55 protein-coding genes are annotated in these 57671 nt (G+C 27.9%); 37 read left to right on the top strand and 18 right to left on the bottom strand.

Annotation, left to right across the window (positions count from 1 at the left end; all coding sequences use genetic code 11):
* Positions 1 to 168: 168 nt before the first annotated feature.
* The 10 genes from ACRCYC_RS09440 to abc-f all read left to right on the top strand — a co-directional run bounded on the left by ACRCYC_RS09440 (position 169) and on the right by abc-f (position 11015).
* Entirely contained in the window at positions 169 to 660 is a 492-nt protein-coding gene (locus tag ACRCYC_RS09440) for a GNAT family N-acetyltransferase (RefSeq protein ID WP_438618878.1), read from the top strand.
* Between the two features lie 189 nt (positions 661 to 849).
* On the top strand, positions 850 to 1179 hold the full coding sequence (locus tag ACRCYC_RS09435; protein ID WP_438618877.1) for a PadR family transcriptional regulator: 330 nt from the start codon (positions 850 to 852) through the stop codon (positions 1177 to 1179).
* 3 nt (positions 1180 to 1182) lie between these two features.
* Positions 1183 to 1938: a permease prefix domain 1-containing protein gene (locus ACRCYC_RS09430; RefSeq protein WP_438618876.1), complete on the top strand. Its 756-nt coding sequence runs from the start codon at positions 1183 to 1185 to the stop codon at positions 1936 to 1938.
* Positions 1939 to 1997: 59 nt separating this feature from the next.
* Complete coding sequence (locus ACRCYC_RS09425) at positions 1998 to 3425, top strand: metallophosphoesterase (RefSeq protein WP_438618874.1); 1428 nt, start codon at positions 1998 to 2000, stop codon at positions 3423 to 3425.
* Between the two features lie 259 nt (positions 3426 to 3684).
* Positions 3685 to 5457 carry a glycoside hydrolase family 35 protein gene (locus ACRCYC_RS09420; protein WP_438618873.1) on the top strand — a complete coding sequence of 591 codons (1773 nt, stop codon included), beginning with the start codon at positions 3685 to 3687 and terminating at the stop codon, positions 5455 to 5457.
* Between the two features lie 36 nt (positions 5458 to 5493).
* Positions 5494 to 6801 (top strand): ABC transporter substrate-binding protein, encoded by a 1308-nt coding sequence (locus tag ACRCYC_RS09415; protein ID WP_438618872.1) that lies wholly within the window; start codon positions 5494 to 5496, stop codon positions 6799 to 6801.
* A gap of 252 nt (positions 6802 to 7053) precedes the next feature.
* Complete coding sequence (locus ACRCYC_RS09410) at positions 7054 to 7494, top strand: GNAT family N-acetyltransferase (RefSeq protein WP_438618871.1); 441 nt, start codon at positions 7054 to 7056, stop codon at positions 7492 to 7494.
* A 51-nt stretch (positions 7495 to 7545) separates the two neighbouring features.
* Positions 7546 to 8121 (top strand): class I SAM-dependent methyltransferase, encoded by a 576-nt coding sequence (locus ACRCYC_RS09405; protein ID WP_438618869.1) that lies wholly within the window; start codon positions 7546 to 7548, stop codon positions 8119 to 8121.
* Positions 8122 to 8736 carry a YdcF family protein gene (locus tag ACRCYC_RS09400; RefSeq protein WP_438618908.1) on the top strand — a complete coding sequence of 205 codons (615 nt, stop codon included), beginning with the start codon at positions 8122 to 8124 and terminating at the stop codon, positions 8734 to 8736.
* Positions 8737 to 9146: 410 nt separating this feature from the next.
* A complete protein-coding gene (gene abc-f / locus ACRCYC_RS09395) occupies positions 9147 to 11015 on the top strand; it encodes a ribosomal protection-like ABC-F family protein (RefSeq protein ID WP_438618868.1) in 1869 nt (622 codons plus the stop codon).
* A 54-nt stretch (positions 11016 to 11069) separates the two neighbouring features.
* Here the strand turns inward: abc-f and ACRCYC_RS09390 are convergent, their stop codons facing one another.
* Positions 11070 to 11597: a hypothetical protein gene (locus ACRCYC_RS09390; RefSeq protein ID WP_438618867.1), complete on the bottom strand. Its 528-nt coding sequence runs from the start codon at positions 11595 to 11597 to the stop codon at positions 11070 to 11072.
* Positions 11598 to 11746: 149 nt separating this feature from the next.
* Here ACRCYC_RS09390 and ACRCYC_RS09385 point away from each other — a divergent pair, with 149 nt between their 5' ends.
* From ACRCYC_RS09385 to ACRCYC_RS09375, 3 genes are all read left to right on the top strand, one after another.
* The gene (locus ACRCYC_RS09385) at positions 11747 to 11950 is read left to right on the top strand and encodes a hypothetical protein (RefSeq protein ID WP_438618866.1); all 204 of its coding nucleotides are present in this window, start codon (positions 11747 to 11749) and stop codon (positions 11948 to 11950) included.
* 285 nt (positions 11951 to 12235) lie between these two features.
* Positions 12236 to 12556, top strand: a complete 321-nt coding sequence (locus tag ACRCYC_RS09380) for a CD3324 family protein (RefSeq protein ID WP_438618865.1) — start codon at positions 12236 to 12238, stop codon at positions 12554 to 12556.
* Positions 12549 to 14450, top strand: coding sequence for an endonuclease MutS2 (locus tag ACRCYC_RS09375; RefSeq protein WP_438618864.1), 1902 nt, complete (start codon positions 12549 to 12551; stop codon positions 14448 to 14450). The genes ACRCYC_RS09380 and ACRCYC_RS09375 overlap by 8 nt, the downstream gene beginning before the upstream one ends.
* A 47-nt stretch (positions 14451 to 14497) precedes the next feature.
* On the opposite strand, the gene ACRCYC_RS09370 is transcribed toward ACRCYC_RS09375, so the two are convergent.
* Together ACRCYC_RS09370 and ACRCYC_RS09365 are read right to left on the bottom strand one after the other, a co-directional pair.
* A complete protein-coding gene (locus ACRCYC_RS09370) occupies positions 14498 to 14707 on the bottom strand; it encodes a helix-turn-helix transcriptional regulator (RefSeq protein WP_438618862.1) in 210 nt (69 codons plus the stop codon).
* Positions 14708 to 15124, bottom strand: coding sequence for a hypothetical protein (locus tag ACRCYC_RS09365; RefSeq protein WP_438618861.1), 417 nt, complete (start codon positions 15122 to 15124; stop codon positions 14708 to 14710). It abuts the gene before it with no gap.
* A gap of 210 nt (positions 15125 to 15334) precedes the next feature.
* On the opposite strand from ACRCYC_RS09365, the gene ACRCYC_RS09360 reads away from it, so the two are divergent.
* The 5 genes from ACRCYC_RS09360 (at position 15335) to ACRCYC_RS09340 (ending at position 21136) form a co-directional block, all read left to right on the top strand.
* Positions 15335 to 16816 carry a WD40/YVTN/BNR-like repeat-containing protein gene (locus ACRCYC_RS09360; protein WP_438618860.1) on the top strand — a complete coding sequence of 494 codons (1482 nt, stop codon included), beginning with the start codon at positions 15335 to 15337 and terminating at the stop codon, positions 16814 to 16816.
* A gap of 426 nt (positions 16817 to 17242) precedes the next feature.
* Positions 17243 to 18043 carry a zinc transporter ZupT gene (gene zupT / locus ACRCYC_RS09355; protein ID WP_438618858.1) on the top strand — a complete coding sequence of 267 codons (801 nt, stop codon included), beginning with the start codon at positions 17243 to 17245 and terminating at the stop codon, positions 18041 to 18043.
* Positions 18044 to 18221: 178 nt separating this feature from the next.
* Positions 18222 to 18998, top strand: coding sequence for an ABC transporter ATP-binding protein (locus ACRCYC_RS09350; RefSeq protein WP_438618857.1), 777 nt, complete (start codon positions 18222 to 18224; stop codon positions 18996 to 18998).
* 3 nt (positions 18999 to 19001) lie between these two features.
* Positions 19002 to 20606 (top strand): hypothetical protein, encoded by a 1605-nt coding sequence (locus ACRCYC_RS09345; protein ID WP_438618856.1) that lies wholly within the window; start codon positions 19002 to 19004, stop codon positions 20604 to 20606.
* A gap of 164 nt (positions 20607 to 20770) precedes the next feature.
* Positions 20771 to 21136 carry a hypothetical protein gene (locus tag ACRCYC_RS09340; RefSeq protein ID WP_438618855.1) on the top strand — a complete coding sequence of 122 codons (366 nt, stop codon included), beginning with the start codon at positions 20771 to 20773 and terminating at the stop codon, positions 21134 to 21136.
* Between the two features lie 110 nt (positions 21137 to 21246).
* On the opposite strand, the gene ACRCYC_RS09335 is transcribed toward ACRCYC_RS09340, so the two are convergent.
* From ACRCYC_RS09335 to ACRCYC_RS09325, 3 genes are all read right to left on the bottom strand, one after another.
* Positions 21247 to 21651 carry a GNAT family N-acetyltransferase gene (locus ACRCYC_RS09335; RefSeq protein WP_438618854.1) on the bottom strand — a complete coding sequence of 135 codons (405 nt, stop codon included), beginning with the start codon at positions 21649 to 21651 and terminating at the stop codon, positions 21247 to 21249.
* 115 nt (positions 21652 to 21766) lie between these two features.
* Positions 21767 to 21970 (bottom strand): helix-turn-helix transcriptional regulator, encoded by a 204-nt coding sequence (locus tag ACRCYC_RS09330; RefSeq protein ID WP_438618853.1) that lies wholly within the window; start codon positions 21968 to 21970, stop codon positions 21767 to 21769.
* A gap of 5 nt (positions 21971 to 21975) precedes the next feature.
* Positions 21976 to 22338 (bottom strand): DUF3796 domain-containing protein, encoded by a 363-nt coding sequence (locus ACRCYC_RS09325; protein WP_438618852.1) that lies wholly within the window; start codon positions 22336 to 22338, stop codon positions 21976 to 21978.
* 258 nt (positions 22339 to 22596) lie between these two features.
* Between ACRCYC_RS09325 and ACRCYC_RS09320 the strand changes: the two genes are divergently transcribed.
* A complete protein-coding gene (locus ACRCYC_RS09320) occupies positions 22597 to 23286 on the top strand; it encodes a metallophosphoesterase (RefSeq protein WP_438618906.1) in 690 nt (229 codons plus the stop codon).
* A 153-nt stretch (positions 23287 to 23439) separates the two neighbouring features.
* Here the strand turns inward: ACRCYC_RS09320 and ACRCYC_RS09315 are convergent, their stop codons facing one another.
* The 4 genes from ACRCYC_RS09315 to ACRCYC_RS09300 form a co-directional block, all read right to left on the bottom strand.
* Positions 23440 to 24156: an ABC transporter permease gene (locus ACRCYC_RS09315; protein ID WP_438618851.1), complete on the bottom strand. Its 717-nt coding sequence runs from the start codon at positions 24154 to 24156 to the stop codon at positions 23440 to 23442.
* A complete protein-coding gene (locus ACRCYC_RS09310) occupies positions 24156 to 25019 on the bottom strand; it encodes an ABC transporter ATP-binding protein (protein ID WP_438618849.1) in 864 nt (287 codons plus the stop codon). Before ACRCYC_RS09310 ends, ACRCYC_RS09315 begins: the two co-directional genes overlap by 1 nt.
* 3 nt (positions 25020 to 25022) lie before the next feature.
* On the bottom strand, positions 25023 to 25817 hold the full coding sequence (locus tag ACRCYC_RS09305) for a MerR family transcriptional regulator (RefSeq protein ID WP_438618848.1): 795 nt from the start codon (positions 25815 to 25817) through the stop codon (positions 25023 to 25025).
* A 77-nt stretch (positions 25818 to 25894) separates the two neighbouring features.
* Positions 25895 to 27271, bottom strand: a complete 1377-nt coding sequence (locus ACRCYC_RS09300; RefSeq protein WP_438618846.1) for a glycosyltransferase family 2 protein — start codon at positions 27269 to 27271, stop codon at positions 25895 to 25897.
* Between the two features lie 294 nt (positions 27272 to 27565).
* On the opposite strand from ACRCYC_RS09300, the gene ACRCYC_RS09295 reads away from it, so the two are divergent.
* The 3 genes from ACRCYC_RS09295 (at position 27566) to ACRCYC_RS09285 (ending at position 32336) form a co-directional block, all read left to right on the top strand.
* Positions 27566 to 28426, top strand: coding sequence for a tetratricopeptide repeat protein (locus ACRCYC_RS09295; protein ID WP_438618845.1), 861 nt, complete (start codon positions 27566 to 27568; stop codon positions 28424 to 28426).
* A gap of 230 nt (positions 28427 to 28656) precedes the next feature.
* A complete protein-coding gene (locus tag ACRCYC_RS09290; RefSeq protein ID WP_438618844.1) occupies positions 28657 to 30507 on the top strand; it encodes an ABC transporter ATP-binding protein in 1851 nt (616 codons plus the stop codon).
* The gene (locus ACRCYC_RS09285; RefSeq protein WP_438618843.1) at positions 30507 to 32336 is read left to right on the top strand and encodes an ABC transporter ATP-binding protein; all 1830 of its coding nucleotides are present in this window, start codon (positions 30507 to 30509) and stop codon (positions 32334 to 32336) included. The genes ACRCYC_RS09290 and ACRCYC_RS09285 overlap by 1 nt, the downstream gene beginning before the upstream one ends.
* 145 nt (positions 32337 to 32481) lie before the next feature.
* On the opposite strand, the gene ACRCYC_RS09280 is transcribed toward ACRCYC_RS09285, so the two are convergent.
* Positions 32482 to 32778 (bottom strand): hypothetical protein, encoded by a 297-nt coding sequence (locus ACRCYC_RS09280; RefSeq protein ID WP_438618842.1) that lies wholly within the window; start codon positions 32776 to 32778, stop codon positions 32482 to 32484.
* 330 nt (positions 32779 to 33108) lie between these two features.
* On the opposite strand from ACRCYC_RS09280, the gene rbr reads away from it, so the two are divergent.
* Positions 33109 to 35169 carry a rubrerythrin gene (rbr, locus tag ACRCYC_RS09275; protein ID WP_438618841.1) on the top strand — a complete coding sequence of 687 codons (2061 nt, stop codon included), beginning with the start codon at positions 33109 to 33111 and terminating at the stop codon, positions 35167 to 35169.
* Between the two features lie 142 nt (positions 35170 to 35311).
* Here the strand turns inward: rbr and ACRCYC_RS09270 are convergent, their stop codons facing one another.
* Positions 35312 to 36010 (bottom strand): 5'-methylthioadenosine/adenosylhomocysteine nucleosidase, encoded by a 699-nt coding sequence (locus ACRCYC_RS09270; protein ID WP_438618840.1) that lies wholly within the window; start codon positions 36008 to 36010, stop codon positions 35312 to 35314.
* A 236-nt stretch (positions 36011 to 36246) separates the two neighbouring features.
* On the opposite strand from ACRCYC_RS09270, the gene ACRCYC_RS09265 reads away from it, so the two are divergent.
* The 3 genes from ACRCYC_RS09265 (at position 36247) to ACRCYC_RS09255 (ending at position 39149) form a co-directional block, all read left to right on the top strand.
* On the top strand, positions 36247 to 36912 hold the full coding sequence (locus ACRCYC_RS09265; protein ID WP_438618839.1) for an aquaporin: 666 nt from the start codon (positions 36247 to 36249) through the stop codon (positions 36910 to 36912).
* A 420-nt stretch (positions 36913 to 37332) separates the two neighbouring features.
* Positions 37333 to 37761: an HIT family protein gene (locus ACRCYC_RS09260; protein WP_438618838.1), complete on the top strand. Its 429-nt coding sequence runs from the start codon at positions 37333 to 37335 to the stop codon at positions 37759 to 37761.
* A 149-nt stretch (positions 37762 to 37910) separates the two neighbouring features.
* Positions 37911 to 39149, top strand: coding sequence for a S41 family peptidase (locus ACRCYC_RS09255; RefSeq protein WP_438618837.1), 1239 nt, complete (start codon positions 37911 to 37913; stop codon positions 39147 to 39149).
* 124 nt (positions 39150 to 39273) lie between these two features.
* Here the strand turns inward: ACRCYC_RS09255 and ACRCYC_RS09250 are convergent, their stop codons facing one another.
* The 4 genes from ACRCYC_RS09250 to yedE form a co-directional block, all read right to left on the bottom strand.
* On the bottom strand, positions 39274 to 39615 hold the full coding sequence (locus ACRCYC_RS09250; protein ID WP_438618836.1) for an SdpI family protein: 342 nt from the start codon (positions 39613 to 39615) through the stop codon (positions 39274 to 39276).
* Between the two features lie 187 nt (positions 39616 to 39802).
* The gene (locus tag ACRCYC_RS09245) at positions 39803 to 40075 is read right to left on the bottom strand and encodes a DUF3343 domain-containing protein (protein ID WP_438618835.1); all 273 of its coding nucleotides are present in this window, start codon (positions 40073 to 40075) and stop codon (positions 39803 to 39805) included.
* Positions 40044 to 40262 (bottom strand): sulfurtransferase TusA family protein, encoded by a 219-nt coding sequence (locus ACRCYC_RS09240; protein WP_438618834.1) that lies wholly within the window; start codon positions 40260 to 40262, stop codon positions 40044 to 40046. Before ACRCYC_RS09240 ends, ACRCYC_RS09245 begins: the two co-directional genes overlap by 32 nt.
* Positions 40246 to 41334, bottom strand: a complete 1089-nt coding sequence (gene yedE, locus ACRCYC_RS09235) for a YedE family putative selenium transporter (RefSeq protein ID WP_438618833.1) — start codon at positions 41332 to 41334, stop codon at positions 40246 to 40248. The genes ACRCYC_RS09240 and yedE overlap by 17 nt, the downstream gene beginning before the upstream one ends.
* A gap of 217 nt (positions 41335 to 41551) precedes the next feature.
* On the opposite strand from yedE, the gene ACRCYC_RS09230 reads away from it, so the two are divergent.
* Positions 41552 to 42706 carry an aminotransferase class V-fold PLP-dependent enzyme gene (locus ACRCYC_RS09230; protein WP_438618831.1) on the top strand — a complete coding sequence of 385 codons (1155 nt, stop codon included), beginning with the start codon at positions 41552 to 41554 and terminating at the stop codon, positions 42704 to 42706.
* Positions 42707 to 42834: 128 nt separating this feature from the next.
* Positions 42835 to 44937: a hypothetical protein gene (locus tag ACRCYC_RS09225; protein ID WP_438618830.1), complete on the top strand. Its 2103-nt coding sequence runs from the start codon at positions 42835 to 42837 to the stop codon at positions 44935 to 44937.
* 709 nt (positions 44938 to 45646) lie between these two features.
* On the opposite strand, the gene ACRCYC_RS09220 is transcribed toward ACRCYC_RS09225, so the two are convergent.
* Complete coding sequence (locus ACRCYC_RS09220) at positions 45647 to 45739, bottom strand: YvrJ family protein (protein ID WP_438618905.1); 93 nt, start codon at positions 45737 to 45739, stop codon at positions 45647 to 45649.
* Positions 45740 to 46077: 338 nt separating this feature from the next.
* Here ACRCYC_RS09220 and ACRCYC_RS09215 point away from each other — a divergent pair, with 338 nt between their 5' ends.
* The 9 genes from ACRCYC_RS09215 (at position 46078) to ACRCYC_RS09175 (ending at position 56863) form a co-directional block, all read left to right on the top strand.
* The gene (locus tag ACRCYC_RS09215) at positions 46078 to 50433 is read left to right on the top strand and encodes an NPCBM/NEW2 domain-containing protein (protein ID WP_438618829.1); all 4356 of its coding nucleotides are present in this window, start codon (positions 46078 to 46080) and stop codon (positions 50431 to 50433) included.
* A gap of 63 nt (positions 50434 to 50496) precedes the next feature.
* Positions 50497 to 51072 carry a hypothetical protein gene (locus tag ACRCYC_RS09210; RefSeq protein WP_438618828.1) on the top strand — a complete coding sequence of 192 codons (576 nt, stop codon included), beginning with the start codon at positions 50497 to 50499 and terminating at the stop codon, positions 51070 to 51072.
* Positions 51073 to 51300: 228 nt separating this feature from the next.
* Entirely contained in the window at positions 51301 to 52311 is a 1011-nt protein-coding gene (locus ACRCYC_RS09205) for a LacI family DNA-binding transcriptional regulator (RefSeq protein WP_438618827.1), read from the top strand.
* Positions 52312 to 52490: 179 nt separating this feature from the next.
* Positions 52491 to 53336, top strand: coding sequence for an MIP/aquaporin family protein (locus ACRCYC_RS09200; protein ID WP_438618826.1), 846 nt, complete (start codon positions 52491 to 52493; stop codon positions 53334 to 53336).
* An 85-nt stretch (positions 53337 to 53421) separates the two neighbouring features.
* Positions 53422 to 54336, top strand: coding sequence for a ribokinase (gene rbsK, locus ACRCYC_RS09195; protein ID WP_438618825.1), 915 nt, complete (start codon positions 53422 to 53424; stop codon positions 54334 to 54336).
* A gap of 18 nt (positions 54337 to 54354) precedes the next feature.
* Entirely contained in the window at positions 54355 to 54750 is a 396-nt protein-coding gene (gene rbsD / locus ACRCYC_RS09190) for a D-ribose pyranase (RefSeq protein ID WP_438618824.1), read from the top strand.
* A gap of 214 nt (positions 54751 to 54964) precedes the next feature.
* Complete coding sequence (locus tag ACRCYC_RS09185) at positions 54965 to 55339, top strand: GntR family transcriptional regulator (RefSeq protein WP_094369153.1); 375 nt, start codon at positions 54965 to 54967, stop codon at positions 55337 to 55339.
* Between the two features lie 3 nt (positions 55340 to 55342).
* Positions 55343 to 56203 carry an ABC transporter ATP-binding protein gene (locus ACRCYC_RS09180; protein WP_438618822.1) on the top strand — a complete coding sequence of 287 codons (861 nt, stop codon included), beginning with the start codon at positions 55343 to 55345 and terminating at the stop codon, positions 56201 to 56203.
* A gap of 3 nt (positions 56204 to 56206) precedes the next feature.
* Positions 56207 to 56863, top strand: a complete 657-nt coding sequence (locus tag ACRCYC_RS09175; RefSeq protein WP_438618821.1) for an ABC-2 transporter permease — start codon at positions 56207 to 56209, stop codon at positions 56861 to 56863.
* A gap of 194 nt (positions 56864 to 57057) precedes the next feature.
* On the opposite strand, the gene ACRCYC_RS09170 is transcribed toward ACRCYC_RS09175, so the two are convergent.
* On the bottom strand, positions 57058 to 57671 hold a 614-nt coding region (locus tag ACRCYC_RS09170), incomplete at its 5' end, for an HAD family hydrolase (RefSeq protein WP_438618820.1).

Here is a 57671-nt window from a genome sequence, read left to right as displayed (position 1 = left end):
TTGAAAAACAGAACAGCTCAAAATATATATAAAGCTCAAGGGCTTAAGGAGGAAGGAATTTTGAGGGAATGCATTTTTTATAATGGTGAATATGAGTCATTAATCGTTATGTCAATTATAGCAAATGAATATATCTTTAATAAATAATCTTACAAGGAGAATATGTAAATGACTGTGATTTTAGAAACAGATAGATTAATACTTAGAAAGTTTAAATCTGAAGATTTAGATAGCTTATATGAATATAGAAATGATGAAGAATGTGGAAGGTACCAAAGATGGGAAAATACAGAATTAGAATATTTGAAAGAATTTATAGAAAATGAAAAAAATAAGGAGTTAAAGGAAGACAATATTCAAGTTGCTATTGAATTAAAAGCAAATAAGCAACTAATTGGTGATATCTTTATAGCATTTAAAGAAAAAACAGTGACAATAGGATATACAATTTCTCCAAAATACCAAAGAAAAGGGTATGCATATGAAACTTTAAAGGAACTTATAAATTATATATTTGAGAGATTTACAAGTTATGATGAGATAGTTGCTATGGTACATCCGGATAATTTACCTAGCAAGAATTTGATAGAGAAATTGAATTTTAAAAAAGAGGGATATTTTGAAAAAGTAAGCAGTATAATTTATTCAATGCAACTATAGATGCTTAGGAAACGGAGAAGTATTATTAGATATGAGTATAAAAAACCACTTATAAATAAAATATATGTGGTTTTTTTATATTCTATTAATTAATTTTAAAACTACACTTGCATTACGAGGTATTATGAATTATTATATAAATATAAATACATCGCATAATGAGGTATATCAAAAAAAGGAGGTGATACTATGGAATTAAATAAAGAAGTTTTAAAAGGACATATAGATACTTTGATTTTAGCTATTTTGGATGAAAAAGATTCATATGGATATGAAATTGCAAAAATAGTTAGAGAGAAAACAACATTTGAGTTAAAAGATGGAACAATGTATGTATCGCTTAAAAGACTTGAGTCTAAGGGGCTAATAAAATCTTACTGGGGTACTGAGCAAGGCGCAGGAAGTAGAAGAAAGTATTACAATATAACAGATGAAGGAAAAGTAGCTTTAGGCATAAAAATTCAAGAATGGGACTTTGTACAAAATATAATGAACCAATTTTTAAAGGGGAGAAGATAGGCTATGAAAATAATTGATGAATATTTAAATTCGTTATATACAAATGATAAAAGTAAAGAAGTTAAAGACTTAAAAGAAGAGCTAAGAGGACATTTACAAACATCAGCTAATGATTTTATGGTTAAGGGATATTCAGAAGAAGAAGCGCAACTTGAAGCTATAAATCAGTTTGATGATGGGACTGATATGTTAAAGGATTTACATAAGGCTCTTAATGAAAGTAAAAAGGATAATGAAAAATTAAATAAGAGATTTATAAACATTTTTAGAAATATATTTATACTATCTGTAATAGTAGGACTTGCAACTCTGGTTTATGGTGATAGGTTAATGGATAAAATAGAGTACATACCAGTTATATTAGGTGGAGAAGTTTCTAGAATTGAATATGAAAAAAATATAAATAAGCCAGAAACATATAAAGATCAAATTGAAAAATTATTGAAAGATAAAGAATTTAAGTATGTAAGATATTTTGAGATAACTCCAGACCCTGATAAAAAACCTGTTTATAGCTATAGTGATAACTCAAACCAAACTAAATCTTTAGCTATGAGGGGAGATAAAATAGGCGTTCCAAATAAAAATGGTAAATGGGGAAGTTATGAGGTTAAATTAGATTATAGTCCAGTGTTAAGAGTTAGTAGTATTTTTAATGGGATTTTGTACGTAGGAGTAATTTCTCTTGTAGTTTATATAGTTTTATTAATAAGATTTAGAATGAAATTTAAAAAACAATTAATATATAAACAAGCTTAGTTTATACACATTTACAATTTATATTAATCATATAATATCTGGAAGGAATAATTGAGTTTATGAAAAAGAAAATATTAGGTGGAGTATTAGGTATGTCTATGTTGTTAATAGGAGGGTGTACTTCTACAAAAACAGCAGATATAAATGTACTTGCAACAACAGATGTACATGGGGTAATACCATATGAATTAAACTCATATGTAGAAAATGAAAAAAATAACGATAAAAATATAACTTTAGTGGATGCGGGAGACTTTTTAGGTAGTGAATTTGGAACATCTGAAGATATGTTGAAATTCTTTGACCAAGGATACCAAGATATTAAAAACGGTGAAGTTATTCATAGATATATACCTATTGCAAAGGAAATGAAAAAAGCTGGATATGATACTGTAACACTTGGAAATCATGAGTTTTTAGTTCATGATAAATATCTTTTAGATAATATGATAGCTGATTTTGAAAAACAAGGAATAAGTGTTTTATCAGCAAATACATATAAGAAAAATGGAGATAGTTACACAAAGCCTTATGTTATAAAAGAAATTGAAACTCCTGAGGGAACTGTAAAGTTAGGTATTTTAGGGCTTACTATTAAAGAAGTTGGAGAAAGTAAAGAACGGGTAGGTGATAAATTAGTACCTACGAAATCCTTAGAACTAAAGGATCAGAAGCAATTTCATGGAGAACTTTACATGAATGATTTAGTAGAAGATGCTAAAAAATGGGTCAAGGTAATGCAAGATAAAGATAAGGCTGATGTTATAGTAGCTGTTGCACATACAGGTGAAAAGCCTGAAAAACCAAAACATCCAGGAAATAGAATACAAGATTTAGCTCAACAAGTTGATGGAATTGATGCTATAGTTGCAGGGCATAATCATGTTCAGATTAAGCAACATGATTATAAAAACAAATCTGGTGAAACTGTTATAGTTACAGAGCCGGGAAAACATGGAGAGTGCATATCAAAAATTAATTTCAAGTTGGAAAAAAATAGAAATGGCTGGGTTGTTGCTGATAAGTCTAGTGATATAGTTCAATTTGAGGAAAGTAAGAAGAACTTGAAGCAATTATTTGATAATGGGGTAGAACTTAATATGGGTATATACGAGTTAAATAATAAATTAGGAGAGAAAATAAGTCTATCAAAGATAAGCTCTCTAAAATGGGATAAGGGATATGTATTTAAACCAGGTACTCCTAGAAAAAAAATATATGATACTGTAGGATATGAGTTTTTCAGAATTAGTGAAAGTGATCATACATCACAGGTTATACTTATGAAAGGAGATAAAGTTGTTTTTTATTCAGGAGTAGATGATGATTTAAAACCATATACTATGAATTTTAAAAATGGAGATTTTAAGTATGGGGTTTTAACTATACTTCCTGGTAAAAATGATTATTTTAGGGTTGAACAAGGTGAAAGAAATCCAATTACTAATAGGGCTAGTATTAAGCTAAATTATATAGATAAAGAATAAGTTATAAAAATTAAAAGTTTAAATGCACATAAAAATGGTAGTGATATTTTATATTACTACCATTTTTATATGTATTTAAATAACAATATAGAGTATATGTAAAAAGAAATCAATTATTACATATACTCTATATTAATTTTCTATAAAAAACAGAAAATTACAAAAACTATGTGGATTTTTACAAATACATGAAAATAACAATATGTTACGATTAAATAAGGTGTATCAAAAATTAGTGGGAAAATAGGGGGGAAAACAAATGTATAAACTTGATATACGTGAAGATTTTTACATTAATAATCAAAAGGTTAAAATAATATCCGGTGCATTACATTACTTTAGAGTAGTACCTGAATATTGGACTGATAGACTTGAGAAGTTAAAGGCGTTAGGATGTAATACGGTAGAAACATATATACCTTGGAATTTTCATGAGCCAAAAGAAGGTGTATTTGAGTTTGAGGGATGCAAAGATTTAGTTAAGTTCACTAAAATAGCACAAGAGTTAGGGCTTTATGTAATACTAAGACCTAGTCCCTATATTTGTGCAGAATGGGAATTTGGAGGACTTCCAGCGTGGCTTTTAAAGTATTCTAATATTCGAGTTAGAAGTAACTGCGAGATATTTTTAAATGCCGTTGATAGATATTTTGCGGAATTATTTAAACATATATCTCCACTACAATCAACACAAGGTGGACCCGTTATAATGATGCAAATTGAAAATGAATATGGTTCTTTTGGAAATAACAAAACTTATTTAAAGAACTTAAAAAACATGATGATTAAATATGGATGTGAAGTTCCTTTATTTACATCAGATGGTGCTTGGAGAGAGGTTTTAGAATCTGGAACTATACTAGATGAAGATATATTACCAACAGCAAACTTTGGATCTAGATCAAAAGACCAGTTGGGATATCTTCAGGAATTTATGAAAAAAAATAATATAGAAAAACCTTTGATGTGTATGGAATTTTGGATGGGATGGTTTAGCAATTGGGGAGAGGAATTCAAAAGACGAGATGCACAAGATGCTGCAAATGAATTAAATGATTTGTTAGAAATGGGACATGTAAATATGTATATGTATCATGGAGGAACAAATTTTGGATTTTATAATGGAACTTGTTGTCGTGATGAAATATCTCCACAAATTACAAGCTATGATTATGATGCTTTAGTAAATGAGTATGGGGAGTTTACTGAGAAGTATAACAAGTTTAAAGAAGTAATTTCTAAATATATAGAAATTCCTGAAGTTAAGCTTAGCACAGTTATAAATAAAGTTTCTTACAAAGATATCAAATTAAAAAATAAGGTTAGTTTGTTTTCGACTTTAGACAAACTTACAAAACCTATATATAGTGAAGAAACCTTAAATATGGAAGCTCTTGATCAAAATTATGGTTATATATTATATCGTTCTAATATTGGGAAAAGAAATGATTTAGAAAGATTTAAATTAGTTGGGATGGATGATAGAGCACAAGTATTTATAAATGAAAATTATCATTCAACTGTGTACAAGGAAAAGTTTGTAAGTGAAAATCAAACATTATCATTAGATAAAGAAGATGATAATATACTAGATGTTTTAGTTGAAAATATAGGAAGGGTAAATTATGGACCTAACTTACTTTCACCATCTCAAAGAAAAGGTATAAAAGGTGGAGTTATGATTGATATTCATTTACATATGGGATGGGATCATTACTGCTTAGAGTTTGATAATATAGATAAAGTTGATTTTAGCGGATACTACAAAGAAAACAATCCGGCATTTTATGAGTATGAAGTTGAAGTTAATGAATTAGGGGATACTTTCTTAAATACAGAAGGTTTTGGAAAAGGGGTAGCTTTTATAAATGGATTTAATCTAGGTCGTTTCTGGGATATTGGACCTACTAATTATTTATATATACCTGCTCCACTGCTTAAATCTGGATTAAATAAAATTGTTATATTTGAAACTGAAGGTAAATATAAAGACTCTATAAGTTTAGATGATAAACCTAATTACATTAAATAAATTAGTATTAATTATTATTTTAAGGGGGATTTTATAATGGGATTAAAAAAACTTATGAAAAAAGTGCTTTTGCCAAGTTCTATGGTTATATCTATGATGATGCTTACGGCATGTAGTTCAACAGGGGATGATGGAAAAGTATCATTAAGATATTCAACATGGGATAACACTCATACAAAGGCAATTGAAACTTTAATAGAAGGATTTGAAAAAGAAAATCCAAATATTGATATTCAGCTAGAGGTTATTTCAAATGGCGATTACTGGACAAAGATGGAAACAGCCGCCGCTGGGGGATCAGCTCCAGATGTATTTTGGGTAGATGCCAGAAGATTTGGGACTTATGCAAAAGAAGGTATGCTTGTTGGAATGGATGATTATATAAAAGAAAATAAGATAGATATGAGTCAATACTTAGAAAGTATAACTAGCATTTACAATTTTGATGGAAAGCAATATGCAATGCCAAGTTTTTGGGATGATACAGTTCTTTTATTAAATACAAAGATGATGGAAGAGTACGGTATAGAAAAACCTAAGAAAGATTGGAATTGGGAAGAAATGATAGCTTGGTTAGAAGATGCAAAAGCAAAATTGCCAAAGGATATTTATCCATTTGCATCTAATACGTTAGAATATACTCAACTTGGAATATTTAACGGTATTGCTTTAGCGGGGGGACAAGTTTTAAATGAAGATAAAACTAAAGCATTAATAGATACACCTGAAAGTGTTAATGGATATAAAACTTACCTTGATTTAGTAAAAAGCGATTTACATAGTCCATTTGATGTAACACTTGAAACAGGAGCAGGAACATTATTTAAATCAGAAAAAGCTTTAGCTTATCAAGCAGGTTCTTATTCACTTTTAACATATTCAGATAAAGAACAAGCACAAGTTGCAGGAAACTTTGAAATATATCCAATACCGGAGATAAAAGAAGATGTTAAAACAAAATCTGTAATACATGGTGTAGGAAATGTTATATCAGCTAATTCTAAGCATCCAGATGAAGCTTTTAAATTTATAAATTATATGTCAAGTGAAGAATCTATGAAAACTTATACAGAGTTGGCTTTAGTTTCTCAGTCACATAAAAATGTTCAAAATTTATATGGAGATGTAATGAAGGATAAAACAGGATTGGATGTAAGTGTTGTTTATGATGTTGCAAAGGATGCAATGCCACTTCCAAATAGTGTAGATACTGCTAAATGGGATAAAGTTATAGTTGATAATATAAGTTCATATGTTCAAGAAAAACAATCATTTGATGATATGATTAAAAATACTCAAAAAGGTGTTCAAGAAGTTTTAGATAAAGAAAATCAGAATAAATAAGTGAGTGTAATTTAATGAAATTTATATGATGGAATATGAAAGGATATCTAAAAATAACTATAATTTTAGATATCCTTTTTGAAATTTAAAAAAGAAATATTTACTTATTTAATAAGTTTTAATTGGATATATATATGAAGATTGTATGAAATTAGGATATATTTGGAGGTATTGGATTTAGATTAATAGAATATATTAAATACAAATAAACAGGATTTAAATACTATTAAGATTGAAGAGGTGAACTGTTATATGATAATAATAAAAAAATTAGAAAATAAGTTCATAAAAGATTTAAAAAGTTTACAAATGACAGAGTTTCAAAAAAACTATGTTCATATAGATTTTGACGATATGTTAAATAAAATTAAAAATAATTCAGATATGAATCTATATTTGGTGTGCAATGATGATGTTGTTATTGGATTTGCATGTATTCTTTTAGATGAAGAAGGAGATTTAAATTTACTAAAATTTATGATTGATTATAACTACCAAGGTAAGGGGTATGCGAAACAAGCTTTACTATTATTATTAGATTTAATTAAATCCCAAGCACCTAAAGATGAGGTATGGCTAAGTGTACATCCGAATAACACTAAAGCTGTTGATTTGTACAAAAAAATAGGATTTACTCAACAAAAAACAAAATATGATGCAGATGATGAGATATTCTTTAAATATGTTTATTAAATACATAAATTCATTTGTAATTTACAATTAACTTTTATTTGGAGGATTAAAATGAAGATAATTTTAGGGGCAGGAGCAACTAATTATTCAGGATGGGTTAGTACTCAAGAAAATGAATTGAATTTATTAAATAGAAATGATTTTGAAAAAAATTTTGAAGAAAATACTATCGATGCAATGCTAGCAGAACATGTTTGGGAACATATGACAAAAGAAGAAGGAGTTATAGCAGCGAAAAATTGTTATGACTTTTTAAAAGAAGGTGGATACATAAGAGCTGCTGTTCCTGATGTGAATTTTAAAAATCAATGGTACCAGAATATGGTTAAAGCAGGAGGTCCTGGCTCAAAAGATCATCCAGCATATACTCATAAGATAGTATATGATTATTTGACTTTTGCAGAAGTATTTAGAGCAGCTGGATTTGAAGTTGAGTTATTGGAGTATTGTGATGAAGATGGTATATTTAACTATAAATATTGGAATGAAGCAGATGGAAAGATTGGTCGTTCTTTTAGATTTGACACTAGAAACAGCAAGGATATGTTAGGTATGGTATCTATAATTATTGATGCAAAGAAGCCTAGAAAAATTAATAGCAGTATATACAATTGGGAGGAGATTTAAATTAAAACTATAGATGATATTACAAACTTTATTTTTCTTGAGAATGATTTAGAAAATTCAGATATTATTTTCATACCTGGGGGATCTTATTCAGAGTTACCAGAAAGAGCAGCAAAACTTTGGATTAATAATTATGCACCAATAATTTTGCCATCAGGAAAATATAGCAAAACACGAGGTATGTTTTTGAAGCCATCTTCAAAATCAGATAAATACAATGATATTTATGCAAGCGAGTGGGATTTTTTAAGAAAGGTTTTATTGATAAATGGAGTTGATGAAAAAGTAATTTTAAGAGAAGATAAGGCTGAAAATACATATGAAAATGCTTTTAAGTCTCGGGAAATTACCGATAAACTAGGGTTAAAAATAAATAAAGCTATAGTATGTTGTAAAAGTTTTCATGCAAGACGGTGCTTTGTTTATTATCAATGGGCATATCCTCAGGCAGAAATAATAATATCTCCTTGTGATGTAGGTGGAATTAATAAAGACAGTTGGTTTAATAGTGAAAAGGGTAGAGACAGAGTTTTAAATGAACTAACAAAAAGTGGAGAACAGTTTAAAAGTTATATCAAAGATATTTCACAACAATATAGTAAGTATGAATATTAATTTAATTTTAGGGAAAGATAATGATTGAACAACATATATTATTAAATAAACTTTTCTGAAATGAAATAGTTGAATTTTCAGAAAAGTAATACTATACTATAATTAAAATATGATGTAGAGGAGGGTTAAAATGAAAAATTACTTTGTTGATAAAATGTTTAAAATTAGACAATATTCGTTCAATATTTCAGCATATAAAGCTACAAATTGGATAAGTCCGTCTAAAATTAAATATTTGAATCAATAGAGTAAGTTATAAATTTTAATCCAGATATAAATTAAGTTAGAAAAATATATCCGGGCAAGTTTATTCTTGCTCGGATTTTTTAGAATGCAAATTTAAATTAATTTGTTATGCCTTTGAACCCGAGTGAGAATTTACTTGGGTATTTTTAATGGAGGTTTTAATAATGATAGAATTAGAAGTGAAAAATTTAGAAAAGAGTTATGGGGCAAATTTAATTTTTAAAGATATAAATTTCGATGTTAAAAGTAAAGAAAGAGTAGCTGTAGTAGGGAAAAATGGTAGTGGAAAAAGTAGTATATTCAAAATAATCGTTAATAAAGAAGTTAAAGATAGAGGAATCATATTAATAAGAAAAGGTTTGAAAATAGGTTATTTAGAGCAAATACCAGAATTTGAAAATTATAAAGTAAAAGAAATATTAAATTTAGGATTTCCTCAATTAATTGACATAGAAAAAAACCTAAGAAAATTAGAATTAAAGATGCAAAGTGTAGATTGTGATATAAATAAGGTTCTTGAAAAATATAGCAAGTTGCAAGTAGAATATGAAAACTTAGGTGGTTATGAAAAAGAAACTACTATTTCAAAGGTGTGTTCCGGGTTGAGTATAAGTGATGAACTTTTAGAAGCTGAGTTTGATGCTTTAAGTGGAGGCGAAAAAACTAGGATAATGCTTGGAAAACTTTTAGTAGAAAAACCAGATATACTTTTATTAGATGAACCTACAAATCATCTTGATATGAAATCTGTGGAATGGCTTGAAGCTTATTTGAATGATTATTTAGGAAGTGTAATTATAATTTCTCATGATAGATATTTCATAGATAGAGTTGTCACTAAAGTTGTGGAGATAGAAAACTTAGAATCCAAAATTTATATAGGAAATTACTCAAGTTATATTAAACAGAAAGAAGAAAATTTATTGTTAGATGCACATCACTATAAAGAACAGCAAAAGAAAATAAACTCTATGGAAGAATCTATAAAAAGGTTGAAGGTATTTTCACGTAATGGAGAAAATGAGAAATTTGTGAAAAGAGCTCAAAGTATGCAAAAGAGATTAGACAAGATTGAAAAATTAGAAAATCCAAATAAGAAAAAAGATAATATGAAAATAAATATAACAAATAATACAAAGCAATCACAAGATGTAATATCAATAAAAGATGGGAGAAAATCTTTTGGAGATAAACTGTTATTTGAAAATATAGATATATTAATAAGAAAAGGTGAGAATGTAGCGTTAATAGGTAAAAATGGATGTGGAAAATCAACTCTTATAAAAATAATTTTAGAACTTGAAAAGTTAGATAGTGGAAGTTTGCAAGTTGCAAATAGTTCTAAAATAGGATATCTTCCACAAAATGTGGAGTTTGAGGATGAAGATAAAAGTATATTAGATTGGTTTAGAGATGATATAACTATAGTAGAGGGGAAGGCAAGAGAGTATTTGGCTAAATATATGTTTTATAAAGAAGATGTGTTTAAAAAAGTTAAGTCTCTTTCAGGTGGAGAGAAATCTAGGCTTAAGCTTAGTAAGATACTTTATTTTGATATAAACTTACTTGTACTTGATGAGCCAACAAATCACTTGGATATTGAAAGTATAAATAACTTAGAGCATGTGTTAAAAAATTTCAAGGGAAGTATATTATTTGTATCCCATGATAGATACTTTATAAATAAAGTTAGCCATAGAATATTGTCTATAGAAGGTAATTCAATTTTAAATTGGAATGGAGATTATGAATATTATAAAGAAAAAAGTGAAGAGTTGAGTTTGAAAAATAAAATTAGTGAAGAGAAAAAATTTGATAAAAAGGTAGAAAAAGCTACGTTGAGAACAGAATCTAAAATTAGTAAAAGTAAATTAGAAAAAGATATAGAAGAGTTAGAAATTAAAATACAAGAGTTAGATGGAAGTATTGAAAATATTAATTTTAATTATGAAGAACTACAAGGCGTATACGAGAAGAGGAATAATCTAGAAAAAAGTTTAAATGATTTATTAACTGAATGGGTAGAGTTTTAAAATAGTTTATTAAGGCTATGATTATGAAATCATAGCCTTTTAGGTTAAATTACATTATTTAATAAAACCAGGTTTATCTTGAATATTATTATAATAGTTAATTCTATCATTATCATCAAAAAATTTATTGTCATGTGCAATTTCATATATAATTTCATAATTTAAACCATTTGCAATACAATCTTTATTTCCAGAGTTTTCTGCAGCTAGGTTATGCAATGTAATAGTGTCATCATCTATTAATCCATATTGGATTTTATCTATTCTATAGCCTATTTCTGTAAAAGCATCCATATCTCCTTTACTATAAATTTCAGATTCACATAATTCGCTACCTAATTTCCTGGCTTCTTTAGTGGGAGCTATAATATTTACATTTTCTTTGTTTACATTAATAAAAGCATGTGTAAGTTCATGTATGTATTCATATACACCTAAGGAGTTGTTTTCTTTTGTAATGTATTTTGAGTTTTTTGATGTGAACACAGAATCTTCTGGTTTAAGAAATAAGCTGAAAGTTAAAGTAAAAACTAATATAGTACAAAATACTGTCATTAAACAAATTCCAAGTTGCTTCTTCATAAATCCTCCATAAATTTTAATCATAGTATATAATTATATTACAATAAAACTATGGAAATTTATACCATTTTAATTAAGTGTTATCAAAAAATAATTATAAAGGTTTCAATGAACTTATCGAATATAACATAAAAGGGGGGAGTGATAAAATGGATGCAGAGCCACTAATAGGAATTTCATATGAACTTATATTCCAAATATTTAATACATTACTTATTTTCATAATTCTAGGGGTGATAGGATATGGAATATATTGTTTAATAGCTGGAGCTAAATATAAGAAAAAATATGAAAATAAAATTATAGAGTTAGAAAAGGAAATCAAGGAATTACAAGAAAAACCCAAAAGATAATTTTAGAAAATTTGTCATATAAGGGGATGGAAATATATGCAATATAGTATTTTAACTAAAGTAAAATGGAAAAAATAATTATAATGGTTTTTTACATTGAACAAACTGTTGGGATATGAAATAATATTAATTAAAGAAAATATAAAGGAGAGTAGTTTATGAAAAAAACTAATTATAAAGAGCTGGGAGTTGTACTTCTTAACAAATAAGGAGTTACAATATAATAACTCCTTATTTGTTAAGTTTGTGATTATACAACTTAAAAATAAAGGAGAACAAAATAAATTGAAATATAAAAACGCAAAAAATATATTACCACAAGAATTACTACAACAAATACAACAATACATCCAAGGTGATGCTATATATATACCTAGGTTAGAAAATGAAAAAATACCTTGGGGACAAAAAAATGGAGCTAAAAAAGCTATCTACACAAGAAATAAAGGAATATTTGATTTATACCAGAGTGGATATTCGATAGGAGAAATAGTAAACATATATAACTTATCTGAATCTAGTATAAGAAAAATAATATCTAAAATAAAAAAAGAAGATATGCAAATAAACGAGGGATTATACCTAGGGGGACTTACAAATGAATAATATAACTTTTGAAAAATTACAGTTAAATGAATTAAAAGAACTGATAAAAACACATTGTGTAAGCTCACTTGGAAAAGATCTTATAGATAAACTTAGCCCTAGCAAAAACCTGAGTGTAGTAAAAAGAAGATTAAAAGAAAATAATGAAGCTAGAAATGTACTATCAAATAGTAACCATATACCTTTAGAAGGGTTATTCAATATTAACTCAATAATAGATAAAGTTGAAAAAGGAATGATTCTAGATCCTTTAGAACTTATAAAGGTAGAAGACTTTTTAAGGGGATGTAAGAAAATAAAAAACTTTATGATAGATAAAGAGTTTTACGCTCCTAATCTAAGTTCTTATGCACTAAATATAACAGAATGCGAGTATATAGAAAGTGAAATTAATTACACCATAAAGGGAAATAAAGTAGACTCGAATGCTTCTAAAGAATTGAAAAAAATTAGAAGAAACATTGAAACTTGCGAAAGTAAAATAAAAGAAAGACTAAATAAATTCTTAACCTCAAGTGGTAATAAAAAATACATTCAAGAATTTATAATAAGTAAAAGAGCTGATAGATATGTAATACCTATAAAAGCTTCTTATAAAAATGAGGTAGATGGCACGGTACTAGATTCTTCATCAAAAGGAACTACAGTTTTTATAGAACCTAATAATGTATCGAAGTTTAGCTTAGAACTTATTAGTTTAAAATCAGAAGAAAGCATAGAAGAATACAAGATATTATCAAATTTAACTGAGATGATATTTGAAAAAATATCTCAAATAAAGTTAAACTTAGAAATAATATCTGAGTATGATATGGTCTTTGCTAAAGCTAAATATAGTGCAAATAATAAATGTATTACACCTAAGGTTAATGATATAGGTTATATAAAAATAGTAAATGGAAAACATCCACTGCTAAAAGGCAAAGTAGTACCTTTAAGTGTTGAAATTGGAAAAGAGTATAGAAGCTTAATAATTACAGGACCTAATGCAGGAGGAAAAACTTTAGCATTAAAAACAGTAGGATTATTAACTTTAATGGTACAATGTGGCTTTGATATAAGTGCAGATGATAAAACAGAGATTAGTGTTTTTGAAAATGTATTTGTTGATATAGGGGACAATCAAAGTATTGAAAATGCACTTAGTACTTTTTCTTCGCATATAAAAAACATTGCAGAAATTATGAACTCTAGCAATAAATCTACCTTAGTACTATTTGATGAAATAGGTAGTGGAACTGAGCCTAATGAAGGGGCTGGACTTGCAATAGCAATACTAGAGGAGTTTTATAAAATGGGATGTATAACAATTGCATCTACACATTATGGAGAAATAAAAAACTTTGCAAATATGCATCAAGAATTTGAAAATGCAGGTATGTTATTTGATAAAGAAACACTAGAGCCTTTGTATAAATTAATTATAGGAAAATCAGAAGATAGTAATGCTTTGTTTATATCTAAGAAAATGGGAATAAAAGAAAAAATACTAAAGCGAGCTACAAGTTATATAACTGATAAAGATTATAATTTAGATATAATAAAAAGAAGTAAGATAGAAAATAAAGAAGAGCCAGTAGAAGCTATAGAAAAAGAAGTAGTTAATTACCAAGTTGGAGATAAGGTAAAACTATTAGATGAAGATGACTTTGCAATAATTTATAAAGAAGTTGATAAATTTAATAATATTGAAGTATTGTATAATAAGAAATTTATAAAAGTTAACATAAAGAAAGTACAACTTCAATTAAAAGCAGATAAGCTGTATCCATTAGGATATGATATTAATAGTTTATTTACCTCTTATGAAGATCGAAAGCTAGAAAAAGATATTGAAAGAGGTTCTAAAAAGGCACTTAAAAAAATACAAAAGCAGATAAGAAACAATAAATAAATTATGAAAATAACAAAGAATCCAACAAAATAATTTGTTGGATTTTTTTATTTTTCATCAATAAATTCAAAAAGGTTTTCAACTGTAGTATCAAAAATCTTTGCAATATCCATAGCTAATTTGAGAGAAGGATTATACTTTCCATTTTCTAGATGAACAATAGTCTCACGTCTTACACCAACTAATTTTGCTAGTTCACTTTGCTTCATAGAAATCTTTTCTCTGTGTTCCTTGATATTTGTTTTTAAAATATGCACTTATTCATAAATCCCCTCTCTATCAAAGCGTATAAAAAGGCTTAATCTTAATGAAACTAATAAAAATAATATAGTAGAAATTATTATACCCACATCTAAGTTAGATATATTTATATGTTGGGTAAATGGAGTTGCAAAATATATAGAAACTAATCCAAAAAAGCATAAAATGAATTGAATTGCTATACTGTTAACTTTTGCTAATATAGTTTTTGAAGCTTCATCAATTACATCATTAAATTTCTTATTATAAATTGAAAACACACCTAAAACTATCATCCAAACTAAGGAAGACAATACACCCGAGCTATTAATTCCAGGAAGAAATTTATTACATAACGTTACAAGAAAAAAGAAACCAAATAATAGAACTTCAAAAATAAGTTTTGATTTAACACCGTATTGAGAATTAGACATATAAAACCACTCCTTTAAAAGTTATATATTTATAACACGATATATTATAAGTATAAATCTTTTTATAGTTAAATGTAAATGTAAAGTTATATATTTTTAACTTTACTTATCAATTAAATACCAAAATATGTAAAATGATGTGTATTCTGATATAATTTAAAAGTAAAGTATTAAGGCATCACTAATAAATTTGACTAGGGGGAAGTATTTTTGAAGGAGAAACTAAAAAGAATAATTATGGGATTTATAACAAATCCCATAATCTTAATTGTATATGGAATTTTCTGTTATGAACTAACTACACTGTGTATGTATGGAAGGTTTAATAATAATATGAATATATTAATAGCTTGTATAGTATTTTTTACAACTATGATAGCTATTTACATAATAAGAGGGAGGAAAAATAAAAAATCCAGATTTAAATTAGTCAATTCAAAAATATGGAAATGTATATCGCTTATAATCATTATTATATTAACTGTATTTTACGGAGTAAAAATTTATCAAAGTGGAATTAAGTATAATGGTAAACTTTCGTGGGTTATTCAAAGATGGCAAACTGAAAGAAATATTAAATTTGAGAAAAACAATATTTATGAAGATGGTGTAAGAGGTGTTTTTGAAGATATAAATAAAAGATATGAACTGCCTGAGAAATTATATATGGCAGACGATTTAAGTGTTAGGTTTAATAAATATGGTACAATTACACAATTTGATACTTTTGTTTATGGTAAAGATAGACAGGGAAAAGAAAAAAGTTATTTAATATCATATGATAAAAATAAATCAAAAGATATAAAGTTAATATTAGGTGGTTTTGCAAATCCAACTTATAGTAATGATAAGTTGCTTGACCCTTTATTTGAAACAGTTAATTGTATTTCTATAAAAAATACTGTTAGCAAATGGAATGCAAGTGAGTTTGGACTGCTTTATAAAGGAAAACGAAACTGGGAATCTAATAGAGAGGGTATAGTTTTAATTAATAAAAATGGAAATAAAGTGCCTGTAGAGTTGGCAGAGGATAAATTAGTGGGATATACTGTGTCTATATACGTACCAGGTAGAGAGGAAGAAATTACTCCTGTTAGATATAATTTGTTAACTGATTCGTATTGGTTTAAGTTCCAAAATACTGAAACGGAAGATGCATTAAAAAAGAGCAAAAGTGAGCTTGATATTGTAACTGGAAATTCAAATAGTAAGGATGAATTTTATTTAAAGGATGGATTGAGATATAAATTAAATGTAGATGATAAGGCAACTGGTAGCTTCTTTTACTCATTGCAGCAAACTACTGATGGAGGGAATAAGTGGACGGTTTTAAATGATAATCCATTTAATGGACCTACAGGAGAAGCTTCAGGAATGTATTTTATTGATGAGACTATAGGGTTTATAGGAATATCTAGAGATGGTGGATCTAGTGGAGAGTTGTATCGTACAGAGGATGGAGGAAAGTCCTTTAATAAGCTAGAGTTTGAGAGTAAAGAAGTTATTTTAGATAATGGAGCATCTATAAGTCCTTTTGATACTCCTGGTGTTCCTTATGAAAAAGATGGAGGGCTATATTTAAATATAGGTCAAGGAGCAGATGGTGACTATAATGGCAATAGTAGTTTGCTATACACTTCTAAAGATAAGGGACAAACTTGGGAGTATGTAAAGGAAGTTAAAAGTAATTAGTAGTTTAGGCTGATTAAAAATAGAAAATGATTATTTATTTTATTTCTAGGGTTATTGGAATAAGTTAATAAATATTAGAATTAAGGAAATAGCACTAATCTTTGACAGATGTAGTGCTTTTTTTCTTGAAATGGTAAGCTGAGGTGAAAAAGTGGAGGTAATAATAGCGGGATCTATAGCAAATATATAAGGATACTGAAAAGGATTACTGGTAGGAGTTTAAGTTTTTATTGTCAATAAAATTTATACTTGAGAATGATTATCTTTATTAAAGTGAGGGTAATATGGTATTATATGTATATGTAGTAAATAAGTTACTCTGGTTTTATGACAACATGATAGTATATTTTAACACTTTTAAATAATTTGAATTATATAGTATATACAGATTATTTATTAAAACATATATACAAGGGAGGGATATCTATGGAAAATGTATTATTTGCTTTTGCTTTAACTTTAATAGCAGGATTGTCTACAGGAATAGGAAGTTGTATTGCATTTTTTTCAAAGAAAACAGATACTAAATTTTTATCGATTAGCTTAGGATTTTCAGCAGGTGTAATGATTTATGTTTCTATGATAGAGATTTTTGCACAATCTAAAGATATGCTTGTGAAAATTTATGGCAACGAAATAGGAACAGGTATAACATCTTTAAGTTTCTTTTGTGGGATATTTTTAATTTTGTTGATAGACAAATGTATTCCAAAAGATAGTAATCCTCATGAACTTCATAATATATCAGAAATAGATAAATCTATAATAAAAGATAAAAATTTGATGAGAACAGGTATTTTTACAGCGCTTGCAATAGGAATACACAACTTTCCAGAAGGTTTAGCAACATTTGTATCTGCACTACAAGATACAACTATAGCAATTCCTATAGTTATAGCGATTGCTATTCACAATATTCCAGAAGGCATTTCAGTATCTGTACCAATTTATTATGCTACAGGGGATAAGAAAAAAGCATTTATGTATTCTTTTGCTTCTGGTCTTGCTGAGCCAATAGGTGCATTATTTGGATATTTAATATTAATGCCATTTATCAATGATACAGTTTTAGGTATACTTTTTGCAGGGGTAGCGGGTATTATGGTATTTATATCTATTGATGAACTTTTGCCATTATCAAGGGAGTATGGAGAAGGTCACCTTTCTGTATATGGATTAGTGGCAGGTATGGCGGTTATGTCATTGAGTTTATTCCTATTTATATAAAAATTAAGATAGATTAGAAAAAATAATGAATTAGATCACAAGTAAGTGATATGGTCCATTATTTTTTTAAGTTTTTCTTAGAAAATAAACAATATTCAAAATTTAAAAGTAATAAAAATAATATGGTATAATTTGGATAAAATCAGACACAGTTTTATAACTAGTAAGGGGAGATATTATGGATAAAGCAATATTTATAAAGGATCTAGAAATGAACTTTGAAGGTAAACAAGTTTTAAAAGGTATAAATCTGGAAGTAGATAAAGGAAGTATCATAGGGTATATAGGTCCAAATGGAGCAGGAAAAAGTACAACTGTAAAAATAATATTAGGTTTAGTTGAGGGATATACAGGAGTAGTTGAAATATTTGGAGAAGATATATCACAGGGAAGCGATGAATATAAAAAAAGAATAGGATATGTTCCAGAAGTAGCAGAAACTTATGAAAGCTTAACGGCTAGAGAATATTTAACTTTTATAGGACAGCTATATGGATTAGAATATGATGTAGTTGATAAAAAAGCTTATGAATTAATGGATATATTAGGAATAAAAGAAGCTTATGATTCAAGAATATCATCTTTTTCAAAAGGAATGAAGCAAAAGGTAGTTATAATATCTAGTTTAATTCACAATCCAGATATATTATTTTTAGATGAACCCCTAAGTGGATTAGATGCAAATAGTGTAATGGTAATAAAAGAAATTATGATAAGTTTAAAAGAAGAGGGTAAGACTATTTTCTACTCATCACATATAATGGAAGTTGTAGAAAAAATAAGTGACAGAATACTATTACTAAATGATGGGAATATAGTTGCAGATGGTAATTTTGAGGATTTGAAAGAGCGTGTGCATCAAAAGTCTTTAGAACAAATCTTTAATCAACTTACAGGGTTTAGTGAACATAAACAACTTGCAGAAAAATTTATATCTGTAATAAAAGAGGTGTAGATTATGAATAATTTTATTTCACTAAAGATACTTGATAAGTTTAGGTTTTTATATGAAAAGCTAGGTGTAGACTATGACGACATGAGGTTAATAGTAAGTAGAAAACTAACTATAGATTCAAGAAAAACTTCTAATTTATTAAATAATCAAAATGTTGATGAATTTTCAAATCAATACAAAACAATGCAAATAATATATGGGATTATTGGTTTCTTTATGATGATGATCATAATATATAGCAAAAATATTTTTATATCAATGTCTGTTTATTTTTCAATGATTATGTTTCTTATGATAACAATAGTTATGTCAGATTTTTCAACTGCAATATTAGATGTTAAAGACAAATCTATATTAGCTATTAGGGGTATTAGTTCAAAAACATTAAATGCAGCTAAAGTAACACATATTATGATATATATGATAAATATAAGTATAGCATTAAGTGGATTTTCATTAATAGCATCAATTAAGTACGGATTAATATTCTTTTTAGTATTTTTAATAGAGATATGCTTTATTGATATTTTTATGATAATTATATCTGGGCTAGTTTATTTGATTATATTAAAATTATTTGATGGAGAAAAACTTAAAGATGCAATAACTATTATACAAGTATCAGTTACGCTGTTATTTAGTGTTGCTTATATAGGGGTAATGAATATATCTGAAAGTATGCATTTGTTTGAAAATATAGATTTAGGTACAATAAGTTACTTTTTGCCACCTTTATGGTTTGCAGCTCCACTTGAAATTATAGTAACAAAAAAGATAGATGAAACACTATTCATACTTTCTTTTTTAGCTTTAGTTGTACCTGTAATATCGGCTTTAATATATACAAAATTTACACCAGTATTTGAAAAAAATCTTCAAAAACTTAATAAGGAAGGTTCTACTAAAAAGGTAAATAAGTATAATTTAACAATGAAATTGAGTAAACTAGTATGTAGAAATAAAGAAGAAAGAGTATTTTTTAATTTTATTTCTAGAATAATAAAAAATGATAGAGATTTTAAATCTGCAATATATACAACTATGGGATCTAATATTATATTTTCTATTTATATAATTTTTCGTAGAGATGCAACATATACAAATCCGTATATGTACCTATTTTTATATTTTTATGTGATTTCAATTCCTACAATAATAATCGCTTTAAAGTTTTCTAGAAATTACAAAGCATCATATATATATACAACAATACCTATAAAAGATAAAATGAATATACATAAGGCAGCTATTAAAGCTTGTTTATTTAATGTAATAATACCTATTTACTTAATTTTATGTATAATTTTTATATATTTTTATAAGGTAAGTATAATAAAACATATAGTAGTTATATTTTTAGTAAGTATATTTATAACTATAAGTAGTTTTAAAATAATTGATAAAAGTATGCCGTTTTCTCGCCAAATTAATGTACTTAAAAAAAATTATGCAATAGTAGAAAATTGCTTAATGATTGTTTTAGTGATTATTATGGCAGGAATTCACTTTGTTAGTTCGATTTTTGGCACTTTAGGTATTAATATTTACTTAGGAGTTCTTTTAATAATAAATATATTTTTGTTTAAAATAACATTTAAAACGAAGTAAATATATTTTGTGAAATATTATTTAAGATACTGTAATAGCTATGATTTTACTAAAGCAAATTCTGTAAACTATAAATTTTTTGATACAATTAAATTAACAATTGTTATATAATGAAAAAGAAAAATAGTTATAATACAATAAATAGGAATTTGAGGTAAAATGTTATGGATAAATATAAAAAAGAAGAATTGGTAGAGGCGCTACAAGTTGTATCTTCAACTATTCGTAACTGTGAAAAGATACATCCGAAATTTGCGGAGGGTACATCTCAGCATACACTTCTTAAAAATAGAATAAAAGCCATGTATATTTCAAAATCATTGATAGCAGATGAAAATATTATGGATAAATATACAAAAGAAGAATTAGAGGCATCAATACCACCAGTAGCTTCAGTTATAAGTAAATGTGAAAAAGCAAAGTTAAAAGCTGTGGAGGGTACTTCTAATCATACTCGCCTTAAGAAAATTATAAATGCTATGTATGTTTCAAAATCGCTGATAACAAATGAAATTAGTAAAAGAAGCTAATTTATAAATTTATTAGATTATGAACCAACAAAGTAATAATTTCAGATTACTATTTTGTTGGTTCACAATATTTTTAAAATATTTATATAGCCTAATAGATAAATTGGAATTTATCTGATGTATGATACCATATTCATAGTCTCTAATTTTTTGAGATTAAATAATTGATAAAATTTATTAGATACGATATCTTCTATATCAGTTACAAGCATAAACATTCTTACGTTAGCATATTTTTGCATTATTGTTTTAAAAAGATATGTACCAATTCCACGTTGTTGATATTCTGGGTCAACTATTAAATCTTGAACTACTAAAATATGTTCTCCATCTCCAACACACCTAATAAAACCAATAAGTTTAAAACCATCAAATGCACCCATAGTATATAATGAATTATCAAATGATCTTATTAGTTTTTCATCATCTTTTAGATAAGAATTCCAAGATTCTTTTATATAAATATCTTTGATTGATTCAATCATTGATGAATCAACTTCCTTATAATTAATCATTAACTTAATTTCCCCCTCAAAATTTATATTTACATATTCGTTAAATAAAATTAATTATTGAGTTAATTGTAGCAGAGTTTATTATTTATCAAGTGTTCGCGAAAAGATATGTTACCTAAAATTTGAAAATAAATAATTTTTCAATCGGATTATTTAACTCATTTGAAATTCTAATAGCTAATTTAAGTGAAGGATTGTATTTAGCATTCTCTAAACGAGCTATAGTTTCTCTTCTAACATTAAATCTATTGGCTAACTCTTCTTGTGTTAATTCATTAAATTGACGATATTTCTTTAAATTAATAATAAACTTTGTCATGATATTTAGTTTCCTGTATCAAATTTATAAGTTAAAAATGCCCATAAGTTCATTGATATTGCAAAAGTAAGTGCTAGTATTAATACTTGTAATCTATAAAGTGTTATTAAATCTACGGTATATAGCCTAATTAATATACTTGCTACAATTGATATCACAAAACCTGTATACATAGCTATAGAACCGGCTCTATTTTTATTATAAATTAAGCGTTCATCTTCATGGTCGCCTAGTTTGTTCCACCAGTAAAAAGAAAAATATGCAAACCAACTGAAAGATAAAAGTTCTAATGGATCACCGTTTAATTCTTTAAAACCTAAAAAACCAAATAATACAAAGAAAATTGAATACTTATTTAAAACTTTCATAAATAAATCTCCCTTCGCTAATGTGATATATTTATATCTATATATTACATATATATCACATTGGTTTTTATATTATGACTGAGATTTAAAAAAATATATTTAAGTAGATACTTTAGACATAAATAGATATAATGAGTCATATTATAAAATTTATAAAGTTGTTATGATAAACAAAATAGATATGATATAAAATTAAATAAAAATTATAAATTTAGCTAGGAATGAAAGTGAGTATTTATAAATGGGAGTTGATGAAATATTATATATGTAATAAGTGATGTGCATGGGGAACTAGATTTATTTAAGAAGATGATAGAAAAAATAGACCTTAAAGATTCAGACACTTTATACGTATTAGGCGATTTAATTGACAGAGGGGAAAAGTCTATAGATACTTTAAGATTTGCTATGAAGCACCCTAATGTAGAATTTATAATTGGAAATCATGAAGATATGATGTGTAGTATATATACTGGGAATGTGAAATTTTTTAAGAACTGGATACGAGAGTGCAATGGGGGAGCTATAACATTAGAACAATATCATAGTTTAGATGAAAAAGAACAAATAAAGATAGAAAACTTTTTAATTGAAGCACCTTTGTATAAACTTATCGAAGTGAAAGATAAGAAGTTTTTATTGGTGCATGCAGGGATACAATCTTTAACTGAAGTTGATTTAGAAGAAGCTATAGAAAGTCAAAGTAGAAGAGACATTATTTGGATAAGAGATGAGTTTACAAAAACTCCATGTAGAAAAGACGTGACAGTGGTATTTGGGCATACTTTCACTGAAACTTTGTGTGAAGAACATAGGATTTGGTATAGTTATATTGAAGAAGATGGGATAATATATAATGATAAAATAGGAATTGATTGTGGATCTTATGAATCTAAAAAACTGGGTTGTTTAAGATTAGATGATATGAAAGAGTTTTATGTGAGTTAACTATAAATGGGGTTTGTCTCAACGGATAGCCCGATTATGGATAAATATATAAGTTTTGCTCCATGTAAGCTGAAAAGATGCTTACAAATGTCGCTAAAACTTATATATTTACCATTCGCTATCTATGTTGAGGCAGACCCACTTTTTTTATAGTTAATCTGACTTTAGATTTTTAATTTTATATATGCTAACAATAATACAAGCTAAAGATATTAATATTAGTGGCAATAAGTTACTTATATCAAACTCTGGATTACACATAGCTTTGTAGCCCCATGTTGCAGGGAATACTTTGCCAATACTTTGTAGAAAGTCTGGTAGCAAGTCTATTGGAAACATAATTCCAGAAAGCATAATTGAAGGTAAGAAAATAAATTGAGATAGCATTGTTAACTTTGAAGTGGTTTTTACAAACAATCCAAGTACAGTTCCAACAGATAAACAAGTAAATATAAATATAAAAAGATTAATAAAATAAATACAAATATTACTTGGAACAACTGCATCAAATGCAATTGGAGCAACAAAAAAAATAAATAATGTCATTATAAATAGATGAATAAAACTAGAGATGAAGTTATTTATGATTACCGTCCAAAGAGGAATATTTCCTACTAGATAAGACTTTTTTATAGAACTATTGAAAAACTCTACCAAAGGATTTGGAGAACCAATAATTGCTCCCATAGTAACACCAAAGATTGTCATAGATGCAATTATAGTTTTATAAGCAATAGGGTCAATAGATGTGAATATACCTCCCATAAAGCAAAAGAATACAATAGGTACAACGTAGTAAGTTAATAATATTCCTTTATTTCTTAAATCCAGTTTCCATTGAATTAATATACCATATAAAAATGCATTCATTATTTATCCCCCCTCGCAATATCCATAAAACATTCTTCCAAGCTTGCGTGTTCTATTTTTATATCAGAAATAGATATATTTTGAGCTTTAGAGAAATTAAGTAATTCTAAAAGACCATCATCAATTTTACTACATTCAAAAATGAAATAGCCTTGAATTTCATCAATATAAGTACAAAATGAAAGCTCATTTAATGAAATAGGTGAACTTAACTTTAATTTGATTGAGTAAATATTTTTCATATTTGATTTAAGTTCATTCATGTTACCGTTAAAAGCGATTTCCCCATTGTTTAAAATAATTAACTTATCACATAAAGATTCTACTTCTGCCATATCATGACTAGCTATAACTATTGTTTTACCTTCACTTTTTAACTTGCTAATTTCCTTATGAAGAGAAACTCTACCTTCTACATCCAAGCCTGCTGTTGGTTCATCTAAAAATATAATATCTGGATTACCAGTCATTGCCAAAGCTAGATGCAATCGTCGTTTCTGACCTGTAGATATTTCTTTGTACTGCTTATTTAAAATATTTTTAAGACCTAATCTATAAGCTAAATTCATATCTATAGAAGTGTGATTCCATTTTGCAAATAGATTTAAGGCTTCAATACACTTTATATGTTCAGGTAGTGAAGAAGATTGTAGTTGAACTCCTATTTTACCATTTATAGAAATTTGATCACTACTAAATTTTCTTATACCTTCCATACATTCAAGCGTGGTAGTTTTACCAGCACCATTTGTACCAAGTAACGCAAAGATAGTTCCTTTTTCTATTTCAAAAGAGATATTTTTAAGTACTGTATTATTATTATATTGCTTTTGTAAATTAGAAATTTTAATTATAGGATTCATATTTTACACACTCCCCATTTCAGCAATCATTATATTTTCCTTTATAAAGTAAGCTTCCAGCGCAGTACCAATAAAGTCGTCGATAAACTGTTGTTTAGCTGAGAAACTCTCATCCCAATTTTCTTTGCTTTCATTAAACTTCATAAGTTCTGGCAATATACTCATATCACCACCTGTAAAGTCGTTTATCATATCCCACCATTCTTTAGCCAACATAATACCTTGTTCACTACTTGGCAATACTCCTTGTTTTTTTAATAAAACTGCTTTATCCAGTATAGTTGAATATTTTTCAAAAAGTTTTAATCCATCCTCTTCATTATCTTTAAAACGTTCACGCATATGGTTAGACAATTTATCATCAAATAGTTTTACTACCCAGTAATTTTCATTTTCTTGTTTTATAAGAGAAATTATATCTGCATACTTGGAAAAATCAACTTTGTTTATTTGAAGGACTTCAGATTGAAGTGCTTTAGTAGCCAAAAGAGCAGAGTTTAAATTTTCTATTTGATTTTTTATAATTTCACTTTGTTGTTCAAGTATTTTAGATACCTCTATAGGGTCATCAAGTGAAAATAGTTTACCTTTTATTTCATCTAAAGAAAATCCTAAATATTTTAAGGATAATATTTGATGAAGCTTTACAATATCTTTTTTAGTATAAAGTCTTCTACCGCCTTCGCTTTTAGCTGAAGGATTAAGTAAACCTTCTTTATCATAATATTGTAGGGTACGTACGGTTACATCCATTTTTTTAGCAAGTTCTCCAACTGTTAAAAGTTCTTTGTTTTTCATATCCCCACCTCCATACTATTATCCTAACATATGACGCTACGTCACAAACAACAACTTTTTAAAAAATAAAAAAAGAGTTATTTCCAAACTCTTTTTGCACCAAATAGTTCCTGGACGTAACCGTATAAAGAAACAGGAGCCATAATCATTTGATAAAATAGTAAAAATAAAGCAAATCCAAGTATATTCCTTCTAACTTTTAGATTTAAGTTTTTAAAAACAACATTATATTGAAAGTGATATAAGATAGTAAAGCTTAGTAGTGTAAGAGGTAACACTAAAAGCATCATTGGTCCAACTATAGCATAATTACCTAGAAATAATGCTAAATATAATCCCGGTATCCAAAAGAATGTGTAACTAAAGTCCATATATGGAATAATAAAATCTATTCCAGTAGAGAACTTACAAAATATAGAAGGTTGTTGCCAAGGTTTTACTTCTCGAAGACCTTCTATCATACCTCTAGCCCATCTTGAACGTTGCTTTGCAAAGTGGGAAAGCTTAGTGGGTACATCTGTAAAAGCTACAGCCATTGGTTCAAAATAAACTTTTTTATTTTCAGCAAGCATCTTCCAAGTAAGGACAATATCTTCTCCTATTGCATCCGACCAACCACCTAATTTAGAAACCGTATCTGTCTTATATACAGAGAAAGCTCCTTGAGCAACCAGTGTACCTTGATATAAGCCTTGCATTCTTTTAACTGATGCAATACTTAAAAAGTAATCCCACTCTTGAATTTTTGCTAATAAATTATCACGACTGTTTCTTACTAGCATAGAACCTGCAACTGCACAAACATCTGGTGAAGAAGCTTTGATTCTAGAAACTAAATACCCAATAGAGTGTTTGTGTATTATAGTATCTGCATCTAAAGTTATAACGAATTCTGTTTTAACATGTTTTAATCCATAATTAAGAGCATTGAATTTACCTGGATTTGGTTCTTTTAATAAGAGAATTTCCATGTCTAATTCTTTTATCGCCCTTTTAACTTCTAGACTAGTATTATCACTTGAGTTATTATCAATTACTATTGTGTATATATTGCCACTATAGTTCTGGGTTTTAACATATTTTAGAGTATTAAAAATACCGGACTCTTCGTTATAAGCAGAAATCAAAAGTGTTATATCGTCATTAACAATAGTAGGGTCTTTTATTTTAGGTTGTCTATCTGATAATAAACTTACTATTAAAAATGTATTCATAAAACCGGGAACAAAGGCAATTCCACCCACTATAAAAGTTGCTCCTAGTGGAGAAAAAACAATAGCTAAATCCTTAATCCAAGGTTTGGAAAATTCAAATGCTATTAAAGTTAATATAGTAGCTATTATTATATTCATGAAGAATTTTGTTTTTACATTTATATAAAACTTTGAGTGAACTTTATCTACCAATAGATGATGATTTAATATATTTTCATTTTTATTTATTACTTTTTCCATATTTTCAAAACCACCTTAAAATTATATGTTAATATATCGTGTCAGACATTAAATAATAAGTGAAAATGGAATAGGATACTAGCGTAAATGGAACCCAAAAAATGAATTAAAAGGAAATATAATAAATGTTCTATGGATATAACGTTTTTCATATTAAATAAAGTGGAATTTTTCGAAAAAATAAAAATGTTTAGGATATATATTGAAGGTTATTGTAATTAGAATATAGAAATAAAGTAGTATATAACAGTTATTATTAAAGGATTTATATTAATTTAAAAAGAGGTGAGTAAAATGGATTATAAAGATTATTTAGAAGAAGTTAAAGATTTATTATGGTCAACTTGGGAGACTAAGGAAATAGGGTCTAATGATTTTAAATTGATTAAAGAAAAATTGCTTCAACTATACAAACAAACTAAAGACTCTGAGTGTTTGGCAATAATATCAGAACTACATATACATAAGTCTAACTCGCATAAAAGGAAAGCAAAAGATTTTGCCCTAGAGGGGTTAAATGAAAATTGTAATGATACTTTCTTGCATGGCAATTACACTATAGCATCTAATGGAGCTTGGAGGGATTTCATAAAAATAAATCACAATTTTTTAATTGAATTTTATAAGGAGTTTATAAAAAATCATCCAGAGGTTTTTATTGCTAGAGTAATTTTGATTGAAAATCTAATAGACAATTATAGATTTGAGGAAGCGCATGAAGAAATTCATAAGGCTTGTAAATTATCTGATGAAAGAGCTCATTTATTAGAAATTTACAAAGGTGAGATGTTATATAAAAAAGGAAAACATGATGAAGCTATAGAACTTTGGAATCAAACTTGTAAAAATAACCCTGAAAACTATAAATGCTATATGTCGGTTGGAAATCAATTTGCAAGTTTTGCAAGATATGAAGAAGCAATAGAGTATTATAAAAAGTCTTTCTTGATACAAGTTGCTCCTAGAAAATTAGATGCATTACTTGCTATAGTTAGTGTTTATGAAATATTAAAAAATTACGAAGAAGCTTTAAAGTTTACAAATTTAATAATAAAAGCTTATGAAACTGATTACAATGTTTTAGAGGGAGAGGAATTAAAGCCTTATTTAGAAGATAAAAAAAGGTTTGAAAAAATTATTAATCTAGAAAAATAAATTAAAAAAGATAAGTTTACTGGGGTAGATTGAGGTTGTATAGCAATCTAAGGAAACGTTAAAGCCGCGCGCTTAGGCTTTAGTGAAGTAAGATGCTACACAACCTCAATCTCTTTTTTGATAAACAGTTTTTTGAGTATAGTCATATAAAAAATAGGTATTATTTTTATTAATATTACATATAAACACATAGAGATTATATGTAATTTCATGAAGAAAGGAGGACATATATGAAAGATAAGAAATTAAAACTAAAAATGATAATAGAATCGACCCAAGGACTTAAAAAATATTTTGTTATCGCAGTAATAACAACTATATTAGGAATAGGATTTAACTATCTTACTCCACAAGTAATAAGATTTACAGTTGACTCAATAATTGGAGACACTCCACTTAATTTACCTAATTATTTTTTAAATATTATAGATAAAGTAGGTGGGCGAGAATTTTTAAGACAAAATTTGTATATACCAGCAATGATAGGAGTAATATGTTCTATTTTATCGGGGATTTGTAATTACTTTTACAAGGTATATATGGCAAAGGCCTCGGATGGGACTATAAAGAATTTAAGAGATAAACTATACGGTCATATAAGCAGACTTCCATTTAGTTGGCATATGAAAAATCCAACAGGAGATATTATCCAAAGATGTACCTCTGATATGGAAGTGGTAAAAAGCTTTTTAGGAATTCAGTTGTTAGAGTTTATAAGAATAATTTTTCTAATAGTAATTTCTCTTACTATAATGTTTTCTATGAATGTAAAATTATCATTAATAGCAGTAGGTTTTATATTAATAGTAATAACTTATTCTGTAATATTTTACAGCCTTATACAAAAGAAGTTTAAAGTTGCAGACGAAGCAGAAGGTGAGTTATCATCCCTTGTACAAGAAAACTTTACAGGGGTAAGAGTTGTAAGAGCTTTTGGTAGACAGTCTTATGAAATTGAACGATTTGATGAAAAAAATATAGGCTTTTCCAGACTATGGATTAAGCTTGGTAATGTACTTAGTTTCTATTGGGGTATAGGCGATTTGTTTTCAGGACTTCAAGTTATGTCTATAGTTGTATTTGGTTGTTTTGAAACAGTTTCTGGCGCTTTGACACTAGGAGAACTTTTAGCATTTATATTCTATAATTCTATGTTGGTTTGGCCAGTTAGATCTCTTGGAAGAATAATATCTGAAATGGGTAAAGCAGGAGTATCTATAAATCGTATTGGAGAAATATTTGATGCCGAGGAAGAAAAAGATAGTGAAAATGCTATTACTTTGGATATGAAGGGTGATATAGAATTTAAAAATGTGAAATTTGATTATTATGGAACTAAACCTGTGCTTAAAGATGTTTCATTTAAAATAGAAAAAGGAAGTACTTTTGGTATTTTAGGAGGTACTGGTTCTGGAAAATCTACAATAGTACATTTATTAAATAGATTATATAACTTAGAAGAAAATTGTGGTGAAATTTTAATAAATGGATCAAATATAAATAATATAAAGCTTGATTATTTAAGACATAATGTAGGGGTAGTACTACAAGAACCTTTCTTGTTTTCAAAAACTATAAAACAAAATATAAATATAGCATCTAAATTTGATGAAGATGAAAACTTTGAAGCTGTTAAACATGTTTCTAGGGTTTCTCATGTTCATGAAAATATTCTAGGCTTTACTAGAGGTTATGACACTATAGTGGGAGAAAGAGGAGTAACTTTATCTGGGGGACAAAAACAAAGGGTTGCTATAGCTAGGACTTTAATAAAAAATAGTCCTATAATAGTATTTGACGATTCATTGTCTGCAGTAGATACAGAAACAGATGCAAAGATTAGACAGGAGTTAAAAACTCATGTAAAAGATAGTACTGTAATAATAATATCACATCGAATAACTACTCTTATGAGTTGCGATAATATTATTGTTTTAGATGATGGAAAGATAATAGAAAGTGGCAATCATGAAGCTTTAATAAAAACTGATGGAATTTATAAAAAAGTTTATGATATGCAATCTAGTGTAGAAAGTGAACTAACAGACACCTTAAATGAAGACGCAGGGGGTGAAAAATAATGAGTTACGAGGAAGAAGAATATAAAAAAAGTTTTTCTATAAAAATATGGGCAAAGTTAAAACCTTTTTTAGCACAATATAAGTTTTATCTTATATTTGCTATATTAGCTAACTTGTTTGTTGCTTTTATAGATGTAATGTTTCCACTTTTTCAAAAATATGCAATAGATAAATTTATAGCTCCTATGAGTACAAAGGGTATTGATAAGTTTACTATTGTATATGTTGCGGCTATAGTTTTACAAGTAATATTTGTAATAATATTTACAAGGTTTTCGATGTATTTAGATTTGAACATAGGTAAAGATTTGAAAAGAGCTACATTTATGCACTTACAAAAACTATCTTTTTCATATTATAACACTACACCAGTAGGATATATAATAGCTAGGGTAATGAGTGATACTAATAAAATTGGATCTATGCTAGCTTGGGGACTTGTGGATTTATTTTGGTCGGGAACTTATGTACTTGGAGTATTTGTAGCTATGTTTATGCTAAATGCAAAATTGGCTATGTATGTAATAGCTATAGTTCCTTTTATAGCTATTCTTACTGTTTATTTTCAAAATAAGATTTTAAATGTGAATAGAGATGTAAGAAAAATAAATTCTAAGATAACAGGTGCATTTAATGAAGGTATCACCGGATCTGTTACTTCTAAGACTCTTGTAATAGAAGATAAAAATTTGGAGGAGTTTTCTAAAGTAACAAACAAGATGTATAAAACAAGTATAAGAGCAACAAGATTAAATGCTATATATATGCCCATTATAATGTTTTTTAGTTCTTTAGCTGTGGCTTTTGTGCTTGCAAAGGGCGGTAATTTAGTTACAAAGGATTTAATGGAGATAGGGACTTTATCAGCATTTATATCTTATGCTATAAGTATATTTGAACCAATTCAGCAGTTGGCTAAGAATATATCTGAATTTATATCGACTCAAGCAAATATTGAAAGGGTTTTTGGGTTGTTAGATAAAGCTCCAGATATTGTTGATAGTGAAGATGTAATTGAAAAATATGGAGATTCTTTTAATCCTAAAAGAGAAAACTGGGAGAAAATTAAAGGGGATATAGAGTTTAAGGATGTGTATTTTAAGTATCCTGATGGAGATGAGTATATTTATGAAAACTTTAATTTTAAGATACCAGCAGGGACTACGGTAGCTTTGGTTGGAGAAACTGGAGCAGGTAAGAGTACTTTGGTTAATTTGGCCTGTAGGTTTTTTGAGCCAACTAAGGGAACTGTATTAATTGATGGAAAGGATTATAGAGATAGATCTCAGTTATGGTTGCATAATAATATTGGTTATGTGCTTCAAGATCCACATTTATTTTCGGGGACTATAAGGGAGAACATTCGTTATGGAAAGCTTGATGCAAGTGATGAAGAGGTAGAGAGTGCGGCTAAGATTGTATCAGCTCATAAGATTATTATGGGGATGGAGAAGGGTTATGATTCTCAGGTAGGGGAGAGCGGTTCTAATTTGTCAACTGGTGAGAAACAGCTTATATCTTTTGCTAGGGCGGTGCTTGCAAATCCTAGGATTTTTGTGCTTGATGAGGCTACCTCTTCTATAGATACTGAGACTGAGCAGGTTATTCAAAATGCTATTTCTAGTTTGCTTGAGGATAGGACTTCTTTTTTGGTTGCTCATAGGTTATCTACGATAAGAAAGGCAGATATTATTTTGGTGGTTAGAAATGGTAAGATTGTGGAGAAGGGAAGTCATAAGGAACTGTTGAGGCAAAAGAAGTATTATTATTCTTTGTATGTTAAGCAGTTTGAAGAGGAAGTTGGAGCAAATGTTTTTGGGGAAAAGTAGAGTGTAGATTATATAGAAAATATGTTTTTGAAAGGGTGGCTTCGGTGAGTCTTAGATTGATATACAACCTAAAACTCACTTGCCACCTTTTTGTGTTACATATTTACATGTATACTCTTATACAAAACTGGTATCGCCGCTTAGATTAGATTACTAATAATGATATTCTTGAGATTAAATAATAGGCTAGGACTGATATAAGCATAAGTGATGAGCCTTTTATTCTGTATGTATTTAATATTATGTCTTTACCGTTATTTTTGCTTTTTATTGCATTGTATATATTACATATATTTGCGGTTATGTATGCTATTGTACTTATTAAAGATGCAGTGTTTGAGTTTTGAATTATTATTACATTTTTTATTGAAAAGTATATAGTTAGTATTGATATGAAAATTGAAAAGTAATAAAATAATTTTCCCCATTTGTTGTTATTCATCAATATTGCCCCCTTTTTTCAAGCATTTGAATTATATTACATTATACTATATATAGAGAGGTTTTTAAATTAGGGTATGTTAAGTTGGCTTCGGTGAGTTTGAGGTTATTTAACAAAGAGCAAAAAAGAAACTTAATATAGAAGTAAGAATGGTTTTTGAAAATATTTTAAACAGAATCTATGATTTGATTAAACTTTAGAAAATATAAAAAAGGAAAAAAATGTTAAAAAAGTTTATTTGAGCAATTTATAGGGTATAAGTATATATGTTCATATAATTATTTAAATATATTTGGACATAGAATCTAAATTTAAAAGAAAGGAGTCCAAATGAGTAAACATTTATCAACCAATATTAGAGTTGCAATTGAAAAGGATAATCCTTCGATTTGCAGAGATGAAGAAAAGTGTATACAGTGTGGTATGTGTAAAAATATTTGTACAGATTACATAGGTGTAAATGGAAATTATTCATTAGAAGATACTAATGATGTTGCGGTATGTATTAATTGTGGTCAGTGCGCAAATGTGTGCCCTCAATCAAGTATTACAGAAGTTTATGATTATAAAAAAGTTGAATCTGTAATAAATAGTAAAGATAAAATAGTTATAGTTTCTACATCACCGGCAGTTAGAGTATCACTTGGTGAAGAATTTAACATGAGTGATGGAAGTTTTGTTGAAGGAAAAATGGTATCATTACTTCGTAAGTTAGGTGCTAATTATGTTCTAGATACAAATTTTGCAGCAGACTTAACTATAGTTGAGGAAGCAAGTGAGTTGTTAGAACGTATAACTTCTCAAAATAAACCTTTACCACAGTTTACAAGTTGTTGCCCAGCATGGGTAAAATATGCAGAAACATTTCACCCTGATATATTAGATCATATTTCAACTTCAAAGAGTCCAATTGGAATGCAAGGTCCAACTATAAAAACATATTTTGCAAATAAAATGGGTATAGATCCATCAAAAATTGTAAATGTAGCTTTAACACCTTGTACTGCAAAAAAATTTGAAATTAAAAGAGATGAAATGAATGCATCTGGAAAATATTATGATGTAGATGAAATGCGTGATATGGATTATGTTATAACTACAAGAGAGTTAGCTATTTGGGCAAAAGAACATAATATTGATTTTAATGATTTGGAAGATAGCGATTATGATAATTTAATGGGTAAATCTTCAGGAGCTGGTGTTATATTTGCTAATACAGGTGGTGTTATGGAAGCAGCACTTAGAACAGCATATACATATATAACTAAAGAAGAGCCACCAACATTATTTTATGACCTACAAACTATAAGAGGTTTGGAAGGAACTCGTGAAGCTACTTTAAAAATCAATGGAATGGATATAAATGTTGCAGTAGTCTATGGAACTAAAAATGCATCTAAGTTTATTGAAAAAATGAAAAATGGAAAAAAACAATATCATTTTGTTGAAGTAATGACTTGCCCTGGAGGGTGTATCGGTGGAGGTGGACAACCAAAAGATATACAATTTAAAGGCAATGATCTTAGAGAGAAACGTATCAATGGACTTTATAAAAGAGATTCTGAAATGAAAGTCCGTTTAAGTCATGAAAATGAAGAAATAAAAGAGCTTTACAAAGAATTTTATGGGAAACCATTAAGTGAACTTGCAGAAAAAATATTACATACAACTTACTTTGATAAAAGTAAAGACCTAGGAGGAAGTAAAATGAGTACATCAGTAAAATATCGTTGTTCAGTATGTGGATATATCCATGAAGGAGAATTACCAGAAGGGTTTACATGTCCAGTATGTAAAAACCCTGCTTCAGTATTTGTAAAAATAGAAGAACAAGCATCAGAAAGTAGTGAATCAGCTACAAAATATAAAGGAACTAAAACAGAAAAGAATTTAATGGAAGCTTTAGCAGGAGAATCAATTGCTAGAAATAAATACACATTCTTTGCAGATGTAGCTAAAAATGAAGGATACGAGCAAATGTATCAAATATTCTTAAAAACAGCAGGAAATGAAAGAGAGCATTCTAAATTATGGTTTAAAGAACTTGGAAAATTAGGAGATACTAAACAAAATCTTCTTCATGGTGCTGAAGGAGAGCATTATGAATGGACAGATATGTATGCTAGATTTGCAAAAGATGCTGAAGAAGAAGGTTTCTTTGATTTAGCAGAAAAATTTATACAAGTTGGAAAAATAGAAAGATCTCATGAAGATAGATATCGTAAACTTTTAAATAATGTTGAAATGAAAGCTGTATTTGAAAAATCAGAAGAAAAAATGTGGGAATGTTTAAATTGTGGACACCTTGTAATGGGTAGAAAAGCTCCAGAAGTATGTCCTGTATGTATGTATTCTCAAGGATTCTTTGAAGTAAGAGCTGAAAATTATTAAGATAAAATGATGACACTATTGAATTAAAACCAAATTTGGTTCACTGGTTTCATTATTTTAACTAAAAAAATAAATTTAATAAATAAAAGACAAGACTTAAACTAAGTCTTGTCTTTTATTTATATAAAGTGAAACTTTAATACTAATTAGTTTTATCTAAAATATCTAAAATATTTAAGACTAAAATAGCTGAATTATTAGCTGATATTTGTTCGAAATCTATTATAGAGTTTGTAGAATCATCATCTGCATTATCTGAGATACTTCTAATAATTAAAAATGGTATGCTATTTATATATGCAACATGACCAATTGCAGAACCTTCCATTTCAACGCAATGAGGAGAATGTTCTTTAATTATTAAATTTCTTAAATTACAATCTGAAATAAATGATTCTCCACTAACTATTTTTCCAATGTGATAATTAAACTTAATCGATTCTATATTTTGATAGGCTTTTATTGCTGTTTCTATTAAAAATTTATCTGATTCAAATTCTTCTTTAAACGGGAACCAGCTTATCATTTGAGATTTACGAACATCATGATGTGCTACATTATTTGAAATAACTATATCACATATTTTTACGGACTCACTTAGACTACCTGCAATACCTGTATTTATTATATGTGTAACCTTAAATTTATCTATAAGTATTTGAGTGCAACTAGCTGCATTAACTTTTCCAATACTACAAGAAGTTAGTATTACTTTTATATTTTCTTTGTTACAAATATAAAATTTAAATCCTGCATACTCTTCTTCAACTATCATTTTTAAATTATCTTTTATAAGATTTATTTCAATAGGCATTGCTCCTATTATTCCAATTATCTTCAATAAAATCTCCCCCTTTTTAGAAATTATAGCACTGTATATTTAATTAATAAACATAATTCACGATAAAGTGAAAGATTTAGGAGTAAATATAGGTTAACCAAATTTGATTATAGATTTGTAAAGTTATATTTAAGGGGGTTATATATTTAAAATGGGGTAAAATACTAGGATTGACAATAAAAAGTAATTCATAATAGTATTGTTTCTTAAATAATATAGAAAAGGAGATATATGATATGACGAAAAAAGGAATAGCTGAATTTATAGGAACATTTGTATTGGTTTTATTTGGAACAGGAACAGCAGTTTTAGGTGGAGGAATGGATGGAGTTGGCATTTTAGGTATTGCAATGGCATTTGGATTATCTATAGTAGCAATGGCATATAGTATAGGAACAATTTCAGGGTGTCATGTGAATCCAGCTGTATCTATAGCCATGTTTTTAAATAAAAGAATAAATTCTAAAGAACTTATGGTTTATTTAATTGGGCAGATATTAGGTGCTATTGCAGGAACATTTATTTTAATGGTATTTTTAAAGAGTTCTAATATGAGTATAGAAAATTTAGGTCAAAATGGATTTGGAAGTTTATCGTTAACAGGAGCATTTTTAGTTGAAGCAATTTTAACATTTGTATTTGTATTAGTTATATTAGTTGTTACAGGTAAAAATGGGAATTCGAATTTTGCAGGTTTAGTAATAGGATTTACTTTAGTATTAGTTCATTTATTAGGAGTTCCTTTAACAGGAACATCTGTAAATCCGGCTCGTAGTATAGGACCAGCTATATTTGTAGGTGGAGAAGCCATGAGACAATTGTGGTTATTTATATTAGCACCAGTTGTTGGTGGTGTGGTAGCTGCAATTATATCAAAAAATATTTTAGATAGTGAAAAATAGGAATTAAAACCTAACGCCGATAAGTTATTAGCGTTAGGTTGATTAATTTAAATATAAATTATCGTGAAAACGTTTACAAAAAAGTGTTGATAATGGTTTGAAAAGATGATATTATGAGAGAAGAAATAGCAATTGTTATTTCACATAAGAAAAGATTTGTTTATTTTATTGTTTTTGATGAAGTGTATATATCGATGTAACTCCTATTTTAAGCTGATTAACTAACTTATGTGGCTGATTACCACAGAACTGATATTAGCAGTACGGACTCTAGTATCAAAGAAATAACACCTTTTGGGTGTTATTTTTTTGATTATAAAAATAAATCTATAGGGAAATGATGCGTTTTAGTATACACTTTTAAAAATAAATTATGCTACACTCATGGTAAGAACTATTATTAAAAATGGGGGTATTGTGGTGGAGAATATAGATTGTGTATTTTGTAAAATAATAAAAAAAGAAGAGCCTGCTCATATTGTTTATGAAGATGAATTTTTATGTTGTTTTTTAGATATAGATCCTATTAATGAAGGACATGTATTGATAGCGCCTAAGAAACATTGTAATTCTATAGATGAAATAGATAACGAGATTTTATTTAGGGTTATGGAAGTGTCTAAGCACATATATAAAGCTATAAAGAAAGTATATAATTGTGATGGTTATACTATGATGCAAAATGGTGGGGAATTTGCAGATTTTGGTCATTATCATATGCATATTTTTCCAAGGTATATAGATGATGAGTTTGGATGGAAATGTAGGGAGATTATTAATGCTAGTAGTTTGGAATTTGTTAAGGATGTACTTAAATCTGAACTTGAGTTTTATAAAGTTAATTGCTAGGTTGTGAATTAATTAGATATCCTATAGAATGGGGAGGCATTGCTATAATACGATTTAAATATGATAAATACTTTACTAGTGTTTCAATTTATACATCAAATAGTACTTATTAAATGATTGAGTTAGGTAGTTTGGAGAGGGGATATAGCTTGGAAAATTTAACTATTAGTGAAAGAATTTATGGGATATCTTTACTGTGGAAAGAGGCTGAATATAATTTTGCACATTGGGATAAAGTTGAAAATTTAAATTGGGATGAAATATATAAACAATATCTAGAACTAGTTATAGATACTGAAGATTATATAGATTATTATAAACTATTAAAGAGCATGTATGCATTATTAAAGGATGGTCATACATTTGTAAAATTAAATTGTGAGGATTATATATTTGCACCTAAGATTGCATTAGATAATATAGGAGAAGATATATTTATAAAAAATAACTTTGGGGACACAAGTATACCTGTAGGAAGTAAGCTTATAGAAATTAATAGTTTGAGTACTAAAAAATATTTGAGAAAATATATTTTTCCATATATAGCATCATCAACTAATCATTATTTATGGACGGTGGGTGCTAAGGAACTATTATTTGATTATAATAATAACCCTGTAACAATAAAGATATTAACACCAAATAATATAACTAGTATTATCAATTTAGATAGATTTAAACTTAATAAAGATGATCTATATATTATTGAAGATAAGAGTTTATATAGTATTGAGTTTGAAAAAATTAGAAATAAAATTGAATATATAAAGATAAATACGTTTATGGATAAAAGTATTGTAGAAAGTTTTAGACAGCGAATAGAATCCATAGATTGGTGTAATGGATTAATAATAGATATAAGAAAAAATAGAGGTGGAAATTCTGATATAGCAATGGAAATAGTGAGGATTTTATCGGAAAAACCTTTTAGAGAATCAAAATGGAAAAGTCCAAAACATATAGCTGCACTGAAGTCTTGGAATAATCAATCAGACAATTGGGAAGAAGGAGATTTTGATGTAATAAATCCCATAGATTGTAAGAAACATAAGGTACCGATAGTTATATTAATAGGAAATTTAACTTTTTCAGCAGCTGAAGATTTTCTTATAGGTCTAGATTCGGCTAATGTAGGAATTTTTATAGGAGAAAAAACGGCAGGTAGTTCAGGAAATTCTGTATATGTAAACTTACCTGGGGGAATCTATGGTCAAGTATGTTCAATGGTAGATTTATATCCAGATAATAGAGAATTTGTAGGTTATGGGATCAATCCTCATATAAATATTAGTAAAACTATAGATGATATTTTGAAAATAAAGGATTTAGCACTTTGTAAGGCTATTGAATATATAGAATCAAATGAAGTTACTATGAGTAATAAATAAAGTGGTTGGTGGGAGTTTGAGGTTATATAGCATCTTCCTTCACTAGAGCCTAAAGGGCAGGCTTTAACGTTTCGTCAGATTGCTATATAACTTCAAACTTTTGTATGTATAAAAAATAAAAATATTAATTATGGACACCTCTATGTTTATTAAACTTATGTAGATGAATTTCAGTTAAAACTATAGGTCCAAATAAAATTAATATTTCTGCTATGTAATAAACTGCATTTGGAAGTTTTAAATTCATTATGTTAGTTAAGACAATGAAACTAATAGAAAATATTAAAGATAGTGTGCAAGTCTTGTAAATATAAGTATTTGCTTCTTCCCAAGTTTCTTTGTCTTTCATGGCAGAACGAAATTTATATCCTGCATGGATATTAGGATATTGTTTATAGTCATCATGTAGGTACTTACAAACTGCACCTATAAAATACATAATTATACCCAATAAAATTATTACCATTTTCCATTTACCCCCCTGTAATTAGATTGATAATATAATAATTGTGAACTTAATTATATTATAGTCCATGTCAAAAGATTTACAAATTAAAAATAGTTACATTAATAAACTCAAAATTAATATTAAAAATGCCATTAAAATTCACTTGATTGAATTTTAATGGCATTTTATTAATAATATTTAAAAATTAATTATCAAAATCTTTGTATAAACAATATGTATCGGAGTTTATAAAATAAATTTTTTCTATATCATCAATATAAAGTTCATCTATATTTCCTGTGTAAGAAAAACTAACACCTATACCACAGTTAGAACTTAGTTTTCGAGGAACAGGGCAAGATTCATTTGTTATATGGATTTTAGTTAAAAATCTAGAAAATTTTATAGCACCCGAGTGAGTGAAAAATGTAGCAAAATAACTCATATTATTTATCACATCCGATGATGAATTCATCATCAATTTCTTTTATGTAAACTTTGTATCCTGAATTTTCCATGAATCTTTTAATATTTTGACATGCAGCCTGGTTATCGACGAAAACCTCTATACCGCTTGGGTTTTCTTCTAGTCCTTTTTTAGACATAAGAACAGGTTGAGGGCATGAAAATCCTCTAGCATCTATTTTTTTAACCAAAATTAACATCTCCTTTTAACTTATTTTTATTATTTTTTTCAGATTTACAACTATAATATGATATTAAACCTAATATTATAAAGCATACAATAACTGCTATTTGTCCATTTGGAGTAGGGCCTTTTGGAGAAGAAGCTAATTTGAAGTTGTGACAAAAAGCTGCGCCTACAAGCATACCTAATATTGTTATTACAGAATCAATATTACCTTCACCAGATAAAACTAATTGTCTCATAGGGCATCCACCTAATAATACAGAACCCCATCCTGCGACTACCATGCCTAAAAAGTTCCATAAACCATTTGTATGAGCTACTGGTTGATTAATAAAACTTGGCTTGAAAAATCCAAATATTAAGTTTCCTACAAATGCAGCTACAAGCATAGCTAAAAATCCTAATAAAAGATAAGAATCTTTAAATAAAAACAAGTCTCTAAAGCCACCAACCATACATAATCTAGTTTTTTGGCATACAACACCAACCACAAGTCCTACTGCTAAAGCAATAATTACTGGTGCATGTTGAGATCCAGGTCCTTTTATTGAAAATAATAGTAAAGAAGATGATGATATTAGTAAGACAAGCAATATAACATTTATTGCAGGGAATAAGAAACCTTCAAGTTTGGTTTGTTTATAATTTCTTTTAAGCGAGAAGCCTTTTTGTAGACAGAATATTCCTATACCTATACCAGCCACAAAGCCAACTATACCAAATATAGCATTTAAATCTCCACCAGCTAATCTAAGTACCATTCTAGTAGGGCAACCTAAAAACATTAATGCGCCTACCATTATCATAAAACCTAGGCAAAATCTTATAAATATTGACGAACCACCACGAGATTTAAATTCACGACTTGATGAGGATAAGATAAACGCACCTAAGACTATTCCGATTATTTCGGGCCTTATATATTGAACTACTTCAGCGTTATGAAGACCAAGAGAACCTGCAATGTCTCTTATAAAACAAGCTATACATATACCCATATTTTTTGGATTTCCTAAAAATACAGATATTACAGAAATGAATCCGATTATAGCACCTCCAATAATGATATTTCTTTTTTCTTTCATTAAAAAACCCCCTTATATAAAATTTAAAAAATCAAAATATTCCCTGAAATGACTTTTTCTCCTAAAGTATAACATTAGAAAATGTCAAATAATGTCATATAATGTAGTATATATAAATTTGATAGAAGTGGTATGACCTATAGAAAAAAACGATTTAAGTTTAAGTCAGGTAAATGATATATTAAGTAGAGCATAACTTTTTATAGGAGGATGAAAATTGAGAGTATATTGTGATAATGGAGCAACATCATATCCAAAAGCGCCTTTGATGGCAGAAGTAATAGCAGATTATATAAATAATATAGGCTGTAATGTAAATAGAGGAGCATATTCAACTTCCTATGAAGCTGAGAATATTGTTTATGAAACAAGAGAATTGCTATGTGAGTTATTTAATTTTAACAAACCTGAAAACGTTGTTTTCACACCTAATATTACTAATAGTTTAAATGTAGTTATTAAGGGATTATTAAAAGAAAAGGATCATATTATAGTTTCTTCTATGGAACATAATGCAGTTATGAGACCATTAAATTCTTTAAAATACAAAAACATAACTTTTACAAAGGTTATGTGTAATAACTTAGGAGAGATTAACTTAGAAGATGTAGAAAATGCAATCAAAGATAATACTAAAGCTATAATTATAAATCATGCATCAAATGTATGTGGAACCATTTTACCTATAAAAGAAATAGGGGCTTTATGTAAAAAGCATGATAAAATTTTTATAGTAGATAGTGCTCAAACTAGTGGAGTAATTGATATAGACATGGAAAAATGTAATATAGATATACTTTGCTTTACAGGGCATAAAGGATTATTAGGACCTCAGGGGATAGGTGGATTTTTGATAAAAGATAAATTGGTATCAAAAGTTGATTCACTAATACAAGGTGGAACGGGTAGTTTATCAGAAGATGAAATTCAACCTAGTTATATGCCTGATAAGTATGAAAGTGGTACTTCGAATATTATTGGGATATATGGACTTAATAGAGCTCTAAAATATATAAAAGAGGTTGGCATTTCTAATATACATAAAAAAGAAATGGAACTTACAAAAAAATTTATAGATGGAATAAAAAGTATTGATGAAAATTTAATAGTTGGGAAAATGGATACGGACAATAGGTCTAGTGTGGTTTCTCTTGATTTTAAAGAACTTGATAATGGGATAATTTGTTATGAACTTGATAAAAAATATTGCATATCTACTAGAAGCGGACTTCATTGCGCTCCTTCTGCTCATAAAACTTTAAAAACATTTCCTAATGGTACAGTTAGGTTTAGTTTTGGATATTTTAATACTGAAAAGGAAGTTGATTATGTTATTGATTGCATAAATAAAATCTATAATTACCATTGTTAACATAGAAAATAATTATCAAATCAAAAAAATTCTATCAAGACAGATTCTTTAATATACCTAATATGTTTGATATTAGGTTTTAATATTAGCAATTCAACACAATTTATTATCATACTGGGAGGATAAAAATGAAATATTTAAAAAGGGGTTATGTTTTTTTTATAGCATTAATGTTAAGTTCTATATTATTAACAGGTTGTAATTTATTTGGAAATAAAGAAGAAGATAAAAGTGTTAGTAGCAATGAAAAAAAAGTAATGAAAAATGATAAAAAAGATAATTTAAAAGAAGTTAAAGAAACACCTAAAAAAGAAGATGAAAAACAAGTAGAGAGTGAAAATGAAATTTCTAAACATAAGAAAACTGTAAGTAGTAATATACATAAAAATGAGATTATAGTTAAAAATGAAGTTTCAGAAAAAAAATATGACGTACATAGGGTAAATAAAAAATACAATGATAGCAAAAATGAAGAAAGCAAACCGAGTGAAGTAAAAAAAATTAATTATATAAAGCATGAAGAAAGTAAACCAAGCGAAGTAAAAAAGGTTAATGATAGCAAAAATGAAGAAATTAAATCAAGTGAAGCAGTTAAAGTAAAAGAAGAAGGCAAAAGCAAAGAAGAAAGCAAACCAAGTCAAGCAGTTGAAGTAAAAGAAGAAGATAAAAGCAAAGAAAAAAGTAAACCAAGTGAAGCAGTTGAAGTAAAAGAAGAAGATAAAAGCAAAGAAGAAAGTAAACCAAGTGAAGCAGTTGAAGTAAAAGAAGAAGATAAAAGCAAAGAAGAAATCAAACCAAATGAAGAAGTTGAAGTAAAAGAACAGGACAAAAACAAAGAAGAAAGTAAACCAAGTGAAGAGGTTGAAGTAAAAGAAGAAGATAAAAATAAAGAAGAGAGTAAACCAAGTGAAGAAGTTGAAGTAAAAGAAGAAGATAAAAATAAAGAAGAAAGTAAACCAAATGAAGAAGTTGAAGTAAAAGAAGAAGATAAAAATAAAGAAGAAAGTAAACCAAGTGAAGAAGTTGAAGTAAAAGAAGAAGGCAAAAGCAAAGAAGAAATCAAACCAAATGAAGAGGTTGAAGTAAAAGAAGAAGATAAAAATAAAGAAGAAATCAAACCAAATGAAGAGGTTGAAGTAAAAGAAGAAGATAAGAGTAAAGAAGAAAGTAAACCAAGTGAAGAAGTTGAAGTAAAAGAAGAAGATAAAAACAAAGAAGAAATCAAACCTATTGAAGAGGTTGTTAATATAGAGGATGCATATTTAAGAAAGGCTATTAACAAAGCTTTAGGAAGAGATGTTAATTCTTTAGATAATATTACTGTAAATGATATGGAAAATATAACTAAAATTGATAGTGGTTTTTTAGAATTACACACAGATGAAAAAGGAGAGCCTAAAAGAGGAATTAAAAGTTTATCAGGATTGGAATATGCTAAAAACCTTAAGACTCTTCAAATAAGTATGAATAATGTAAATGATTTAACGCCAATAAAAGATTTAACAAATTTAGAATTTTTAGAAGTATACAGAAATGAGATAAGTGATTTAACACCATTAAGAAATCTTAAAAATTTAGAGCATTTAGACATATATAATAATGCAGGAATAGTTAATTTAGAGCCTATTTCTAAACTTAATAAAATAAACTTTATTGATATGCATTATTGTAACAGACGTACTTCTAGAGTAACTTTTGAAGATTTAGGAAGTCTTACAAATTTAGAATTTTTAAGTATTGATGATAACTTTGTTGATAATCTTGGTTTTGTAAAAAATCTAAAAAAATTAAGTACTTTTAGTTGTAACAATAATTATGTAACTGATTTAACTAATATACAAGGGTTAGCTAGTGATTCTTTTGAAGACTGGTCAGGGGATAAATTCTTTAATATGTATGGACAAAGACTTAAAGAAGATATTAAGGTACAAGCTCCAAGTGAAGGAATTGTTTATAAAATGAAATGCCCAGTTACTGGAGTTGATAAATATGTGGAAAAAATTTATAAAACTTATGATATAAGTGAAGGACTTCCAGCGATAATTTCTACTGATGAAAATGAAAACATATCTTTTAAATACAATAAAGATACTAATGAGTTAGAGTTAACAGTAGGTAAAAATAATACTTCTAAAAAAATTAATACTAAATTTAACGCAGTATTAGAATATGGTATGTATAGTGTAACAATAACTTTTGATATAACTCAAGATGGAGCAAATATAATGTAAATATTTATAATGAAAATTAAAAATTATGTATTTTAAAGGACTATAAATTTAAATTTATAGTCCTTTTTTAGTATTGATTATATTAGTTTTTATAAGTAATGTTAAATCAAGTATAAAATATATATAGGCATTGAGCTAAAGCGGATTTTTAGTTGATATGGAGTTTGAGGTTATATATATAGTATGCTAAACTTATATAAGTATAATTTGAATTTATAAAAGGGGAGATTTTTATTAAGAAAGTTTTAATTTTGGTTGGTGTATTAGCGGTTGTATTATTAGGTAATGCTTTTGTACAAAATGAAGAGAAAAATAGAATAGCTATTATTGAAAAAGAGGAAGATGTTATTAGAACTTATTTAAATGATAAAACAGAGGATATTGTATCAAGTGAGGGGAAGAAGTGTTTTAGTGCTTTTGATATTTTGGGAGCAAGAAAAGATAAAGTTTATCTTTGGGTTTTGAAATATAATGAAAGTGGTGGAGCTGGATCTATGCCTGTGGTTTTGAATGTTGAGAACAAGGGTGGTAAATTTATTGTTGTTTCACATGAGATACCAAGGGATGGAGATTATTTTGATGATGACATAGAGAGACTTTTTCCTATTAGATTAAGAAATAAGGCTTTTGGAATGGATAGAGAGTATGGTATTAGGATTGAGAATTTAGAAAAGCAGATAGAAAAAATGAGGAGAACTGCGTGTTCTCCTCATTTTTTTATTGATATTATGTTTTTGCTAAGCTCGTTTATACTTTCTGTTAGGCTTTGTAGTTTTCCTTCTATTCTTATCAGTAGGTACATACTGATGGCTATTGGAAATCCTACGTTGGCTATTAGAGATTGCATTTCTGAGTTCATAAGGTTGCTCCTTTCAATGGGTTTGGGTGGGGGAGTTTGAGGTTATATAGCATCTTCCTTCACTAAAGCCTGAAATGCGTGGCTTTAACGTTTCGTCAGATTACTATATAACCTCAAACTCCTTTTGTAAAAGTTTAGTTTAGTAGATAGTAGCATAATTAATAGAATATTTATAATGAAGTGTTTTGAGAAAGTTATAAAGTTTTAATTATAAAAGACGATTTATAGAGTGCTACATTAAATCAAATAAAAAATACTAAAGAGTAAATTGGAGGGAATTTATGAAGAAAAAAATAGCATCGATAATAGCTATGTCTGTAATAGCCACAAATAGCATACCAGCTGTAAATGTTTTCGCAAATGAGGTTGTAAAGGAAAAAGCAGTAGCTATAGAAAATCAAGTTTCTAAAAATATGACTGTTAATGATTTTAAAATAAAAAATAATCCTAATTTTAATAAGTATAATGAATTGTATAAAGTTGGGGTGAAATCTATAACAAATAATGGTGGTAATTATTCAAGTTCTCAAATAAATAAGGCGATAGATGGAAATTTAAATACACATTGGGAAACAGGAAAACCTAATAGTGATATATTTAAAAATGAGGTTGTGTTTGAATTTGATGATATGGCTCAAATAAACAGACTTGCTTATGCTACAAGACAAGATAGTGCTAAAGGCAAGGGATACCCTACTAGTGCAGAGATATATGTTTCGAGTGAAGATAAAGGAGATAACTTTGAACTAGCAGGTAAAGTCAATAAAAGTAAAGTTACAGGTGATATGGTTGAATTTAAATTCGATACTGTAAATGCAAAGAGAGTTAAATTTGTTTTTACAGAGGCAAACCAAAATTGGGCAAGTGGTTCAGAGTTTTGGTTCTATAAAGAAGATAAAATACTAGATAAGATGGAAAAGTTATTTACAGATAGTAATATGAATATTGTAAGTGAAGAGTTTAATTCTTTAGATAAAATTAAGTTATTAGAAGAGGAGTGTAAGAATCATCCTCTATATAATGATTTTAAAGAAAATTTAGAAAATGCAAAAACTATAGTAACACAAGGTAAAATAGAATCATCAATAGCAACTACTAAGATATTTAATTTCCTAGATAATGAAGAGTATATTAAACAATTTAGAATACCTTATAGTAATATTAAGAATATAAGTAATAATGCTGGTCATTATGGGTCACAGAACATAGAAAAAGCAATAGATAAGGATGTAAGCACTTACTGGGAAACTAATAAAAGTAACACTGGAAATTGGAGTAATGAAATAACAGTTGAATTTGTAAAACCTATAACTATAGATAAGATTGTTTACGGAGCAAGACAAAGTGATACAAAAGGATTTATAGAAGAGTTTGAAATTTATGGATCAAATACTAGTAAGGGTGATACGTTCCAATTAGTATCTACAGGAAAAGCAAATAGAGATAAGGGATTAGTTGAAGTTAAATTTAAGCCTACAACATTTAAAAGAATAAAATTAAAAGCAGTTAAAGGTAATCAAAATTGGGCTACATTAAATGAGATAATGTTCTTTAAACAAGATGAATTAACAGATAAACTTAACAGTATATTTACAGATAAAACACAATCAGAGTTAAATAAAGAGTATAACTCAAAGGAAGCTATAGATAATTTAGATAAGCAAGTTAAGCTACATCCACTTAAAGCAGATTTAAGTAAGGTAATTGATAGAGCTCGTAAGGTGTTAGATAATAAGTTTGAAGGTAGTGTGCTTAAAATGACTTTACCTCAAAACGGTAACGTTCAAGGTCATTGCAGAAATGATTTATTAATGTCTTCTTTTGGAACTGATTTTATATCTACAGGTGTATTAGCTAAACCAGGAGAGGTTATAGAAGTTTATGTAGATGCAGATAGTTCTAAACCATTACCACAAATAATGTTTACTCAAGCACAAGGGCATTATGGTAATTGGCAACGTAAGTACAATTTAAAGCCAGGTTATAATAAGTTTGAAGTGCCTACTATATATGATGAAAAATGGTCACATAAAACTAATAAAGGTGGAGCTATATATTTTATAAACCCATATACTTCACAACAACAAGGTAGGGCTCCTAAGATAATTTTAGAAGGTGGTCAAAAATTCCCATTATATAATCAAGGTGATGACGAACAAGCTTTCTTAAAAGAATTAAAAGATTATAGTGATTATGTTAAGGCTAATCCAAACACAGCAGTAGATATATTTGAATATAATTCGCCTAGAATATTATTTACAGGAAGAGCATCAGATGCTAATCAAGTTTATAATGTTGAAAAGGTAAATGTAGGTAAGTCAACTTTAGCTTGGAGTAAAGTTGTAGATGATATGTTGAAATTTGCAGGGTTAGAAGAAAACTCTAAAGACCCTAAACAAGATAGTACGGGTATAAGAACAGATATAAGAGTGATGCAACCTTATGGGGGAGCTTATGCAGCAGGAGACCATATAGGTATACAATACCCTATAGCAGATGATTTTTTAAGAACGGATAAACGTAGTATGGATGGTATACGTTGGGGTACAGTTCACGAACTTGGACATCAGTTAGACATTATACCTAGAACTTGGGTAGAAGTAACTAATAACATGTGGTCTAATGAAGAGTATATTAAGGCTGGAATTAAAGATAATGTTAATTATAGTCCTATTTATGACAGAGTTAGTTCTGATGTTGATACTAATTATAAATATGAAGATTTTGACTTATTTGCTAGACTTGGAATGTTTTGGCAATTAAGATTAGCTAAAGATGACTTCTGGCAAAGTTTAGAGAGAATGTATAGAGAAAGAAAACCTAAAGCTGAAACTTATCAAGATAAGTGTGATTTATTTGCAGAGTATTCAAGTGAATTAATAGGTGCAAATTTAACAGAGTACATAACTAGATATGGTATTACTTTATCTGATGAGTGCAAAGTTAAGTTAAATAAATATCCTAAGTTAGATAAAAAGATTTGGTATTTAAATAGTGATGCAGTGAATTATAATGGGAAGGGCTTTAATGATGATATTAAAGTAGATGTTAGTTCTAAACTAGATAAATCAGAAAAAACGAATACATTAAACTTTAATATAAATAAAGATAATAGTGATGATTTATTAGGATATGAAGTTAGTAAAGATGGAAAGGTTTTAGGATTTACTAAGTCAAACACATTTGTTGTTAAAAATGTAGATGCGAATGAAAATGCTAAGTATGATGTTGTAGCTTATGCAAAAGATCTTAGTAAAACTAAATCTACAAGTGTTAAAGCATTTAAACCTTTTATAAAAACAGGTGATGGGGTTACTTTAGGATTAAATGAAAAGTTTAACCCGCTAGATTATGTTAAAGCAACGGATTACGAAGGTAATAAATTAGATGATATTAAGGTTACAAGTAATGTAGATAATACTAAAAAAGGTAGTTATACAGTTACTTATGAAGTGAATTCTAATGATGCAGTTGCTACTAAAATAATGAATGTATATGTTGTTAGCAAGTATGATTATCTTTCTGACAAAGAGTGGAAAAGTGTAGAAACTCAATATGGAACTCCTAGACGTAATCAAAATATAAAAGGAAGAACTTTAGGAGAAGTTAAAAATTATGATAAAGGTATAGGCATACATGCTAATGGAAATGTTGTTTATGATTTAGGTGAACATAACTATGATAATTTTGAAGCTAAAGTTGGGGTAGATATGAATTTAGCACCACAAAATAATTCGAGTATAGGTTTTAAAGTTATAGGTGATGGAAAGATTTTACAAACAACAAAAGTATTAAAGCATGAAGATGATTTAGCATATATAAACGTTCCTATAAAAGGAGTTAAGGAACTTAAAATAGAGGTTAATAACGGAGGAAACGGTAATTCTTATGACCATGGTATAATAGTTGAACCAAAACTTACAACTAACAATTCTAAACCAACTTTAGAAATACCTAATTCTCAAAGTGTTAAGGTTGGAGAAACTTTAGAAAATATAGTAGGTGATTATAAATCTATAGATAGTGAAGATGGGGATTTAACTAATAAGGTTTTAGTAACTGGACAAGATAAAGTTGATTTTAATAAAGTAGGTAAATATCAATTAGTTTATAGTGTGGTAGATAGTGAGGATAATAAAGTAGAAAAAACTAGATCAATAAATGTAGTTAACATGGAAGACTTTAAGTATTTAAGTGATTATGAATGGAAATCAGCAAAGGCTGGTTGGGGAAGTGTTAAAAAAGATAAAGCTGAAAGTGATAATAAACTTAGACTTACAGATGAAAATGGAAAAGAAGTTGTATATGACAAAGGGATAGGTACACATGCAAATTCAACAATAGTTTATGATTTAGACGGTAAGAATTGTGATTTTTTCAGTTCATATGTTGGAGTTGATCGTGCAATGTATAATACAGTAGGAAGTGTAGAATTTGAAGTTTATTTAGATGGAACTAAAGTTTATGATAGTGGGTTAATGAATTCTAAGGATTCTCAAAAGTATGTAGAAGTAAATATTGCAGGAGCTAAGGAGTTAAAGTTAGTAGCTAAAGATGGTGGAAATGGAATAGGTTCTGACCATGCTACTTGGGGAGATGCAAAACTATATTATGTTAATGCTGATAAATTAAAGTGATTTTCATGTCTAAAACTGGTACTATTTAAATAAAAGACCGAATATTACACAGGGGGGAAGATAATGGTAATAATTAACTTAATGATAATAACATTATTTGTATGTAGTATTGTATTATTAAGTGGAGTAAAAATAATGTTTAAATCTAAGTATACTCAAATAATAATGTTTTTATTTGTAACGTATAATCCATTGTTAAATTTAATATACGGATATAAATTAGGATATACAGGTATTAGTAGTATAATAATATTTATTATATTGTTTCTATCAATATTTATTTGGGGATATAGAAAAAATAAATACACATACTCAATACATAATGTAAAACAAAATGATGTAATAAATATTATTGAGATGTATTTAGAAACAAAAAATATAAAATATGAAATAATAGAGAAAGACATATATTTACCAGAGTTTTATAAAACTATATTTGTTAATGGTTTAATAGAAACAAATATAGATTATAGAGATATAAAGGATATGAATTTTTATGATGAGTTAGTAGCGATAGTTCGAGTTGGAATTAAAGAAACAAAGCGAAGCAAAATTTCCATAGAGGGTATGTTTTATTTGGTTTTTGTTGGAATTTTATATTGGATTAGAACTGAATTTTTAGTTGGATTTATAAAATGATATATAATGAAACTAAAATGGATACTGACTTTAAATTATATATAGAAGGAAAAGGATGGGAAATAATATTTAAAGTATTTAAATATTAAGGTATAATAAAACTAATAGAATTACAAGAAAGGTAACAATAGTATTGAAAGTAATTTAGGCAAAATTTAAAATATGATAGATGAAGCTTTAAAAATGTAAATATCATCGTTAATTTCTAAGGAATTGAGGAAAGATAATATGAGTATAAAGGTAAAAGATATAGCTAGTAAATCAGGGGTATCTATAGCTACGGTTTCTAGATATTTAAACAAATCAGGCTATGTAAAACAAGAAACAAGGGAATTAATTAAAAATGTAATACAAGAAATAAAAGAACAAGACAAAACATATGAAAAAGAAAAAAATATTGCAGTAGTATTCCCAGATTTATCAAATATGTTCTTTACAGATGTGCTTAAAGGATTAACTGAAGAAGCTGATAAATTAAACTATAATGTATTTTCATTTGACAGCGGTGAAAGTATTGAAAAAGAAATGAAAATAATTGATGCATTAAAAGACTTTAATATATGTGGGTTAATAATTACAACAACTATAAAAAATAGAGAAACTACTAAAGAACATGTCCAAAATCTAAACTCTTTAGGTGTTCCTGTAATATTAATAGATAGAGATTTGATATTTTGTGATTTTGATGGGATATTTAGTGATAACAAAAAGGGAGCCTTTGATGGCGTTGATACATTAATAAGTGCAGGACACAAAGAAATCGCTGTAATAACAGGACCTTTAGGCTATGAAACTGCGGGGCTTAGATTAGAAGGATATAAGCAAGCACACAAGGTAAATAAATTAGAAATAAATGAAGACTATATCCATGAAGGCGATTATCAAATTGAATCAGGGTATAACCTTACAAAAAAAATAATAAACAACAATAAAGATGTAACTGCAATATTTAGTTGTAACAATATGATGACATTAGGTGTTATAAATGCATTAAATGAGATGGAAATAAAAATAGGACAAGATATATCATTATTAGGATTTGATGATTTAGAGTTTTTTACATATCTAGGATTAAATATTAGTGTTGTATCTAGACAAACTTCGGAAATGGGAAGAATAGCTTTTGAAGTTTTATCAAAGAAAATTTTAGAGGAAGAATCCTATACGACTCAAAACATAGTATTAAAGCCGAGTATTGTACTTAGAGGATCAGAAAAATTAATAAATGAAAATATATAAATAGAGGTTAAATAGCCTCTATTTTTTTGTGTGTAAAAAATATGAAATAAATATGTAAAAAATATGTAAAAACATATTGAAAAAATGAAAGAAATAGTATATTATATCAAATATAAAGAAATGGAAAACGATATCAAAAATGATTTAACAAAAAATAATTGTAAAGGATGATAAACAAAATGAGTGTATATGTAGCAGAATTTATAGGAGTAACAATGTTAATATTTTTTGGTTGTGGAGTTTTAGCAGGAAATTCATTAAAAACATCAGGCTCACACCAAGCAGGAAATGTAGCAATAAATATTGCCTGGGGATGTACAGTTGCAATGGTTATCTATTGTCTGGGAGATATAAGTGGAGCTCATATCAACCCAGCAGTTACAATTATGCAAGCAGTTAGAGGCAGTTTTGAATGGAGTTTAGTACCAGGATATATTTTAGCTCAAATAGCTGGTGGTATGTTTGGTGGTTTATTGGTATATCTTCAATTCATTGATCATTGGGAAAAAACAGATGACCAACAAGCTAAGTTGACTATATTTGCCACTGCACCAACTATAAGAAATAATGTATCGAATTTCTTTAGCGAGTACATAGTAACTTTTGGATTAGTATTTTGTATATTAGGACTAGATACAAATACATTTCCGAGTGGGTTAAAACCTTTAGCAGTTGGATGTTTAATATTTTTAGTAGGAACATCATTTGGTGGAGTAACAGGAGCTGCACTAAACCCAGCTAGAGATTTAGGACCACGTTTAGCTCATTTCTTATTACCAATACCAGGTAAAGGAAGTTCTGATTTTAAATATGCGTGGATACCTATAGTAGCACCTATAATGGGAGCAACTACTTCAGGATTAGTACATCTTGCTTTATATGATGGAGTTGTAGACTACAGACTTTACGCTATGTTAGTACTAACACTAGCTACATTTGTTGGTATAAAGTTAGCAAGTAAAAAAGAAAATGAAAACGAAAACGAAGAAATTATACATAGTGAATTAATAGATGAAATTGCATAATAAAAATTTATGAATATGTAAGATATATGTAAAAAATATGAAAATATATTACAAATCAAATGACAACAAATAAGGAGAGTTTAACATGAAAAAGATATGTGTAATAGGAAGCCTTAATATGGACTTAGTTGTAAATGTGGATGAAATGCCTAAGAAGGGCCAAACATTAATAGGAAGTAAGTTTAAAGAAATACCAGGTGGAAAAGGTGCAAACCAAGCGGTTGCAGCATCAAGACTTGGTGGAGATGTTTATATGATAGGTAAAGTTGGAAATGATGGATTTGGAGAAAGTTTATTAAAACAATTAAAAGCTGATAAAGTAAGAACTGATTATGTACAAATTGAAGAAGGTCCAAGTGGTGTAGCTCTTATAACTGTAGATAAGAATGCTGAAAACTCTATAGTAGTTTCTCCAGGAGCTAACTTTAAATTAGAAGAATCAGATATAGATAAATGTATAGATGCAATAAAAGAAAGTAGTATAGTTGTAATACAACTTGAAACACCAATAGATACTATAAAATATGCTTTAGAAAAATCAAAAGAATTAGGTAAGTTTACAATATTAAATCCAGCACCAGCTGTTAAGTTAAGTGATGATATTATTAAAAATGTAGATTTATTAACTCCAAATGAAACAGAGCTTGAGATATTAAGTGGAGTGAAAATAGAAAATGAAGATGATATAAAAAAGGCTGCGAGTGTAATGATAGAAAAAGGTGTAAAACAACTTATAGTTACATTAGGATCAAAGGGAAGTCTTTATTTAGATAAGGATAAAACAGAATTTAAAAAATCATACAAAGTAGAGGCTGTAGATACAACTGCTGCTGGAGATAGTTACACAGGAGCATTATCAGTAGCATTTTCTCAAGGTAAGGATATAGATGAAGCTATGGATTTTGCATCAAAGGTAGGGGCTTTATGTGTTACTAATGTAGGTGCACAAACATCAATACCAAGCTTATATGATATTGTAAATTATAGATTTGATAATTAATAATTAAGGAGATTTAATATGAAAAAGTCAGTTTTAATAAATAGCGAAATATCATCGGTAGTATCAAAGATGGGACATACAGATATGTTAACTATATGTGATAGTGGGCTTCCTATACCAAGGAATGTTGATAGAATAGATTTAGCATTAAAGCATGGGATACCAACGTTTTTAGATACATTAGATACTGTTCTTGAGGAGTTAAAGGTTGAAGAAGTTGTTATAGCTTGCGAGATGGAAGCGGTTAGTGGTAATTTATATAAAGAAATAGAAGATAGGTTTAAAGATGTGAAAATAACTAAAGTGGCACATGAAGATTTTAAGTCTATGACTAAAGATTCTATGGCTATAGTTAGAACTGGTGAGTTTACACCATATGCAAATATAATATTAAAGTCTGGAGTTGTTTTTTAAAAATTTATAAGGAATATGTGATGGATAAGGAGGAACTGGTTGTTCCTTCTTTTTGTTTTATATGTAAAGATGGTGTGCTTTGGAGTTTGAGGTTATATATGGGAAATTATTAGTTTAAATATAGTCTGCTATTTTTATGTCTTGACAATATGATATTAACTATCTACAATGTACTTATACGATAAGTACACTACATAACAGGAGGAGATGCTACGTGGAAATTATAATCAGTAGTAATACAAGTAAGCCAATCTACGAACAAATAACATCACAAATGAAAGCTATGATTATGAGTGGAGAGTTAAAAACAGGTGACCCAATCCCTTCTATGCGCTCACTTGCTAAAACAATTCATGTTAGTGTTATTACAGTTCAAAAGGCTTATGAAGACTTAACACGAGATGGTTTTATTGAAACTACTGTTGGAAGAGGAAGCTTTGTAGCTGCTCAGAATAAAGATTTTATACAAGAAGAGCAGCAAAAACAAGTTGAAGAGCATTTGATGATAGCGGCTGATATTGCTCGCACCAACGGCATTAAGTTAGAAAAAATAACAGAACTACTTAAAATATTTTATGAGGAGGATTAATAAATGGATTACGCTTTAAAAGTTGAAAAACTTTGTAAGGTTTATGAAAATACTAATTTCAAATTAGATAATGTTACTTTTAACATCCCTAAAGGCTCTATTTTGGGATTTGTAGGAAAAAATGGTGCTGGAAAAAGTAGTACAATCAATGCAATTTTAAATATTATTAAAAAGGATAGTGGAACAGTAAAATTTTTTGGTTGCGATATGACTGATGATGCCACTTCTATTAAAGAAGAGATTGGTGTTGTATTCGATACAGTTAATTTTCACGAAGATTTAACGGCTAAGAAGGTGGAAAAGGTTTTATCAGATGTATATACAAATTGGGATAAAGATTTATTTTTTTATTATCTTGAGAAATTTAAAATTCCGAGTGATAAAAAGATAAAAACATTCTCTCGTGGTATGACTATGAAATTTTCAATAAGTATTGCTCTTTCTCATAAAGCACGCTTTTTAATTTTAGATGAAGCTACAGCTGGTCTTGATCCGGTTATAAGAGAAGAAATTCTAGATACATTTTTAGATTTTGTGGAAGATGAGAATAACTCTATTTTAATATCATCTCATATATCTAGTGACCTTGAAAAAATTGCTGATTATATTGCGATTATTGATGATGGTAAAATTATTTTAACAGAAAGCAAAGATACTTTAATTTATGATTATGGGATTGCCCGTATGAAACGAAATGATTTTGATAAACTTCAAAAATCTGAATATATTTCTTACAGACAAAGAGGCTTACAGATTGAGGTTTTAATTTCGGATAAAATTAGTTTTTCCAAAAAATATCCAAATGTTACTTTAGATGTAACAAGTATTGATGAAATTTTACCACTTATTACAAAAGGAGAATAAAAAATGAAAGGTTTAATAAGAAATAATTTTTATTCAGTTGGAAGTGCTTTAAAATGGACTATAGCTTTTTGCATTGTTGTAAATTTTGCAGTCATAATTGCAGCGGGGAGAACTACCATCAATAATACTATTTTAACAATATTGATAATCGGGCAAACGATATCTTTTACGGGTTTGGCTGGAACTACCCTTGAAAAGGATAACGCTTCAAAGTGGAGTAAATATGAAAGAACTTTACCAGTAAAAATACGTGATATTATAATGGCAAGATATGTTTCTTTCATAATGTTTTCTGTTATAGGAATTTTGTTTGCCACACTTACTGTAGTATTATTGTCTATTATTTCAGCTCAACCAATTAACATGGAAAGAGTAGGCTATGGATACAGTTTTGGAATTACATATTCTCTTTTAGTTCCAGCACTGTTATATCCATTAGTATTAAAATTCGGAGCAGATAAAGTAAATACAATACTACTGACTTCTACGTTAATTACCGTATTTTTATTTAATAGTTCAAGTGCAATTTTAACACCATACCTTATTAATCTAGACAATGCAGATATGATTTATAGAATAGGTTGGATTGCTATTAGTGGGATAATGTTTATATCTTCTTATTTTATCTCTAATTCTATATATAAGGGAAAAGAATTTTAACTTATTATTAGCATACCATCATATCATGCAAAATAAGAAAATCCAATAAAATCTTGATAAAAATGTGCCTACCGATGTAACAGTTGATAGGCATATTTTTTATACCTAAAACTTTTATGTATGCATTTTTATTTAAATTTCATAAAAAGTGATAAACGAATTAATTTAAATACAAAAATTTAAGATGAAAAATATTACTTATTAGAAATAATGCTATTTAGATGTTTCGGTAAATCTGATAAATGGGAAATTATTATATTAGGTATAACTTCGCTAGATAATTCTTTATTACTAGGATTATTAAGCCATATTGTATTCATGCCAAGCTCTTGAGCCGGTTTGATATCAACATTTAAATTATCACCAATCATAATACATTCGTTAGGTAAAACATTCATTTTTTCAAGAGCATTTCTAAATATTTCTTTATCTGGTTTACCACATTTTAATGAATAACTAAATATAAAACAATCAATAAACTCAAATATCTCTGCTTTTTTAAAACACTCTTTCATTACTTCTTCATAATAACAGGTATTAGATATAACGCCTATTTTATATCCCATATCTTTTACTATCTTTAAAGTATGGTGAATGGTATTTTCAAAGCATACATTTTCTCTATATTCAGTATAAAACAAATTAATAGCCTCAATACATTCATTTAGATTTAGTTCAACGTTATATTTTTTTAAAAATAGATTTAAAAAATCTTCAATTGGATATTCTTTAAATGTAACCTTTCTATCTTTAATTTTATCCATCCAAACTTCAAAAAAATTTTCTTCTACATCTTTTAAATTTATAT

Source organism: Paraclostridium sp. (assembly GCF_051657365.1).
GTDB lineage: Bacteria > Bacillota > Clostridia > Peptostreptococcales > Peptostreptococcaceae > Paraclostridium.
This window is presented reverse-complemented; position numbering and strand designations above follow the sequence as displayed.

Bases quoted from the DNA above. Each gene is read 5' to 3' on its own strand.
- ACRCYC_RS09405 (WP_438618869.1), top strand. From the start codon at position 7,546: ATGAAGATAATTTTAGGGGCAGGAGCAACTAATTATTCAGGATGGGTT.
- ACRCYC_RS09215 (WP_438618829.1), top strand. From the start codon at position 46,078: ATGAAGAAAAAAATAGCATCGATAATAGCTATGTCTGTAATAGCCACA.
- ACRCYC_RS09440 (WP_438618878.1), top strand. From the start codon at position 169: ATGACTGTGATTTTAGAAACAGATAGATTAATACTTAGAAAGTTTAAA.
- ACRCYC_RS09350 (WP_438618857.1), top strand. From the start codon at position 18,222: ATGGATAAAGCAATATTTATAAAGGATCTAGAAATGAACTTTGAAGGT.
- ACRCYC_RS09345 (WP_438618856.1), top strand. From the start codon at position 19,002: ATGAATAATTTTATTTCACTAAAGATACTTGATAAGTTTAGGTTTTTA.
- rbsK (WP_438618825.1), top strand. From the start codon at position 53,422: ATGAAAAAGATATGTGTAATAGGAAGCCTTAATATGGACTTAGTTGTA.
- ACRCYC_RS09375 (WP_438618864.1), top strand. From the start codon at position 12,549: ATGAATAATATAACTTTTGAAAAATTACAGTTAAATGAATTAAAAGAA.
- zupT (WP_438618858.1), top strand. From the start codon at position 17,243: ATGGAAAATGTATTATTTGCTTTTGCTTTAACTTTAATAGCAGGATTG.
- ACRCYC_RS09265 (WP_438618839.1), top strand. From the start codon at position 36,247: ATGACGAAAAAAGGAATAGCTGAATTTATAGGAACATTTGTATTGGTT.
- ACRCYC_RS09295 (WP_438618845.1), top strand. From the start codon at position 27,566: ATGGATTATAAAGATTATTTAGAAGAAGTTAAAGATTTATTATGGTCA.
- ACRCYC_RS09390 (WP_438618867.1), bottom strand. From the start codon at position 11,597: ATGAAGAAGCAACTTGGAATTTGTTTAATGACAGTATTTTGTACTATA.
- ACRCYC_RS09365 (WP_438618861.1), bottom strand. From the start codon at position 15,124: ATGTCTAATTCTCAATACGGTGTTAAATCAAAACTTATTTTTGAAGTT.
- ACRCYC_RS09430 (WP_438618876.1), top strand. From the start codon at position 1,183: ATGAAAATAATTGATGAATATTTAAATTCGTTATATACAAATGATAAA.
- ACRCYC_RS09410 (WP_438618871.1), top strand. From the start codon at position 7,054: ATGATAATAATAAAAAAATTAGAAAATAAGTTCATAAAAGATTTAAAA.
- ACRCYC_RS09415 (WP_438618872.1), top strand. From the start codon at position 5,494: ATGGGATTAAAAAAACTTATGAAAAAAGTGCTTTTGCCAAGTTCTATG.
- ACRCYC_RS09245 (WP_438618835.1), bottom strand. From the start codon at position 40,075: ATGATGAATTCATCATCGGATGTGATAAATAATATGAGTTATTTTGCT.
- ACRCYC_RS09420 (WP_438618873.1), top strand. From the start codon at position 3,685: ATGTATAAACTTGATATACGTGAAGATTTTTACATTAATAATCAAAAG.
- abc-f (WP_438618868.1), top strand. From the start codon at position 9,147: ATGATAGAATTAGAAGTGAAAAATTTAGAAAAGAGTTATGGGGCAAAT.
- ACRCYC_RS09385 (WP_438618866.1), top strand. From the start codon at position 11,747: ATGGATGCAGAGCCACTAATAGGAATTTCATATGAACTTATATTCCAA.
- ACRCYC_RS09425 (WP_438618874.1), top strand. From the start codon at position 1,998: ATGAAAAAGAAAATATTAGGTGGAGTATTAGGTATGTCTATGTTGTTA.
- ACRCYC_RS09180 (WP_438618822.1), top strand. From the start codon at position 55,343: ATGGATTACGCTTTAAAAGTTGAAAAACTTTGTAAGGTTTATGAAAAT.
- ACRCYC_RS09340 (WP_438618855.1), top strand. From the start codon at position 20,771: ATGGATAAATATAAAAAAGAAGAATTGGTAGAGGCGCTACAAGTTGTA.
- ACRCYC_RS09330 (WP_438618853.1), bottom strand. From the start codon at position 21,970: ATGACAAAGTTTATTATTAATTTAAAGAAATATCGTCAATTTAATGAA.
- ACRCYC_RS09435 (WP_438618877.1), top strand. From the start codon at position 850: ATGGAATTAAATAAAGAAGTTTTAAAAGGACATATAGATACTTTGATT.
- ACRCYC_RS09240 (WP_438618834.1), bottom strand. From the start codon at position 40,262: ATGTTAATTTTGGTTAAAAAAATAGATGCTAGAGGATTTTCATGCCCT.
- ACRCYC_RS09225 (WP_438618830.1), top strand. From the start codon at position 42,835: ATGAAATATTTAAAAAGGGGTTATGTTTTTTTTATAGCATTAATGTTA.
- ACRCYC_RS09325 (WP_438618852.1), bottom strand. From the start codon at position 22,338: ATGAAAGTTTTAAATAAGTATTCAATTTTCTTTGTATTATTTGGTTTT.
- ACRCYC_RS09300 (WP_438618846.1), bottom strand. From the start codon at position 27,271: ATGGAAAAAGTAATAAATAAAAATGAAAATATATTAAATCATCATCTA.
- yedE (WP_438618833.1), bottom strand. From the start codon at position 41,334: ATGAAAGAAAAAAGAAATATCATTATTGGAGGTGCTATAATCGGATTC.
- ACRCYC_RS09175 (WP_438618821.1), top strand. From the start codon at position 56,207: ATGAAAGGTTTAATAAGAAATAATTTTTATTCAGTTGGAAGTGCTTTA.
- ACRCYC_RS09290 (WP_438618844.1), top strand. From the start codon at position 28,657: ATGAAAGATAAGAAATTAAAACTAAAAATGATAATAGAATCGACCCAA.
- ACRCYC_RS09220 (WP_438618905.1), bottom strand. From the start codon at position 45,739: ATGTACCTACTGATAAGAATAGAAGGAAAACTACAAAGCCTAACAGAA.
- rbsD (WP_438618824.1), top strand. From the start codon at position 54,355: ATGAAAAAGTCAGTTTTAATAAATAGCGAAATATCATCGGTAGTATCA.
- ACRCYC_RS09200 (WP_438618826.1), top strand. From the start codon at position 52,491: ATGAGTGTATATGTAGCAGAATTTATAGGAGTAACAATGTTAATATTT.
- ACRCYC_RS09285 (WP_438618843.1), top strand. From the start codon at position 30,507: ATGAGTTACGAGGAAGAAGAATATAAAAAAAGTTTTTCTATAAAAATA.
- ACRCYC_RS09205 (WP_438618827.1), top strand. From the start codon at position 51,301: ATGAGTATAAAGGTAAAAGATATAGCTAGTAAATCAGGGGTATCTATA.
- ACRCYC_RS09315 (WP_438618851.1), bottom strand. From the start codon at position 24,156: ATGAATGCATTTTTATATGGTATATTAATTCAATGGAAACTGGATTTA.
- ACRCYC_RS09210 (WP_438618828.1), top strand. From the start codon at position 50,497: ATGGTAATAATTAACTTAATGATAATAACATTATTTGTATGTAGTATT.
- ACRCYC_RS09280 (WP_438618842.1), bottom strand. From the start codon at position 32,778: ATGAATAACAACAAATGGGGAAAATTATTTTATTACTTTTCAATTTTC.
- ACRCYC_RS09250 (WP_438618836.1), bottom strand. From the start codon at position 39,615: ATGGTAATAATTTTATTGGGTATAATTATGTATTTTATAGGTGCAGTT.
- ACRCYC_RS09305 (WP_438618848.1), bottom strand. From the start codon at position 25,817: ATGAAAAACAAAGAACTTTTAACAGTTGGAGAACTTGCTAAAAAAATG.
- ACRCYC_RS09310 (WP_438618849.1), bottom strand. From the start codon at position 25,019: ATGAATCCTATAATTAAAATTTCTAATTTACAAAAGCAATATAATAAT.
- ACRCYC_RS09335 (WP_438618854.1), bottom strand. From the start codon at position 21,651: ATGATTAATTATAAGGAAGTTGATTCATCAATGATTGAATCAATCAAA.
- rbr (WP_438618841.1), top strand. From the start codon at position 33,109: ATGAGTAAACATTTATCAACCAATATTAGAGTTGCAATTGAAAAGGAT.